Source organism: Actinoplanes xinjiangensis (assembly GCF_003148685.1).
GTDB classification, from domain to species: domain Bacteria; phylum Actinomycetota; class Actinomycetes; order Mycobacteriales; family Micromonosporaceae; genus Actinoplanes; species Actinoplanes xinjiangensis.
On record NZ_QGGR01000007.1, the window covers coordinates 229,586 to 287,256 of the forward strand.

Genomic DNA, 57,671 nt, shown 5'->3' on the forward strand with positions numbered 1-57,671 from the left:
GGGAGTCGATGCTATCGCGAGGTGGCCGGAACGGGCTGCTGCACCGCGACCGCCAGCTTGCGCCGGCGCGCCGCCGTCCACCGCTTCTCCGCGAGCGCGCACACCGCGGCCAGGCTCATCCCGATCATCAGGCCGAACGCCGTCCCGAGAAGGGGCGAGTCGGAGAACGCCAAACCACCCAGGCGCCCCAGGCCGATCACATAGATTGCCCAGCCCAGGCTCGCGAGCGAGCTGTAGAGCGAGAACCGGCCCAGCGGCATCCGCACCGAACCCGCCATCATGCCGGTGGCCGTCCGCCCATACGGCAGGAACCGCCCCACCAGGATCGTCATCGCACCGTAGCGCCGCAGCGCCCGCTCCGCCCGCCGCCGGGCCGCCGCGAGCTTGCCGCTGCCCATCCGGCTGCCCGCCTTGCGGCCGAGCACACAGGACACCCGATCACCGACGACGCCACCGGCCACGACGACCGCCACGAGGGCCGGCAGATGCGGCGAGCCGGTCGCCGACAGGGCGCCCAGGCTGATCACCACCGTCTCGGACGGCACGATCGGGAAGAACCCGTCGACGGTCACGGCCACGAAAACGATCACATAGAGCCACGGCGAGCAGATCAGTGGCATCAGGTGATCCATCATGCGTACGTCGTCCTCCCCGTTGTGCCTGTCCTTGACCGTACGGGTCCCGGAGAAGCCACTGAATGGTGCCACCTCGCCGCCAGTCGGTGGGGTCAGCACTACCCCTGCCGATGGGATACGCCCCGCGGCGGCCCACGGTTCGATTGTTGATCAGGTTCGCTGATCTCGCCGGAATGGCGACCCGGACCGTCCTGAGGCTCCTTCGTGTGGCCGTCTCCCTGCTGATCGTGGCCGGGTTCCTGTGGAGCCTGTGTTTCGCGTGGATCCGCCTCTCCAGTGAGGAGGGTGGGATGCCGCCGAGGTGCCGGCGGGTGCGACCGTACTCGATGACGGCATGGATTGCGCGTCCGGCGGCTGCTGGTGGAGTCTCACCCTACGGCCGCCGCCCGGCCGGTCGCCGGAGGAGCTGCGGCGCGAGATCGGCCTGGGGGCCGAGGAGGAGCCGGCGCCGACCCTGACCGATCCGGGGTACGTGGTCCGGGGCGCCCACGTCCGGCGGGGCAACGTGGTCGTCTACGTCGGTTATGCCTGATACCTGATCATCGGGGCATCGCGGGACAGCTCCCGGAAGCCGACGCCGTGATACAGGCCCCGGGCCCGCGGGTGGCCCGGAGCCCCGAGGCAGGCGACCGTCGCGTGGACGGCGCCGGCCTTCTTCGCCAACCGCATGCCGTGCAGCAGCATCGCCGTCGCCAGCCCCTGACGCCGGAAGCCGGGATGGGTGCCGACCGGCTCGAACTCCACCGTACGGTTCACCTCGTCCAGCCACATGATCGCCGAGGCGGCCATCGTCGTGTCCGGTGCCTCGACCAGGATGTGCAGGTCCCCGCGATATCCGGCGGTCTGGCGGACGCCCTGGTAGGCCTCGGCCGTGTACGTCGACGGTGCCCAGGCGTCCACATGGGCGCGGACCGCCGCCTCCGGACCGGCCTCGTCGGCGCCACGGAACCGGAAGCCCTCCGGTAGTGCCGGCTCCGCGACGTCGGTGAGGTCCCGCTGGTTGAGCTGGGTCCACACGCCGGTGTCGCCCAGTGACGACGGATCGGTCTGGTAGCCGTGTGCCGCCCACCGCTTCAGGGCGAGCCCGTCGGCGGCCGACGGGACCACCGTGCGCGTGCAGTGGGCGGCGGTCTGGTCGTACCAGTCGATGACCTCGTCGAGCAGGTCGGCGTGGTCGGGGTGGACCTGATGGACGAGGTTCGCGGTGGTGACGTCCCTCCACTGGCCGTCGCTGCGGTGCACCCGGTGGGGGAGCTGCGCCCAGGCCCACGCCACCAGCCGGCCACCGGCGAACCAGAGGCGGCGCTGCCAGGTCGCGCCGTGTGCCGCGTGGCCCTTGCCCCAGTTCCAGGCCAGTTCGCCGTACGTCGCGTCGGCGTTGACCAGCTGCGGGTGGGTCGCCGTGACGCGCTGCGCCAGACCCTGCATGAGCTGTACGTCCGCGGCCGTCAGAAGCTCGAGGTTTGTCATGGTGTGCGCCACTGTGTCAGAACCCGGCCCGGCCGTCGAGTTGATATCCGGGGCGCTCCGGGGTGCCGGCCGCCCGGCTCACCGGTTGTCTTTCGATCAGGTGGAGCTGGAGGCGGAGCGCGGCGTCGACGCGGGCCTGGTCGCCGGTGGCCAGCAGGTCCAGCAGGCAGCCCCGCAGGGCGGCGAGGGCGGCGGTCCGGCGGGCGGCACCGTCCACCGTGTCCCGTTCCGGCCCGGGCTGGCAGGACGCGAGCAGGCCGAGCCAGTCCGTCACCGTCGACGCGGCGAAACCCGCCCAGGCGCCGTCCGGCTCGATCAGCGAGCGGGTGTACGCCTCCGCCCACAACCGCAGCAGCGGGCGGTGCCGGGGCTCGCGCAGCCACACCCAGATCTGCTCGGCCGCCGGCACCAGCCCCACCGGCTCCGGCCCGGCGGCGAGCCCGTCGAGAACCGCCAACTCGTCCGCACGTGCCCGCGCCAGAAGGGCTCTGACCAGGCCGTCCTTGTTGCCGAAAAGGAACATCAGCACCCGCGGGCTGGACCCGATCGCGGTGGCCAGCGGGCGCAGCGAGAGGTCGGCGAGGCCGTGCTCGAGCGCATACCGGTACGCCGCCTCCAGTCGTCACCCCCGCCGCCCGCGGCCTCGGCCTGGGCACCCGGCTGGTCGGGGAGTGCCTGCGCTTCGCCCGCGAAGCCGGGTACCGGACCGTCACCCTGTGGACCACCGACATCCTCACCGCCGCCCGGAGGATCTATCAGTCGTACGGGTTCGTCCTGGTCGACGAGGATCCGCACCGGAGTTTCGGCCATCACCTGGTCGGCCAGACCTGGACCCTCGACCTGACCTGAGGCGCCGGCCCGGCCCGCGCCCGTGGATCAGCGGGACGGACGGCCGGAGGCGGTCGCCGCCACCCGGGGCGGGTCGGCGGGGGCCGGGGTGGCACCACGCCAGCGCTGGCTCGCACGGTAGGCCAGCGCCCGGATCCCGTGCAGCAGGCCGGTGGGTTGCAGGTCCGGGGAGGCGTTGCGGACCGGGTCGAAGGCGAGGGCCGCATCGGTCTCCTCGGACAGCGGCTCGCCCAGACGGAGACGGCCGAGCGCCTGCACGATGCCCGAGCGGACGACATAGAGAAGCAGGTCGGCGGGGCGACGGCCGACCTGCTCGATGTCGTCGCCGACCGGCGTGCCCTCGGGGTCCGGGCCGACGGCCAGATAGAGGCGACGGGCGGCCTGATAGGGGGCGATCGAACCGTAGGTGGCGTCGAACGTGCGCCGGGGCACCGGAAGGTGCCGGCCCCACCGGCCCGGGCCCACGGTGGACAGCAGCAGGTCGGTGGGACGATCCGGCCCGGGTATGCGGATGGCGATGCCGCGCACGTCGGGCCGGGCCCGGCGGGTGCCGGCGCCCTTCGAGATCCGGACGGTCACGTCATGGTGTGCCGGATGGTCGAGCAGCTCGGATCCGGTCGGGTCGAGACAGCCCCAGATCTGCAGCTCACCGGTCATCGAGCGGCCGACCGGATGCAGTGACCGCTGCCGGCGCGAGCGTGCCAGACGAAGGCCGGCGGCCACAGCGATCCCGGTTCCGGCGAGTAGAGCGACTCTCATGCCCGGGGTTCTTCCCCGTCCCGCGCGATTGATGCGCCCGGCCCGGAGGAAGCACCCCACCGCGCCGCCGGGCGCCGGCGCGGGACGGCGGCGACAGCGGGCCGCCGGTCACCGCGGCCGTCCCGGAAGCCGGCCGCGGTGACCGTCGGCGTCAGCGGAGAGTGTCGATGTCGATGACGAAGCGGTAGCGGACGTCGGACTTGAGGACCCGCTCGTAGGCCTCGTTCACCTCATCGGCGGAGATCACCTCGACCTGGGCGGAGATGCCGTGCTCGGCGCAGAAGTCGAGCATCTCCTGAGTCTCGGCGATGCCGCCGATGCTGGAACCGGCGAACGAGCGCCGCGCCCCGAACAACGCGAACACCTGGACCGGCAGCGGCTCCGGCGGGGCGCCGACGGCCACGAGCGTGCCGTCCAGGCGCAGCAGGCGCAGGTAGGCGCCCATGTCGATCGGCGCGCTGACCGTGTTGATGATCAGGTCGAACGTGTTGGCCAGCTTCTCGAAGGTCGCCGGGTCGCTTGTCGCGTAGTAGTGCGCGGCACCGAAGGCGAGCCCGTCGTCCTTCTTGCCGAGCGTCTGCGACAGCACCGTCACCTCGGCACCCATCGCCGCGGCGATCTTCACGGCCATGTGACCGAGGCCGCCCATGCCGACGACGGCGACGTTGCGGCCCGGACCGGCCTTCCAGTGCGCCAGCGGGGAATACGTGGTGATGCCCGCGCACAGCAGGGGAGCGGCCGTCTCGTACGCAATGGCCTCCGGCACCCGCAGCACGAAGTCCTCGTCGACGACGATGTGGGTCGAGTAGCCGCCCTGGGTGACGCTGCCGTCACGGTCGGTCCCGGCGTAGGTGCCGACCATGCCCTTGAGGCAGTACTGTTCCTCGCCGGCCTTGCAATTGTCGCACTCGCGGCACGAGTTGACCATGCAGCCGACGCCGACCCGGTCACCGATGCTGTGCCGGGTGACCTCGGCGCCGACCTCGGTCACCTGGCCGACGATCTCGTGCCCGACGGTCAGCGGGTAGGGGACCTTGCCCCAGTCGCCGCGCACGGTGTGGATGTCGGAGTGGCAGATGCCCGCGTAGCGGATCTCGATGAGGACATCGCGGGGCCCGACGGCACGCCGCTCGACGGTGGTCCGCACGAGTGGTTCGGTGGCCGAGGGAGCGGCGATGGCGTTGACGGTTGAGATGACGGCCTCCGAGGACGAACGGTCGGTTTGTCAAAGGGCATCACATGCGCGGTCGCGCAGCGAGACCCCGCTGATAGGTGTACCCCCAGTAGTACCCCTCATCCCGGGGAGGTGCCGAGGAAGCCCCCGGACTGGCGTGCCCACAGGCCGGCGTAGAGGCCACCCCGGGACAGCAGGGATGCGTGGGTGCCCTGCTCGGCGATCCGGCCCTCCTCGAGGACCACGATCCGGTCCATGCCGGCGATCGTCGACAGCCGGTGCGCGATGGCGATGACCGTCCGCCCCGCCATCACGTCCCCGAGGGTGTCGTGGATGGCGGCCTCCGCCTCCGAGTCCAGCGCCGACGTCGCCTCGTCCAGGACGAGGATCGGCGCGTCGCGGTAGAACGCCCGGGCCAGCGCGATCCGCTGCCGCTGACCGCCGGAGAGCCGGACCCCCCGCTCGCCGACGTGCGCGTCCAGGCCGGTACGCCCGTCCGCGTCCCGCAGCGCCCCGACGAACCCGGCCGACGCCCGGGCCAGCGCCAGCTCGATCCGTACGTCGTCGGTGTGGCCCGGCCCGGCGATGTTCTCCCGCACCGACCGGTGCAGCAGGGTGGCCTCCTGCGCGACCATGGCGATCTGCTCGCGCAGGCTGTCCTGGGTGACGCCGGTGACGTCCGTCCCGTCGATCGTGATCGTGCCCGACTCCGGGTCGTGGAACCGCAGCAGCAACCCGACCAGCGTGGATTTGCCCGCACCGGAACGGCCTACCAGACCGACCTTCGCGCCGGCGGCGATGTCCAGATCGAGCCGGTCCAGACCGCCGGCGCCGCGGCCGTAGTGGTGGCTGACCTGCTGGAACCGGATCGCTCCGGCACGTACCCGCAGGGGTTTCGCATCGGGTTCGTCGGCGACCGCGAGCGGCTGCGCGATGGTGCGCAACGCCTGCCGCAGGGCGCCGACGGCACCGAACAGCGACGACACCGCGTCCAGCAGCCATTCGGCCATCGAGGTGATCCGGAAGCTGAGCGCCAGCGCGGCCGCCACCAGGCCCAGCGGGGCCGCGTCCGAGCGCCACAGCACGATGCCGTAGCCGACCAGGCCGATCAGCAGCGCGCTGCCCAGCGCCGTCATGCTGCCGTTGATCGTCACCTCCACCCGCTGGAGCCGCAGGTGTGCCCGCCGGGCCGCGGCGAACACGGTGCGGTCATGGTCGGTGCGGGCGTCGGTGCCGCCGAGCAGGGCGAGCGTGTCGACGTTGGCGTAGGAGTCGACGAGCAGGCCGGTCAGCGCCGACTCGGCCGCCTGGAGATCCTCCGAGGCGCGCCGGAAGCGGGGCACGATCAACCACATGAGCAGCAGGTACGCGACGATCCAGGCGCACAGCGGGAGAAGCAGCCGTACGTCGATCGCGGACATCACCCCCACCGAGCCGGCGATGTAGGCCACCACGAACACCAGCGTGTGGATCACCGAGTAGGCGGCGGTGGCGGCCGCGTCACCACCGTCACGGACCCAGGTGGCGATCCGGCCGGCCAGGTCGTCGCGGAACCAGCCGACCGACTGACGGGACACGTGGCGATGTGCGCGCCAGCGGGCCAGCGGGCGCGCGTTGGCACGGAACGTGATGTCGTCGAGGATCTCGCCGAGCAGCATCAGCGCCGGTCGTACGACCAGCACCAGGGTGGCGACGGCGAGCAGTTCGGTGCCGCGGTCGGCCCAGAGGGCGGCCGGGTCGGTGGCGGCGAGCATGTCGACCAGCCGGCCGGCGTAGCCGATCAGCCAGACCTCGATCGAGGCGCACAGGATCGTGACGACGACGGCGATCAGCACGACCGGCCGCAACGGCCGGAACTCCTGGAAGAGGAACCGCCGGACGTCGGCGGCGGGAGTGGGGCCGTTACCGGCCGGGAACGGGTTGACGGGATCGGCGAACACGGAAGACCTTTCCAGCGGCGAACAGGGCGGGGGAGTCGCTGGTTGTCCTCATGGACGTCGACCCTAGGCGGCCACGACCGGCACCGCCTTCCCATTTCCTCAGGTGCCGTTCAGCGACGCCGATCCTTGTCCTCGTGCGTGCTGGCGATCTGTGGCGGTGGTGTACGGCGGCCGGGGTGACGGCAACCGCCGGTTACTACCTGCTGCCCGCCGGGACCGTGCTCGCGAGCATGACCTACAACACGATCGGGCTGATCTTCGGCCTGCTCATCCTCGTCGCGGTGCGGTGGCACCGGCCGGCGCGCCCGTGGGCCTGGATCCTGTTCGGCACCGGCATGATCCTGTCCGTGGTCGGCGACTTCACCTGGTGGTATCTGGAGCACATCCGGCAGGAGGAGCCGTACCCGTCGGTCGCCGACGTGTTCTATCTGGCCTCGTATCCGCCGCTGATCGCGGGCCTGTTCCTGTTGCAGCGCAACCGCGGCCGGGACCTGGGCGGGCTGATCGACGCGGCCATGGTGGCCACCGGTCTGGGCCTGGTGCTGTGGGTCTTCGTCCTGCACCCGGTCGCGGCCGTGGACGCCGCGTCGATGCTGGAACGCGCGGTCAGCACCGCCTATCCGTCGCTGGACGCGCTGCTGCTGGCGATGGTGGCCCGGCTGCTCATCGACCGGCGGGTACGCACCCCGAGCACCGACCTGCTGGGCATGGCGGCCGTGCTGCTGCTCGTGGCCGACGTCGCGTTCTCCGTGGCGAGCCTGTACTTCGACTACGAGGGCCGGGCGATGGACTGGGGCTGGCTGTTGGCCTACGTGCTGTGGGCCGCCGCCGCGCTGCATCCGTCGATGGCGGCGGACACCCCGGTGGTGTCCGGCCCCGGCCGGGTGAGCCGTGGCCGGCTCGTCATCCTCGGGCTGTGCTCGGTGCTGGCGCCGGTCCTGCTGGTCATCCCGTCGGTCGGCGCCGACACCGTCGACCGCGTCGTCATCGCGGCCGGCGCCGCGGTGCTGTTCGTGCTCGGGGTGGCACGGATGGCCGTGGTGATGGCCAAGGTGCGCGGTCAGGCCGTCGAGCTGGAACGCCTGGCCAACCAGGACGACCTGACCGGCCTGCACAACCGGCGGCACTTCTACCGGGCGCTCGGTGAGGCGCTGGTGGGCAGCCGTCCCCAGGTCGTGCTGCTGGGCCTGAACCGGCTGCGCGCCATCAACGACGAACTGGGGCACCTGGCCGGCGACGACGTCATCGTGCAGATCGCCGACCGGATCCGCGCCCTCGCCGGCCCGGACGCGCTCGTCGCGCGGCTCAGCGGCGACGAGTTCGCGGTCCTGGTCCGGGACGCCCCGGAGGGCGGGGCCGACGCGGTCGCCGGACTTCTGGCCGGTGCGGTGCACGACCCGGTCGACACCAGGGGGTACGAGGTACTCGTCGGCGCCGGGATCGGGGTGGCCGGCGGAGCCGACGCGGCCGGCCCGGCGGAGGTACTGCGCCGTGCCGGTGTCGCGATGTTCGCGGCCAAGCAGAGCGGCGAGCCGTACCGCCGGTGGGCGCCCGGACTCGACGAACGGTCGGTCGAGGAGGCCCGGCTCGGCGCACAGATCCGGCACGCCCTCGCCGAGCGCCAGTTCCAGGTGGTGTACCAGCCGATCGTGGTGATGCCCGAGCAGCGTGTGGCGGCCGTCGAAGCCCTGGTCCGCTGGCATCACCCGCGCCTCGGCACGGTCAGTCCGGCCCAGTTCATCCCGGTGGCCGAGCGCAACGGGCTGATCGTCGAGCTGGGCGCGTGGATCCTGCAGACGGCCTGCGAGCAGCTGGTCCGGTGGACCGTCGAGCTGGGGCCGGACGCGCCGGACCGGGTCAGTGTCAACGTGTCGGCCCGCCAGCTGGCCCGGCCCGGATTCGCCGGGACGGTCGCGGACGTGCTGGCGCGTACCGGCCTTCCGGCGTACCGGCTCACCGTCGAGGTCACCGAGACCGCGGTGTTCGACGGCGGACCGGCGGTGACGGCGCTGCACGAGCTACGGGCGCTGGGTGTGCGGATCGCGCTGGACGACTTCGGCACCGGCCACTCGTCGCTGGGCCTGCTGCAGAACGTGCCGGTCGACATCCTCAAGATCGACAAGTCGTTCGTCGACCGGATCACCGAGGCCGGCCGGCACGCCGTGATCGCCGAGGCGATGATCCAGGTCAGCAACGGCCTCGGCCTGGACGCCGTGGCCGAGGGCGTGGAGACCGCCGAGCAGGCGCAGGCACTCACCCGCCTCGGCTACCGGCTGCTCCAGGGTTACCACTTCGGGCGTCCCGCGGCCGAGCCGGAGTTCGCCCGGATCCGGGTCGCGCGCGGCCTGACCGTGCCGGGTGCCGCCGCCCTTTCCTGAGATGGGGAAAAGCCGCCCGGAAATGTGCCGAGTCGCCTGAGGATCCATTACGGCCGGTTCGGACAATTTGTCGTACGCAGGGAAGTACTGCGGCTTTTCCGACGTCGCGTTACCACCGGGACCGCTGCGGTCAATGGTTCGAAATGACGCCGACGGGCGCCCGATGATCGCCCCGGTCGTATTCGGCGCGGGTGGCCGTACAAATATGAGGATTTTCTTTTTTGCGGTCTTGGTGTCGTATTAGCCTGCAATGGCCCGGGTAGGGCCGGGCTTCCGGCCTGCGTCACCAGCACCAACGGGGGAAGTCCGTGCGTGGGCTAGGCAGGCGCGTCGCCACTGTGCTCGGCGCGATCACGATGATGCTGACGTTGTCACTGGTGCTGCCTTTCCGGGTGACGCCCGCGGTGGCCGCGCAGACGATCTGCCCGACGGCGGTGTCGCTGACCAACGGCGACTTCGAGCAGCCCGTGATCCCGGCCGGCCAGGTATCGATCATGGCCCAGACTCTGGTGCCGGGCTGGCTGACCACCGCCCTCGACAAGATGATCGAGCTGTGGCGCGGCTACGGCGGTGTGCCGGCGGCGTCCGGCAGCCAGCACGCCGAACTCAACGCCAACGTGGTGTCGACGCTCTACCAAGACCTCACCACGATCCCGGGTCAGATCCTGCGATGGCAGCTCAACCACCGCGGCCGCACCGGCACCGACACGATGGCGGTGATCATCGGGCCACCCACCGGGACACTGGCGCAACAGGGCCCCAACATCTCCGACAACAAGACCACGTGGGGTTCCTACACCGGCACCTACACGGTGCCGGCCGGGCAGACCAAGACCCGGTTCGCCTTCAAGTCGGTGTCGTCGGCCAGCGCCGACCCCAGTATCGGCAACTTCCTGGACGCGGTGTCGTTCGGTTCGGCCGGCTGCCTGACCACCACCACCGCGGTCGTCAACACCTCCGGCTCCTCGACCGCCAACGTCGGTGACACGCTCACCTACACGGTGAACACCCGCAACGACGGCGGCAGCCCGGCCAACCTGTCGACCATCACCGACACACTGCCGCCCGGAACCACCTACGTCCCGGGGTCACTGCGGTCGGTGACCGGGTCGACGACCACGAAACCGACCGACACCGTCGGCGACGACGCCGGTGAGTACGTCAGCGGCAGCCGCACGCTCAACCTGCGGGTCGGCACCGGCGCCACCGGCTCGGCCGGCGGAACCCTGGCGCCCGGTGAGTCGCAGACGATGTCCTACCAGGTCGTCGTCGGGTCGTCGATCGCCAACACGACCCTGAACAACGACGCGACGGCCACCTACACCGAGGTGGTCACCAACACCTCGCCCACCTCGAGCTCCAACGGCGTGAGCATGACCGTCAACCCGGCGGCCGACCTGTCGGTGACCGCGTCACTGGGCAGTACGGCCGTCGTCGCCGGGCAGTCGGTGAGCTACACCGTCACGGCCGCCAACGCCGGCCCCAACACCGCGAACACGGTGGTGCTCACCGGGACCGTGCCGTCGGGGCTGACCGGCGTGACGGCGACGTCGGCCGGTGGCACCTGCACGGTCAGCGGCACCAAGGCGACGTGCAACCATCCGAGCATCGCCTCCGGCGCCACCCGCACCATGACCGTCACCGGCAACGTGCCCTCCGGGGAGACACCGGGCACGTCGTACACGCTGGGCGCGGCGATCACCAGCGCCACGTACGAGACGAATCAGTCGGACAACTCGGCATCGGTGAGCAACGCGGTGACCGGCAGCGCCGACCTCGACGTCGCCATGACCTACTCGCCGTCGGCGCCGGCCGGTGGCGACACCATCACGTACACGGTGACGGTCAAGAACAACGGCCCGTCGACGGCGCGGACCATCGTGCTGTCCGACCCGATCCCGATCGGATCGACCAACGCACAGGCGACCCTGTCGGGCGGCACCTGCGCCACCACGTCGACCGGCACCATCGAATGTTCGCTGGCCGCGCTCGCGTCCGGGGCGACCGTGACGGCCACCATCACGATGACGCTGTCGAACTCCAACCCGGTCGTGAACAACGCGGTCTCCCTGAAGGCGGCCACACCGGACCCGGACGTCAACAACAACATCGTCACCGTGACCGGTGCGGGCGCCCTGGTCGCCGACGTCGGGATCACCCTGTCGCTCGGCACGTACACGGCGTACGCCGGGGACACCACCACCTACACCCTGCTGGTGAAGAACAACGGCCCGTCGATGGCGGACAACGTCTCGTTCATCCCGGTCCTGCCACCCGGCGTGACCATCGTCCGGCCGTCCACCGGACCGATGGCCGCCTACTGCACACCCACCGCCTGCACCATCCCGCATCTGCCGCCCGGGGCGACGATCCCGCTCTCCGGCAGCGTGGTGCTCGGGCCCGACGCCCAGGCCGGCCCGGGCACCGCCACGGTCACCGTGGTCACCACGACCACCGACCCGAACGCCGCCAACGACAAGCAGACCGCCAACTTCACGGTGCTGCTGCGCAGTGACCTGTCGGTGACGCAGACGCTCGTCAACCTCGACCGCGGCGGCCACACGCTGGTGCCCGGCGAGCGGGTCCGCAGCGTCGTGACGGTCGCCAACGCCGGCCCGACCCGTGCCGAGGGTGTCCTGCTCCAGCGGCCGGTACCGGCCGGGCAGACCGTGCCGACCGCCTCCACCTCCGCCGGGTCCTGCTCGTTCCAGGGCACCACCGACCTCAACGGCATCACCCCCGACGGTGGCCTGTTCATCTGCACCCGGTCACTGATGGATGCCTCGACGACCTGGACCATCACCCTCGACACCCTGCTGAAACCGGGATACAGCGGCACTGCGTTCGCCCGGACCGTGACCGTCTCGTCCACCTCGACCGACCCGGTCGCCGCCAACGACAGCGTCACCACGACGGCGACCGTCGAGCACATCTCCGACCTCGACCTCGCCCAGACCACCGGCAGCCCGACGGTGGTGGCCACCGACCCGGTGCAGTTCACCGTCACCGCCCGCAACAGCGGACCGTCCGACGTGGCCAACGTGGTGGTCCAGGTCCAGCCGCAGACCGGCCTGCTGATCAGTGCCGGGTCGGGGTTCGGCAGCTACGACCCGGGCACCGGCCGCTGGTCGATCCCGGCGCTCGCGGCCGGCGGATCGGTCACCCTGACCCTGTCCGGTACCGCGCTCAGCGCCGGCACCCCGAACAACGTGGTCCGGGTGGTGTCGGCCGACAGCACCGACCCGGCGACGGCCAACAACACCGCACAGACCGCCGTGGCCATCACCCCCAGCACCGCCTCGTTGAAGATCACCGGCACCGCCACGGTCACACCGTCCAGCCGGCAGAACGCGGCGCTGACCGGGGACGCCGTCACCTACCGGTTCACCGTCGTCAACGACGGCAACGTGACGATGAGCCAGGTCGTCGTACGGGACGCGCTGACCGGGACCGCCGACTGCCCGGGCACGACGCTGGCCGCCGGTGCGCAGATGGTCTGCAGCAGTCCCGTCCCGTACACGATCACCCAGGCGGACTTCGACGCCCAGCAGCCGGTCTACAACAACGCGACGGTCAACGCCCGCCCTCCCGGCGGCGCGGCGGCGGTCAGCTTCGGCCCGGCACCGGTCACCGTGCAACTCGCCGGCGGTACGGCGTCCCTGCGGGCCACCGTCACCGCGGCGGTCAACCCGGCCGGGCACACCGGTGCGGCGCAGGCCGGCGACACGGTCACCTACACGTACGTGGTGACCAACGACGGCAACGCGTCCCTCGGCCAGCTCTCCGTCACCGACACCCGGGGCGGACCGGTGACCTGCCCCGGCACCTCCCTCGCCGTCGGCGCGGCGATGACCTGCACCAGCAGCAGCCCCTACGTGGTCACGCAGGGCGATGTGGACGACGGCGTACCGATCCGCGACTCGGCCACCGTCGGCGGGCGCCTGGCCGGCTCGAACACCACCCGCACGTTCGGGCCGTTCTCCACCGGTGTCCCGGTGGCCGCGGCCGCGCCGTCGCTCACCGCGGTGGTCACCGCCGCCGTGACACCGCCGGCCCGGCAGAGCGCCGCGGCCCCCAACGACACGATCAGCTACTCGTACGCGGTGACGAACAACGGCAACGTCACGATGTCCTCGATCGCCGTCACCGACACGAAGGTCGGCACCGCCAGTTGCCCGGCCTCCACCCTGGCCGTGAACACGACGATGACCTGCACCAGCTCCGCCTCCTACCGGGTGACCCAGTCCGACGTGGACGCCGGCACCCCGATCACCGACAGCGTCACCGTCGCCGGCCGTGCCCCCGGCGCCCCGGCTGCCAACTACGGTCCGTTCACCGTCGGTGTGCCGGTCGCCGTGGCCGCCCCGGCCCTCGCCGTCGCCGTCGTCCCGGCCGTCACCCCGCTCGCCCGCCAGACCGCGGCCCGCGCCGGGGACACGATCGCGTACTCGTACACGGTCACCAACAACGGCAACGTGACCATGTCGAACATCGTCGTCAGCGACACCCGGCTCGGCGCCGCCACCTGCCCGGCCACGCCGCTCGCCGCCGGCGCCACCGCCACCTGCACGGCCGTCGGCACCTACACCGTCACCCAGGGAGACGTCGACGCGGCGACCGGTGTGGTGGCGACCGCCTCCGTCTCCGGTCGTGGGCCCGGTGCCGCCCTCAACACCGTCTACGGGTCGAACACCGCGACCGTACCGGTGGCCGGACCGACACCGTCGCTCTCCGTGACCGCGGTCGCCACCGTGTCCCCGGCCGCGCACCAGAGCGCCGTCCGGGTCGGCGACACGATCACCTACACGTACACCGTCGTCAACGACGGCAACGTGACCATGACCGGCATCGGCCTCACCGACGCCCTCACCGGGGCGGTGAACTGCCCGTTCACCTCCCTGGCCGTCGGCGCGTCGATGACCTGCACCACCGCCGTACCGCTCACGGTGACCCAGGCCCGGATCGACGCCGGCCTGCCGATCACCGCGAGCGCCACCGCCACCGGCACCACACCCGCCGCCACCAGCCCGTCGTTCGGGCCGTTCACCGTCACCGTCGGTGTCGCCCCGGCCGTCCCCGCCCTGAACATGCTGGTCACCGCGACCGTGAACCCGGCTTCCCGGCAGAGCCAGGCGCAGGCGGGCGACACGATCGACTACACCTACGACGTCAGCAACACCGGCAACGTGACGATGTCCTCGATCGGCGTGACCGACCCGATCGCCGGCGGCGTCAACTGCCCGTTCACGTCCCTCGCCGTCGGTGCGTCGATGACCTGCACCGGCGCCTCGGCTTACACCGTCACGGCGGGCGACATCACCGCCGGGAACCCGATCGTCGACAACGCCGTCCTCGCCGCCCGCGCACCCGGCGCCGGAATGGACGGCACCTATGCCACCGGCAGCGCGAGTGTGGCGCTGGAGCGGGCGACCGCCTCACTCACCGTCACCATCACACCGACGGTCAACCCGGCTGCCAATCGGTACGCCGTAGCGGTCACCGACACCATCACGCACAGCATCCTGGTCACCAACAACGGCAACCAGCTGATGACCGCGATCAGTCTCAGTGACCCGTTGACCGGCACCGCCGTCTGCCCGTTCACCACCCTGGCCGCCGGCGCGTCGATGACCTGCACCAGCGGGACCGCCTACACCGTCCTCCAGAGCGACCTCGACACCGGCGGCCCGGTCACGTCGACCTTCGCGGTGACCGCGCAGAGCCCTCTGGACCTGGCCCCCGTCCTGCTGCCGGACTCGTTCCCGGTGGCGGTGCCGGTCGCGCCCGCCAACCCGCTGCTGCACATCACCCCGGTCGCCGTGCCCACCGGCACCGTCGTCGGCAGCACCGTCGCCTTCGGCATCACGGTGCGCAACATCGGCAACGTCACCATGACCGACCTCGTGGTCAGCGGCGACACCTCCGGAACCGCGACCTGCCTGGCGACCTCGCTCGCCCCCGGCCTCACCACGACCTGCACCGGCGCCACCAGCGCCACCATCACCCAGAACGACATCGACACGGGGCTGGCGATCACCGACACCGCCCAGGCCGCCGCCCGCCGCTTCGGCACGCTCACCGATCTGATCTTCGGGCCGCAGACCGCGAGCGCCCCGGTCGCCGCCGCGGCGCCGTCCCTGACGATCACCAGCGCGGCCACCGTCTCCGACCCGTCGCGGCAGACCGCAGCCGCGGCCGGGGACACCATCTCGTACGCCTACACGATCACCAACGACGGCAACGTGACGATGGACAACTTCGCCGTCACCGACAGCCTGATCGGACCGGTGAGCTGCCCCGCCGTGACGGTCGCACCGGCCGGCACGGTGACCTGCACGGGCGGGCCGGCCTATCCGGTGTCGCAGGGTGACGTCGACGGCGGGCAGCCGATCCTCTCCGACGCCTACGTGCTCAGCCGGCAGATCGGGCTCCCGGCGCCGTACTCGTACGGCCCGGCCGTCGCCTCGACCGCGGTCGCCCCGCCAGCGCCGTCATTGACCGCGACCGTCGACGCGGTGGTCACCCCGGCCGGGCACCAGACCGCGGCCGAGGCGGGTGACACCGTCCAGTACCGGACCGAACTGACCAACAACGGCAACCAGACGATCACCGGCATCACGATCAGCGACCCGCTGGCCGGCACGGCGAGCTGCCCCGGCACGACCCTGGCTCCGGGGGCGTCGATGATCTGCACCAGTGCCTCCACGTACACGGTCACCACCGCCGACATCGACGCCAACGTCCCGGTCGGCACCACCGTCACCATTGCCGGGCGCAGACCGGGCGATGCCGCCGCCGGCACGCTCCTGACCCCGCAGGCCAGTTTTCCGGTGGTCGTCGCCGGGCCCGCCCTGACCATCGTCGCCGAGTCCGCCGTCACCCCCGGTGGGCACCGTGACCAGCTGGTCCGCGACGACATCGTCGACTACGGGTTCACCGTCCGGAACACCGGCAACGTCACGATGACGTCGATCACCGTGACCGGCACCCGTACCGGAACCGCGAACTGCCTGGCGAGCACGCTCGCCGCGGGCGCCACCACCACCTGCGTCGCCGGCACGCCGTACCGGGTGACCCAGCCCGACGTGGAGGCCGGGCTGCCCATCGTGGAGAGTGCCCAGGTCAGCGGCCGTGCTCCCGGCGCCACCACCGATCTGACGTTCGGGCCGGCCACCGACACCGAGCAGATGGCCGTCGCCGCCGACTCACTCGACCTGTCCGTCGCCGCCGTGGTCACCCCGGCGTCCAGCCAGCTCGCCGCGCGCGCCGGTGACACGGTGCGCTTCCGGTACACGGTCGTCAACGACGGCGACGTCGAGGTCGCCGGCATCGCCGTCGACGACCGGCTCGTCGGGCTCGCCCAGTGCCCCGGCACCAGCCTGCCCGTGGGCGCCTCGATGATCTGCACGAGCCAGGCGGCGTACACCATCAACCAGGCCGACATCGACGCCGACCGGGCCATCCGCGAACCCGCCACGGTGACCGGCCGGCGACCCGGAACACCCGCCGACACCGCCTACGACGAGGACGCGGCGACGATCCGGCTGGTGGCCGGGCACGGCAGCCTCGTCATCGACATCAGCGCCACCATCGAGGACCGGACGGTACGCCCGGCCGACATCACCTCCACCAACGGCAGACCCGCCGTCGGCGACGGCATCCGGTACCGCTACCTGGTCCTCAACAACGGCAACGTGACGATGTCCTCGGTCGCCGTGACCGACGTACGGATGGGTGCCATCCCGTGCCCGAAGTCCAGCCTCGCGGTGGGGGAGCTGATGACCTGTGTCGCCCCCGACCTGTACGTGGTCACCCAGGAGGACATCGACAGCGACCGCATCATCACCACGATCGCCACCGTCACCGGCCTCGAACCGGGCGCCACGGCACCGTTCGAGTCCGGCCCGGCCGCCGTCGACACCCCGGTCGAGCCGCAGGCGCCCGCCGTCGCCGCCGAACAGACCGTCGCCTGGGCCGACGTCGACGGCGACGGTGCCCTCGGCACCAGCGACGACGTCACGTCCACGATCGTCGTCGTCAACACCGGCAACGTCACCCTGCACGACATCCACCTGACCGGGCTGCCGGTCGGCGTCACCTGCCCGAAGACCACCCTCGCACCGGGCGAGAGCATGACCTGCGTGTCCGACACCTACCATCTGACGGCCGACGACATCGCCGCCGGCCACGGCAATTTCCTGGTACGGGCGAACGCCACCACCCCCGGTAACACGGGCGGGGTGCAGGCCGACGCGCCGGCCTCGATCGAGCCGTCCGTGCCGGGCCCCGTACCGTCGCCGTCGCCGTCGGTGACCACTTCGTCGTCCCCGTCGCCCAGCCGTACGCCGTCGCCGTCGGTCTCGCCGTCCCGGTCGGTGACGCCGAGCCGGTCGCCGTCGCGCACCGCCCCGGCGTCGCGGCCCCCGTCACGTTCGCCGTCCCCGTCACCGTCGCGCACCGACGACGGCGGTGACCCGGGCGACAACCCGATCACCGGCGGCGACCACCTTCCCCTGCTGGCCGGCGGCACGGTCCTGCTCGGAGCGGGTGTCTTCCTGCTCCTCCTGAGCGCCCGCCGGACCCGGCAGTTCCAGCTTCCCGACTGACTAGCACCACAGAACGCCTCTCGCCAGCGGTCAGGCACCTCCAGGCCACCCATACAAGATCTTGAAAACCTCGCCTTGGCTACCGCGGGATTCCGGTGTCGGACGGGAACGGCCAGGCCTCAGGCGATCAGGGTGCGGGTCAGGCAGTCGGCGGCCCAGGTGCGCCAGCGGTCGTGGGGCCACCCCAGGTGGTCCACGAGCAGTAGGTAGGTCTCGGGGGAGAGCAGCGCCACCGCGGTGTCGGCGGCCGCTGCCACTTCCGTACGCAAGGGGGTCTTCTCGGCGAGGGACGCGGCGAAGGTCCGCTGCACCTCGCGGTGATGGTTGATGCTCGTCGCGCAGACCTCGGCCAGCTCCGGATCCGTGGCGGCGTTGCGGATGATGTCGAGCAGGCGGGCAGCGCGGCGCAGCACCTCCCCGACGCCCTCCACCTGGAGTTCGATCTGGCGATTCGGGTCGGGCTCGGCCAAGGCGGCATGGACCCACGGGCGGTCCAGTGTCGGAATCGGCTCGTCGTCGCCGGCGATGGCCCGGTCCAGGGCCGCCACCAGCACCGCTCGCTTGTTGCCGAACGAGTAGTAGACCGTCTGCTCGCTCACCCCGGCCGCCGCCGCGATGGCGTTGATGCTGGTCGTCGCATACCCGGACGTGGTGAACGTCGCTGTCGCGGCGGCGACGATACGGGCTCGGGTGGCGCGGGCCCGCTCGGCCCGGCCGTCGGTTTTTCCGGTCACAACGCTTGACTATAGCGGCACTACAAAAACATTCTTAGAGCATGACTACAAAAACCCTGATCGTCGGCGGGTACGGCGCGGTCGGCCGTGAAGCCGCCGCGGGGCTGGCCGGGCACACCGAGGTCGTCGTCGCCGGGCGGAACCCCGACCGGGCGAAACATGCCCATGCGATCCGCCTCGACCTGCGCGATCCGGCCCAGATCGACGCCGCGCTCGACGGGGTCGATGCCGTGCTGATGTGCGTCGAGACCGGCAACGCCCGCCTCGCCCGCGCCTGCCTCGACCGCGGTATCGGCTACGCCGACATCACCGCCACCCCGTCGGTGATCGCCGAGTTGGAGAGGGTTCACGTCGCGGACGCACCCGCCGTGCTCAGCGTCGGCATCGCTCCCGGCGTCACCAACCTGCTGGCCCGGCACGTCAGCGACCTCGCTCCCGGCGAGCCGGTCCGGATCGGGGTGCTGCTCGGCTCGGGGGAGCGCCACGGCACCGCCGCCGTGGCCTGGACCGTCGACGGCCTCGGACAGGAACAGGGCTCCTGGACCGCCGACTTCCCGGCACCCTTCGGGCGCCGGACCGTGCACCGGTTCCCCTTCTCCGACCAGCACACCCTCAAGCTGCCGGACGTGCGTACCGGATTGGCTCTCGACTCGCGGTCCTCGACCGCGCTGCTCGGCGCCGCCAACCGCCCTGCCGTCGCGAGGTTCTTGAAGAGCCCGGCGATCAGGCCCCTCACCGACCGCCTCTTCGGCGGCCTCCACCTGGGGTCCGACGGTTTCGCGGTGATCGCCGAGGCCGGTGGCGTCCGGGCGTCGTTCACCGGCCACGGTCAGAGCCGCGCCACCGGCCTGGTGGCCGCCCACGTGATCCGCCGCCTACCCGCGCTGAACCCCGGAGTCGCCCACCTCGAGGACCTCGTCGACCCCACCGAGTTTCTGACCGCCCTGACCGCCGACGGGTTCGAGCTGCAACTCCCGCAGCACCTGAAGAACAGCCGCGACGTTGGGCCGATGCTCGGCCGATGACCGGACCACCGCGACGATGTGCCGCTCGAAGGTCTCCACCAGTGGCAGCACGTCGAACCGCGACGGCCGCAGGCGCAGCATCAGTCCGGTGACCGTGCTGAGCCCGATCCCGGCCTCCACCAGCGCCAACGACACCGCGGTGTCGACGACCTCGTGCCGCAGCACCGGCTCGATCCCGGCGCGCCGGCAGACGGTGCGGATCGCCAGGCCGTAGTGGGTGTTCTCGGGCGGCAGGATCCACCCGAGCGGCGCGCCGGTGCCGGCCAGGCTGACCGGTCCCGGCGGCAGCGACCCGCTCGGCGCGGCGAGCGCGAACCGTTCCCGGTGCAGCGGCATCACCCGCAGCGACGGATCCCGGCGGATCGGCACGTCCGGGTATTCCAGCCCTACCGCGAGATCGACGGTCCCCGAGGCGACCACGTCGTAGACGTCGTCGACGACCAGTTCCCGGCTGCGCACGACGAGATCGGGATGACGGTGCGCGACCCGGGCCAGCATCACCGGGAGGATCTCGGCGGCCGCGGTGGCGAACAGCGCCATCTGCAGCTCCCCGGCGACGCGGCCGGCGCTGCGTTCGAGGGCGGCCGTGGCGGCGGCCTCGATGTCGAGGATCTGCTGGGCGTGCCCGGCGAACGCGAGCCCGGCGTCGGTGAGTTCGACACGCCGCCCGACCCGCCGCAGCAGGGGCACACCGGCGGCGCGTTCCAGGGCGCTGAGCTGCTGGGAGATGGCCCCGGCGGTGTATCCGAGCGCGGCGGCGGCCGCGGTGACCGTGCCGCGGCGGCGCAACTCGACGAGCGACCGCAGCTGCACGCTCGTCCAGTCCATATAGAAAACCTAAAGGATTTCGTCGGCAGATCAGGAATAGACGTCAACGAAGACCGCGGCCGACCATGAGACATGGGCAAGGTCGTGATCATCGGCGGCGGTGCGATCGGCACCAGCATCGCCTTCCATCTGGCCGAGGCGGGGGTACGCGACGTCGTGCTCCTCGAACGCGGCGAACTCGGCGCCGGGTCCACGTGCAGGGCCGCCGGTGGTGTCCGTGCGCAGTTCTCCGACCGGATCAACATCGAGCTGGGCGCCCGCAGTCTGGAGGCGTTCGGGCGGTTCGCCGGGCGCCCGGGCCAGGAGATCGACCTGCACCGGGTCGGTTATCTCTTCCTTCTGTCCACCCCCGAGGACGTCACGTCGTTCGAGGAGGACGTCAAGCTCCAGAACGAGCTGGGCGTCGGCAGCCGCATGATCGACGTCGCCGAGGCGAAGGCGCTGTCGCCGCTGATCAACACTGACGGGCTGCTGGCCGCCGCCTGGTCACCCGACGACGGGCACTGCACGCCGGAGTCGGTGGTGCTCGGTTACGCCTCGGGCGCCCGGCGGCACGGCGCGACCGTGCGGACCGGGGTGACGGTCACCGGCATGGACACGGCCGGCGGCGAGGTCCGTACCGTGCACACCGACCGCGGCCCGATCGAGGCCGACGCGGTGATCTGCGCGGCCGGGGCCTGGTCGGCGGCGGTCGGCGCGATGGCCGGCGTCGATCTGCCGGTCACCCCGCTGCGCCGGCAGATCATCTTCACCGAGCCGATGCCGGAGCTGACCGGCGTCGTGCCGTTCACCATCGACTTCTCTTCGACCTTCTATTTCCACCGGGAGGGACGTGGTCTGCTGATGGGCATGTCCGACCCGGAGCAGGAACCCGGCTTCCACCTCGACTACTCCGACGCCTGGCTGCCCCGTTTCGGCGCGGCCATGGGGCGCCGGGCGCCGGGCCTGCTCGACGTCGGCCTGCGCAACGGCTGGGCCGGGCTGTACGAGGTCACCCCCGACCACAACGCGATCATCGGCCGGTCGGCGAACCTGCTGTACGCCACCGGGTTCTCCGGCCACGGCTTCCTCCAGGCGCCGGCGGTCGGCGAGGTGATCCGCGACCTCTACCTGGACCGGACCCCGTTCGTCGACGTGTCCCCGCTGTCCACCGACCGTTTCGCTCTCGGCGCCGAGGGCCGCCCCGAGACGCACATCGTCTGAGAGGACCTGATGAGCACGATCGCCCCCTGGCAACTGCGGGCCGCCTTCGCCCGGCGCCTCTCCACGATGTACGGACGTGAGGTGCCCGCCTACCAGACTCTCGTCCAGGTCTCCGAGGAGGTGAATCGCGACGTCGTCAGCCGGGAGGGTGACCGGGCGCAACGGCTCGGCACCATCGACCGGATCACCGCCGAACGGCACGGTGCCATCCGCGTCGGCACCCCGGCCGAGCTGGCCCAGGTCGCCCGGATCTTCGGGGCGCTCGGCATGCGCCCGGTCGGCTTCTACGACCTGCGGGAGGCCGCGAAGAGCGCCGTCCCGGTGATCTCCACGGCCTTCCGCCCGGTCGACGCCGACGAGCTGGCCCGCAACCCGTTCCGGGTCTTCACCTCGATGCTGACGCCGGCCGACCCGCGGTTCTTCAGCCCCGGCCTGCGTACCCGCCTGGAGACGTTCCTCGCAGCCCGTGAACTGTTCGGTCCCGAACTGCTCGGCCTCGCCGACCGTGCCGAAGCCGAACACGGCCTGCCCGCCGACGACGCCGAACGGTTCCTCGACCTCGCTGTCCAGGCCTTCGAACTCTCACCGGAACCCGTCGACCGCGCCTGGTACGCCGAACTCGAGGCGGTGTCCGCCGTCGCCGCCGACATCGGCGGAGTGCGCAGCACCCACATCAACCACCTCACCCCGCGCGTGCTCGACATCGACGAGCTCTACCGGCGGATGACCGGCCGCGGCATCGAGATGATCGACGCCATCCAGGGCCCGCCCCGCTGGCGCGGCCCCGACGTCCTGCTGCGCCAGACGTCCTTCCGCGCCCTCGCCGAACCCCGCGCCCTGCGCGAGCCCGACGGCACGATCACCACCGGTGCCCTGCGCGTCCGGTTCGGCGAGGTCGAGGCACGCGGCGTCGCCCTCACCCCGAAAGGCCGATCACGGTACGACACACTGCTCACCGAGATCGACCAGAGGTCGGCCGGCAGTCCCGGGCGCAGCCGCGCGGACGTGGCCGTCGAGGTCTGGGAGCAGGGCCTGCCGGACACCGAAGCCGGCCTCCGTGAGCAGGACCTCGCGTACTTCACCTACACGGCCGCTGCCGGCCGGCCCGGTGGCGTACCCCCGGAAAGCCTCTCCGACCTGGTCGAACAGGGCTGGGTGACGGCCACCCCGATCGTCTACGAGGACTTCCTGCCCCGCTCGGCCGCCGGGATCTTCCAGTCCAACCTCGGCAGCGAGGGCAGCCGCGACACCCGGGCCACGGGCGTCGGCTACGACCAGGACTGGCTCGCCGGGGCGATCGGCAGAGACATCCACAACCCCTTCCATCTGTACGCACGGGAGCAGACCGCCTCCATCGAGACGGCCGCCGCGACCCTGCACCTGACGACGCTGAAGGACATCCCATGAGCTTCCTGCCGACCACCCTGCAGCTGCGCGACCGTGCCCAGGGCGCCCTCGACCGGATCGGGGTGACCGTGCCCGTGGGCGACGACCTCCCCGCGCGGTCCCCGATCACCGGCGAGCAGCTGTTCGGGCTGCGGGCCACCACCGCCGAGGAGGCGGAGCGGGCGATCGGCGAGGCCGCGGAGGCGTTCCGCACGTGGCGTACCACGCCCGCGCCGGCCCGTGGCGACCTCGTGCGCACGCTGGGCGAACTCCTGCGTACCCATAAATCCGACCTCGCCGACCTGATCACCATCGAAGCCGGGAAGATCCGCTCCGAGGCGCTCGGCGAGGTCCAGGAGATGATCGACATCTGTGAGTTCGCCGTCGGACTGTCACGGCAGCTCTACGGCCGTACGATCGCCTCGGAAAGGCCCGGCCACCGCCTCGCCGAGACCTGGCATCCGCTCGGTGTGGTCGGAGTGATCTCGGCCTTCAACTTCCCCGCGGCCGTCTGGTCGTGGAACACGGCCGTGGCGCTGGTCTGCGGCGACGCCGTCGTGTGGAAGCCCAGCGAACTGACCCCGCTGGTCTCGCTCGCCGCCAGTCGCCTGCTGGACCGCGCGATCGAGCAGGTGGGCGCACCCCGTGAGCTGCACCGGCTGCTGCTCGCCGGCCGCGCCGTCGGCGAGCGGCTCGTCGACGACCCGCGGGTGGCCCTGGTCAGCGCCACCGGCTCCACCCGGATGGGCCGCGAGGTCGCCCCGCGGGTCGCCGCCCGCTTCGGCCGGGTCCTGCTGGAGCTCGGCGGCAACAACGCGACGGTGGTGGCACCCTCCGCCGACCTGGACCTCGCGTTGCAGGGCATCGTGTTCGCCGCCGCCGGAACCGCCGGCCAGCGCTGCACCACCCTGCGCCGTCTCATCGTGCACCGCGACGTCGCCGACCAACTGGTCGAGAAGCTGGCCACCGTCTACGGCCGGCTGCCGATCGGCGATCCGTTCGAGGACGCCACCCTGGTCGGCCCCCTGATCACCGACGCGGCCGCGGACGCCATGACCGCCGCCCTGGAGCGCGCCCAGGCCGACGGCGGCAAGATCGTCGCCGGTGGCCGCCGCCTGGACACGGTGGGCGGCGCCTACGTCGAACCGGCGATCGTGCGGATGCCCCGCCAGTCCGGCATCGTCCGTGAGGAGACCTTCGCGCCGATCCTGTACGTGCTCACCTACGACAGGTTCGAGGAGGCGGTGGCCCTGCACAACGACGTGCCGCAGGGCCTGTCGTCGTCGATCTTCACCCGGGACCAGCAGGAGGCCGAACGTTTCCTGGCCGCGGACGGCTCCGACTGCGGCATCGCCAACGTCAACATCGGCACGTCCGGCGCCGAGATCGGCGGAGCCTTCGGGGGCGAGAAGGAGACCGGCGGCGGCCGTGAGTCGGGCTCGGACGCGTGGCGTGCCTACATGCGCCGGGCCACCAACACCGTCAACTACTCGAGCACCCTGGCCCTGGCCCAGAACGTCAGCTTCCTCTGACACCGCAGACCCGGCTCAGCTGGCCTCGGCGGGACACCCCAGAAAAACTAGGTCCAAAGAACTAGATTTTCTGTTGCGGTGTGGGTAACGTATCCGGTGTTGACAACGAGAGATCGTCGAAAACGCAGACGACGTGCTGAGCGTCAAGCAGGGCCCGGATCATCGTGGCTCGCTCAGCATCCGCGATGGAGGCCGACCTCCGTCGCCCAGAAATTCGGTAAGGGAAGTGGTAAGTGAAGACCCTGACGTAGTTCCAGGTCGGGGCAGTCAGGGAGCTGATGTGGTGTTCGGGGCTCCCTGGTCAGAACAGTTCGTCGCACGTGTGGGGGCCATGAAGTCGCGTGGGGTCTCCATGCCGGCGGACAGCAACACAGGATTGCAGGAAGAAGTAGAGGAAAGGGAGGGCTCAACACCGTTGGATCGCCCGCTACCAGGTCGAGTTCGGGCCCAGGAGCGGACACCGTAGTTGCCTTTGATTGAGAGGTGGTCTCCGGTCACGCTTATGCGATCCCCGCACCTCACGTCGTCCCTGACGACGCGTGCGGAAACGAGAAAACCGATGAATCTTTCGGTAGATGGTGTTTGACCCGTAACCCTGGGCCCCGGCGCTTGTGCGCCGGGGCCCTCGTCGCGCGAAAGGTCCATATGGCACGTTCGGAAGCCATGCTTGATGACGATGACTACCCCGCCTACACGATGGGCCGCGCCGCGGAGATCGTCGGCACCTCGCAGGAGTTCCTGCGCCGGCTCGACGAGGCGAAGCTGTTCACCCCGTTCCGCTCCGCCGGTGGCCACCGGCGCTACTCCCGCTACCAGCTGCGCCTCGCTGTGCGGGCCCGGGAGATGGTCGACGCCGGCACCGCCCTGGAGGCGGCCTGCCGGATAATCATCCTCGAGGATCAACTCGAGGAGGCGCTCGAGGAGAACCGCAGGATTCAGCGCGAACAGTCGGCAGAATCCGCCTGACCCCGACAGCTACGGTCCTTTCCCAGCAGGGGAGGGGCCGTTCGTCGTTTCCGGCGCCGGCCGTGCCGTCCCCGCGACGGCGGCCGGCGCGGCGATCGACATCGCCGTTACCGTGTCCGGGGACCGGGGGAGGACCGCATGGTGGGAGCACAGGCGCCGGATTGGGTGCTCAACGGCGAACCGGAGCCGCCGGTGCTGTGGGCGGCCGTGTATTTGGACGAGGCCGACCTCGCGATCGCGCAGCTGTGGCACGACACGGCCGAGGCGGCGCTCGGGCCGATGGTCCGGCCGGCCGGGGCGCCCCGGATGCGGCGCAGCCACGGCGGTCGGCACGGGGTGACGGTGCGGCGCCGCTCGTGGGCGGACATGATGCATCCGAGCCTGGAGAGCGCCTGGGCGACCTGGGGTTACGGCGACGAGCGGCCACACGGGCCGGTCGAGCACGTCCGGCTCGGCGCCTGGCGGCATGACGGACCGTACCTCCAGCTCACCCTCAGCGCGGGGCTCGTCGACGCGTCGGCCATGCCGGCGCTCGCCGACGCCGTGGTCGACGTGGTCCGCACGGTCGGCGACCGGGCCGACCTCGGGTACGGCGAGATCGCCGACCGGGTCCGGATGGGACCGTCGACCGATCTGGACTGGGCGCTGCGGCGCTCGGATGAGGACAGTCTCCGCGACAGCCGCCGCCACCTGCGCGGATACGGCTGGGTGACGGTCTGCCCGGCGGCGATCGCGTCAGCCCTCGGCGGGGCGGCGGTGATGCGCGACAGCGGCGCGTTCACCGAGGTCGTCGAGTTGGCGCCGGGTGGCCTGCTGCTGCGGGCCACCCGGACGACCTTCGACTACGACGACGCCGCGGTACGCCGTGTCTTCGAGGCGCTGCGCCCGGTTCTCCCGCCGGGACGGCCGGAGCAGCCGGCGTACGAGACGCTGCCGCACCTGGTGATCGAGGACGCGGTGATGGAGGACGCGGGTCTCACAGTGGTCCCAGAGCCTCCTCCGGTGTGACGTGCAGGTCGAGGGACTCCAGGACGGTCAGGAGCTTGCGTTCCTCGTACCGGAAATGGTTTTCCATGATCGCGCCCACGCCCTCCAGATGCCGCCGCACCTCCTCGGGCCCGGCGGAGCGGTCGACGGCGGCCTGGAGGCCGCCCAGCAGGTAGGCGATCATCGAATGGTCCTGCTCCAGGGATCGCAGCACCGGGCGCAACTCCGGGTGGGCGGCGGCGATGGCCGGGAACAGGGTGCGGTCCTCGCCGCGGTGGTGGCCGTCGAGGGCGGCACAGAACCCGCGGCAGTAGAGCAGCAGGTCGTCGACGGCCATGTCGCCCGACTCGAGAGTCAGGCGCAGAGCGGAACGCAGGCGCGCGTGAACCGCGCGCATTTCTTGAGCCCAGGCCACCAGCCTGGTCGTCTCGCGCTCAGACACGCGATGACGAAGGGTACGACGGCAACGTCGGTCTCCTTCGGTCCGGCGCCTCCATGCCTGACACGGTCTGCCACCGGCACGCGACGCTGGGAACACCCTATCGCGACAGCCCCCGGCCCACGCGGGGACCGGGGGCTGTCGCGTGTCAGTGGCTCAGCTGATGTCGCGGCGGCGCATCGACCACAACGCGGCGCCCACGACCACCGCCGTGACCACCGCCATGCCGATACCCGCCGTCTGCCAGGTCATCGTGAACGTGTCGGGCGTACATCCGCCCTCGGAGGAGTAGTTGCAGGAGTCGATGTCCTCCACGACGTACTCCTTGTACATCCAGACGAAGCCCCACATCGGCACGAGCCAGGCGTCCGGGTACTTCGCGCCGGAGAGCCCGGCCATGATGTAGACGCCGATCTGCAGCGCCCCGAGGCCGACGAGTGCGCCCAGCGCCATACCGGTGTGCCGGCCCAGCGACGCCAGCGCGAAACCGAGCGCACCGGCGACCACGACCAGGGCCAGGCCGCGCAGCCCGGTCAGGCCGAACGACTGCCAGACCCCGGAGGTCATCTTCGCGGTCGTGCCGCGTGTCTCGGCGATCAGCAGGAACGCGCCGGTCCACACCGCACCCAGCAGCACCGACAGCCCGGTGAACCAGCCCAGGACGACGGCCAGCTTGGTGCCCAGGACCTGGAGCCGCTTCGGCCGCCACAGCAGCAGGTTCATCATGCCGCCGCTGTTCCATTCGGAGCCGACGAACGACGCGCCGATCAGGAACGCCGCCGAGGCCAGCAGCACCGCGAGCAGCGTGATCATGTTGGCGTACTCGCTGCGCAGATCGAAGGTCTCCGCCATGTACCAGGTGTAGTCGAACTCGTCCTGTGTCGGCGTCCACATCTCGTCGCAGTTGGCCGGCCAGTTGGCGGCGTCCGGGGTGCCCGGTGCGGCCAGGCACTGCGCCTTGTCCCGTTCGGCGGTCTGCACCGCCTGCTGGTAGTCCTGCGCCGCCTGGGCCTTCGCCGCCGCGACCTCCGAGTCGGTGACCTGCTTGTTGCTGAGGAAGGTGCCGACGATGATCGCGGCCATGATCAGCAGCACGCCGCTCAGGATCACCGAGGTGAAACGGCGCCGGAACAGGCGCCGGGTTTCCGCGCGTACCAGGCTCATTGGCCCCATCCGTTCTTGGCGCCACTGATCGAGGACTCGTCGACCTGCCGGTTCTGCCCGGCGACCGGCGCGGTGCCGGTCAGCTCGAGGAAGACGTCCTCGAGGTCGGCCGAGACCGGGGTCAGCTCACTGACGTAGACGCCGCGCTGGGCCAGGACCTTGGTGATCAGCGCCGGGTTGGTGGCGTTCGCCACGGTGAAGTAGTCGTTCTCCAACGTCACCTGGGCACCGGCCTCCCGCAGCGTCGTCGCCGCGTCCAGCAGGTCCACGCCCGTCTCCAGTCGCACCCGGACCGCGCCGGACGTGTGCTGGGCCAGCACCTCGGCCACCGAACCGGAGGTCACCCGGCGGCCCGCCGAGATGATCGTCACCGAGTCGCAGATCAGCTGGATCTCACCGAGGATGTGGCTGGACAGCAGCACCGTCATGCCGGAGTCGGAGAGGTCGCGCATCAGCGTGCGCATCTCCCGGATACCGCCCGGGTCCAGACCGTTGGCCGGCTCGTCCAGGATGAGCAGCTTCGGCTCCTTGAGCAGCGCCGACGCGACCGCCAGGCGCTGTTTCATGCCGAGCGAATAGGTCTTCACCCGCTCCTTGGACCGGTCACGCAGGCCCACCTGGTCCAGAACCGCCGGCACCCGGCTGCGGTTCACCCCGCCGGCGTCGGCGAGCAGGCTCAACGTGAGCTCGGCGCTGAAGTTGCCGAAGAACTGCGGGCTCTCCACGATGGCGCCGACCTGCCCGGCGACCTCCGGCAGATGCTGGGGCACCTCCCGGCCGAGGATCGCCATGCGGCCGCCGTTGGGCTTGATCAGCCCGAGCAGCGTACGCAGGGTCGTGGTCTTGCCGGAGCCGTTCGGCCCGAGGAATCCGTGCACCTGGCCGGCTTCGACGACCATGTCGAAGCCGTCCAGTGCATTCCGGACACCTTTGCGGCTGCGGTAGGTCTTTCGCAGCCCTGATATCTCGAGTACGGGGGTCACTCGCCGCACCCTAGATCAATGGCGCCACCCTTCGTGTCCCAACACCGGCGAAACCGTTCATCGGTACGGGTGACAGCGCCCCGCCGCACCCCGGATCACCAGGGCAGCGGCCCGAACCGGTCGACGTAACGGCCGGTGCCCGCGTCCTTGTCCTCGGTGGCCAGCGCCACGATCGCGTCGGTTCCCTCGGTGACCGTCTGTGGCCCACTGTTCGCGTTGAGGTCGGTCGCGGTGTATCCGGGGTCGACGGCGTTGAACCGGATGTCCGGGAACGCCTTCGCGTACTGCGTGGTCAGCATCGTGACCGCGGCCTTGGACGCGGTGTAGAGCGGCGCGACGACCTGGGACTCGATCCGGGCCGGATCGTGGGTGAGCGCCTGCGACCCGAGGCCGCTGGTCACGTTCACCACGGCCGGGTCCGCGCCGTCGCGCAGCAACGGCAGGAAGGCCGCGGTCATCCGGACGATGCCGACGACGTTGGTGTCGAGCACCAGGGTGGCGTCGTCACCGGTCAGTTCCACGGCCGGTGCGTGCGGCCCGGCGATCCCGGCGTTGTTGATCAGCACGTCGACGTGTCCCTCGTGCGCGGCGACGTCGGCGGCCGCGGCGGCGACCGAGGCGTCGTCGGTGACGTCGACGGCCACGAACCGGCCCCCGATCTCGGCGGCGGCCTTGCGGCCCCGATCGGCGTCCCGGGCCCCGACCAGGACGGTGTGCCCCAGCTGGGCGAGTCGGCGGGCGGCCTCGAAGCCGAGTCCCTTGTTGGCGCCGGTGATGAAGACGATCTTTGACATGCCTCCACCCTCGGCCGTCGCGCCCCGCCTATCCAGAGACCACTCCTCGGTAGGACCCCCGGTACCACCCGGGATGTCGTTTCCGTCCAAGACGGCCGCCCGGTCAGGCCCTAACGTGGACCCCGCAGCCCCGGACCTGAGGAGAAAGCACCATGCGTGACCTGGTCTACACCGGTTTCATGTCGCTCGACGGCGTCGTGGACTCGCCCGGCGGCGGGCCCGGCGAGGAGCACCGCAGCGGCGGATGGGTGTTCAAAGACCTCGAGTTCGTCGAAGAGGCCTGGTCGCTGAAGGGTGAGGAACTCGCCGACACGACGGCGCTGATGTTCGGCCGCCGCAGCTACCAGGCGTTCGCGCAGACCTGGCCCGGCTCCGAGGACCACGCCGGCTACCGGGACCTGCCCAAGTACGTGGTGTCCTCGACGCTGCCCGGTGACGCCGTGGTCGACGGGTGGGGACCGACGACGATCCTGCGCTCGGCCGACGACGTCGCCGCACTCAAGCAGGGCGACGGCGGCGCGATCTTCATCCACGGGAGCGCGGAACTGGCCCGGCGGTTGTCCGACGCCGGCCTGATCGACCGGTATCACCTGCTCGTGTTCCCGGTGCTGCTCGGTGCCGGGAAGAGCCTGTTCGGCCGGGCCGACCGCGACAAGCACATGCTGACGCTGCGCGAGTCGCAGAGCTACCCGAACGGGATCCTGAAACTGATCTACGACGTCAGGCGCTGACCGGCGCCCGCCGCTCCAGATCGAGGGCGATCGCGCCGCCGGCACCGTCACGCAGCTGCCCGACCGTACGCCCGACGTAGGCGCGCAGCGCACGGGCCAGGTGCGGCTCGTCGAAATAGTCGAGCGCGGCGACGACGTCACCGGCCGGGTCGCCGCCGGCCAGCAGCTCGGCCGCCGTACGGGCCCGCTCGATCTGCCGGACCGCGCCGCGCGTCAGCCCGGTCGCGGCGCGGAACCGGCGCTCGACGGTGCGTCCCGACACGGCCGGACGGCGGCCGCGCAGCACCTCGGCGACGAGCGGATCACGGACCACGGTCCCGGCCCGGACCAGCCTGTCCACCAGGACCTCGACGTCGTCGGGGCCGGGCGTCTCCCAGCGGGCGCCGTCCAGCCGGAACGCGCGGTGCGTCGTGTCCGGCAGGGTGATCCCGCCGTCGACCAGCGCCGCCGTCGGCACGACCCGCAGCGAGGTGCCCACGGCGAACTCCACGCCGGTGAAGATCGCCCCCTCCGGCACCGGTGCCGTGCCGGTCCGTGTCTCCGGACCGGTGACCGCCGCATGGGCCCGCCCGGCCTGCTCCCAGAACACCAGGCCCCAGCGCACCCCGGCGACCGACGTCATCTCGGTGACCTGCTCACTCATACAGGTCCACACGCTGTCCACCCACGGCGAGTCTGATCGACGCGTCCCGAACCGCAGCCCCACCGCCGAAGAATACGCCCGCGTCAGTGCAGGACCCCGCCGGCCAGGGTGCCGATGCCGTAGGTGACCGCCATGCCCGCCGCGCCGCCGAGCACCAGCCGGGCCACCGCCCGCCCCGCGCGGGCACCGCCGAGGCGGGCGCTCAGATACCCGGTGGCGGCGAGCGCGACGATGACCACGGCGAAGACGACGGCGACCCGGGCACCCGGCGGCGGCAGCAGGATCGCCGCGAGCGGCAGCAGCGAACCGGCCGTGAAAGCCACCGCCGACGCCACGGCCGCCTGCCACGGGCTGGTGAGCTCGTCCGGGTCCAGGTGCAGCTCCACGTCGGCGTGTGCGGCGAACGCGTCACGGGCGGTGAGTTCCCGCGCCACCTGAAGAGCGGTCGCCGGGCTCAGGCCCTTCGCCTCGTACAGTGCGGCCAGCTCCTGGAACTCCTGCTCCGGGAACTGCGCCAGCTCCGCCCGCTCCTTGTCCAGCAGCGCCCGCTCACTGTCGCGCTGGCTGCTCACCGACACGTACTCGCCCAGGGCCATCGACACCGCACCGGCCACCAGGCCGGCCACGCCCGCGGTGGCGATGGGGCCGGTCGCGGTGGTCGCACCGGCCACCCCGACCACCAGTCCCGCGGTCGACACGATGCCGTCGTTGGCGCCGAGCACCCCGGCCCGGAGGCGGTTGAGCCGCCCGGCAACGGTCGTGTCGTGCGCCTCACCAGGATGCGGACCCACGGTCACTCCTCGATCGGTCGTACCGCCGGCGAGGGCGGCAGCCGACCTGTACAAGAGCGATGACCGGCGGCGGATTCCCGGCCGCACTCCCGCAACGGCACGGCGGCGGTCACGGTGAATCGCGGTCGCCGTACACCGCGGCGATCGCACCGTGCGGACGGTGCGCGGGGTCGACGGCGCGCAGCAGGCGCTCGACCTCGGTGAACCCGGCGGCCGACAGCCGGGCGGCCAGTTCCCCGGGCGGCCAGCGGTACGCCGTGGTGACCTTGTGGTCGAACGCCCCCACGACGTCGCCGGTGAAGAAGCCGATCACCAGCCGCCCGCCGGGAGCCAGCAGGCGACCGAACGAGGCGAGCACCCGGTCCAGGGCCGGCGGCGGCATGTGGATCAGCGAATACCAGGCCAGGATGCCGGTGACCGAACCGTCGGCGAACGCGACCTCGGTCAGCGAGCCCAGACGATAGTCACCGTCCGGGTGGGTGGCGCGCGCGTGGGCGATGAACTCCGGGACCAGGTCGACACCGATCGCCTCGACACCCAGGGAACGCAGATGGGCGGTGAGGTGGCCCGGACCGCACCCCAGATCCAGCACCGGACCCGGCGTACCGGCCAGGTGGCGGCCGATCAGCGCGAGATCGTCGGCGTGCACCTTGTCCCCGGCCCCGAACAGGTCGATGTAGAGGCCGGCGACCGAGGTGTACGCCTCGCGGACGTGTTCCATCAGCGCGGCGCCCGTCGTGGCGTGGCGATCCGGCGGGCACACGGCGTCGCCGCGGCCGGGGCCGCGGACGGCAACCCCTCCGGTGCGGGTCTTTCCGGCATCGGAACACCCTATCGGCCGCCCGGCGAAGCGCATACGACCCGGGCGGAGGGCGGTCTGCGGGGCCGGTGAAGGCGAGAAATGGAAGCTCTGGAGACTCTCGTTTCGCCTGGTTAACGTCCGGTGACACAGCTCCATTCATCGACACCGGTGAGTGGATAGATGCTGAGTCCCCGGAGGCCGTACATGTCCGTACGTATCCGCTTCTCTGTCTCTCTGATCGCCGCCTCGCTGATCGCCGTGGCCGGCACCGCTCTGCCCGCCCAGGCCGCCGTCACGTCGCGCGGCGTCACGATCCCCGAGTTCTACACGCCTCCGGCGACGCTGCCGGCGGCCGACGGTGCCCTGGTACGCACCGAACCGCTGCCGCTCGCACTCGCCCTGCCCGGTATCGACGGCACCCTGCCGGGCCGGGCCACCCGCATCATGTACAAGTCCACCGACTCGGCCGGCAACCCGGTGGCCGTGACCGGTGCCTATCTGGAGCCGGCCGCCGCCTGGAAGGGCACCCGCCCGCTCGTGGTCCTCGCGCCGGGCACGATGGGGCAGGGCGACCAGTGCTCGACCTCGCTGGCCCTCCAGCGCGGGCTGGTGCTCGGGGCGGACGACGGTCAGACGACCGTGTCCATCGGGTACGAGGTGCTGGCCATCTACCGGCTGTTGGCCAAGGGCGTCGCGGTCGTCCAGACCGACTATCCGGGGCTGGGGACCACCGACCGCCTGCACACCTACGTCAACCGGGTGGACTCGGGGCACGCCGTGCTCGACGCCGCCCGCGCGGCCCGGGCGGTGCCGGGCGCGTCGGTCACGGCGACGTCGCCGGTCGGCCTGTACGGGTACAGCCAGGGCGGCGGCGCGGTGGCGTCGGCGGCCGAGTTGCAGTCGGCGTACGCGCCGGACGTGCCGGTGACGGCCACCTACGCGGGGGCGCCCCCGGCCGATCTGGCCGCCGTCACGAAGGCGATCGACGGCAGCGAACTGCTCGGCGCGCTGGGCTGGTCGGTCAACGGGTTCGCCCAGGCCGAGCCGGGTCTGCAGCCGCTTCTCGACCGGTACCTGAGCGCGTCCGGCCGGGCGGTCCTCAAGGATCTGTCCACCATGTGCGTGGGTGATGCGATCCTCGCGTACGCGGGCCGGCGCAGCACCGCCTGGACGACGGGCGGGCTGTCGGTCACCGACGTCATCAACGCCGAGCCGGTGCTCCGGGCGTACATCGGAAGGCAGTTGATCGGGACCCGTAAGCCGGCCGGTGTGGTCCGGGTGGCGACCGGTGTCTTCGACAATCTCGTGCCGCACGGCCAGGCCCGTACCCTGGCCTCGTCGTGGTGCCGCCTCGGCGGCTCCGTCGTGTACGCCCCGGTGACTCTGCCGTGGACGGTGAGCCCGCTGCTCAACCACTTCGGGCCGCTGCTGACCGACCAGGGCACGGCGGTCGACTGGCTCACCCGGCACCTGGCCGGCAGTTCGGCGCAGAGCAGCGCGGCGAAGAGCGGCGCGGCGAAGAGCGGCGCGGCGCAGAGCAGCAAGGCGCAGAGCAGTGCGGCCGGCAACAACTGCGCGCTCATGCCGTTGTTGCCGTGACCGGCAGGGTCGCGGCGATCTGGGATGGACGGTAGGCCGACGGCCGTGAGACGGGACCGTCACATCTGGAAGCTGTGCCGTCCCGGGTGTGTCGCCGGCAGGAGGCAGTCGTCGCCGGAGGGTCTGTCGGTGTGATCGCAGGTGTCGAGGTGGCCCAGTTGCCGGCCCTGACGGTTCCACCGGATCCACCACCAGCGGTCGCCTCCGGCGTCGGCGATGATGAACGCGGCGTGCATCTGCTCGTGACCGGCGGCCAGCTCGCAGACGGCGCGATCGGGCGGGGGTGGACCGACGGGGTCGGTCAGTCCGGTCAGGACGGCGATCTCCGCCGAGGTGAGCGTGGTCGCGACGGCGCAGCGCGGCCACACCCACGCCGCCGCGGTCGTGTCCTCGACGATCACGCTGCCATCACCTCACTGATGGAAGGTAACTCCGGCCACGGAGGATACCCGTGGCCCGCACGGGTAAACATCTGTGTCGATCGTTATCAGGATAGGTGCCGGTACGAAACGACCGCTGACCGAACGTAAGATCACGTGAACTCTGCGTACGTCCTGGAAGGGCCTCTTCATGATCGAGATCGGTGGCCACGCGCCGCACGCCTCGCCGACCGCCTGGATCGCGCCGGGTGCGGTCGTGGCCGGCCGGGTCACTCTCGGCCCGGACACCGGCGTCTGGTATCACACGGTCGTGCGCGGCGACCTGGACGCCATCACCATCGGCGCCGGAAGCAACCTTCAGGACGGTGTGGTGGTCCACGCCGACCCGGGGCATCCGGTGAGCGTCGGCGCCAACGTCAGCGTCGGCCATCGCGCCGTGCTGCACGGCTGCACCATCGAGGACGACGTGCTGATCGGGATGGGCGCGATCGTCATGAACGGTGCCCGTGTCGGTGCCCGTTCGATCATCGGCGCGGGCGCACTCGTTCCGGAGGGGGTGACGATCCCGGCCGGGTCCCTGGTGCTCGGCGCTCCGGGCCGGGTCCGCCGGCAGACCACCGCCGACGAGCACGCCGCCATCGCGGCCAACGCCCTCGTATATGTCGAACTGGCCCGGCGGCATCAGGCGGCGACCGGCGCAGGCCGCCGGCATCAGGCGGCGACCGGCGCGGGCTGACCGGCCGGGCCGCCGCCCGTGCCGGTCAGCCGGCGTCCTTCACGGTGGGTGTCAGCCGCGGCGCCACTTCTGGTTGGCGGTTCCGCCGCACGCCCACAGCTGCACCTGGGCGCCCTCGGCGTCGTTCCAGTCCTTGATGTCGATGCACTTATTGGCCTGCGGGTTCACCAGGTCACCGGCGGCGCTGAGCACCCACTGCTGTGCCGGGTTGCCGCTGCACGTGACAATCTGCAGGACCACGCCGTCGGCGGTCGAGCCCCACGGGATGTCCAGGCACTTGTTGTTGCCGGTACGCAGGGCGCCGCCGACCGCCTCCCAGCGCTGTGCGGCCGAGCCGTTGCAGTTCCACATCTGGACCGGTACGCCGTCGGAGAAGTTCCCGTTCGGCACGTCGAGGCACTTGTTGTTCCAGTTGCTGATCACGGCACCGCCACCGCCACCGCCGCCGGAGGTGGTCAGCGACAGGCCGTACACCGAGAGGATCTCGTTGACCGGCTGGAACCACATGGTGCCGCCGGTGGTGCAGTTGCCGTTGCCGCCCGAGGTGACGCCCTGCGCCTGGTTGCCGGAGATCCAGGAGCCGCCGGAGTCGCCGGGCTGGGCGCACGCGTTGCTGCGGCTCAGGCCGGACACCGAGCCCTGCGCGTAGTTGATCGTCTCGTTCTTGCCGAGCAGGGTGCCGCAGCGCCAGCCGGTGGTGCGCCCGGAACGGCAGATCGAGCTGCCGATCGCGGCCTCCTGCGACCCGGCGACGATCACGTTGCCACCGGAGTAGTTGTTGACCCAGGGCTGGGAGACCCAGTTGCCGTTGGTGCGTACCCATCCGTAGTCGTTTCCGGGGAACGAGGAACCGGCGAACGTGCCCTGCGCCTGGTTGTTGAAGCCGAGTGTGGGGCTGCCGGTCCCGCCGCAGTGCCCGGCGGTGACGAAACCGCCGGCGACGGAGAACCCGACGGAGCACAGCGTGTTGCCGTTGATCACGTACTGGTCGCCGCCGCGGGTGTCGTACATCGGCTGCGCGCGGGCCGTGGTGGCGGTTCGCACGGTGACCGCGGTCGCGCCGCTGTCGGCGGCGAACCTGCGGGCCTGGGCCTCCGCGCCGGGTGCGGCGGTGACGACGACGCTGTTGGACGCCGGGTCGGCATACCAGCCGTGCACGGTGTCGGGTGCCGCGTCGCCGTGCCGGTCGAGTTTGGCGCGGGTGGCGGCGAGGTCGCTCTCGCCGCGCTCGACGAGCGTCGGGACGGCGCCTTCGGCGCGGACGGCCGCGGCATCGGCGGCGCTGGTGACGGCGACGGTCAGACGGGTGGCGCCGTCCGGGATCCAGGCGCCGGCGAATCGTTTGCCGAGCTGGGCGCGCAGCCGTTTCTCGACGATCGGCGCGGCCGCTTCGACGGTCAGGCGCCGGGCGATCTCGTCGGCGTCGAGGCCGAGGTCGCGCTGCATCGCTTGAAGCATGCCGGGTGGGAGGGCGGGGGAGGGCGGCGCCGGTGGCGCGGCGAATCCAGGGGTGGGACTCAGGGTCGCGGCCAGGAGGAGCGCGGCGCCGAGCAGTGCGGGACGGGGCATGGGTCGTCCTTTCGTGCACGCACGTGACGGGGGAAGAGAGCGCTCTCACTGGCTGAGTCTCGTGACCGCTAAGGTAACTGTCAACAAGGTTCAACAAAATATGTCGATGCCTTTACGGCGGTCCGGTTGCCGACTCCGAGGTGGTGCATCAGGCTGTCATCGGGAACATGTTCGTTTCAGTTAGTTTTTCGCGCAAGACCTTGACACTAAAAGTTCGATGGTGCGTGAATGTGTTCCACCGCGAGTTACTGGCGGATCACCCGACGGGACATCACCGCGGCGAGCAGCCGCTTCTCTCGCAAGGAGTTCACGCAATGAGTGTTCGGTCGAACAGGTGGCGGCGGCCTGCGGTCGCCGTGCTCGGCGCTGCCATGGTGCTGGGCGCTGCGGGCGCCTGCGCCAAGTCCGAGGAGAGCCCCACCAGCGGCGCCACCGGCCCCGCGCCGGCCGCGTCGCAGGTCGTGCAGTCGGCCGCCGCCGGTGCCGCGACCTGCACCATCGACCAGTACGGCGGCACGAAGGTCGATCTCAAGACGGCCAAGGTCGGCTTCTCCCAGTCGGAGAAGGAGGCCAACCCGTTCCGCATCGCCGAGACGCGGTCCATCGAGGACGAAGCGGCCAGGCTGGGCATCACCAACCTCACAACAGCGAACGCGAACTCACAGTTCAACAAGCAGATCAGCGACGTCGAGCAGATGATCGACTCCGGCGTGCAGCTGCTGGTCATCGCGCCGCTCAACTCCGACGGCTGGGACTCGGTCTTCGCCAAGGCGTCGGCGAAGAAGGTCCCGATCATCACGATCGACCGCAAGATCAACGCCACCGCGTGCAAGGACTACCTGACCTTCATCGGCTCCGACTTCGCCGAGCAGGGCAAGCGCGCCGCCGACGAGATGGCCAAGGCGCTCGGCAACAAGGGTGAGGTCGCGATCCTGCTCGGCGCGCCCGGCAACAACGTCACCACGCTGCGGACCAGCGGCTTCAAGGACCAGATCGCCAAGGTCGCCCCGGACATCAAGGTCACCTTCGAGCAGACCGGCAACTTCTCCCGCGAGGAGGGCCAGAAGGTCACCGAGCAACTGCTCCAGTCCAACCCGAACATCAACGGCATCTACGGCGAGAACGACGAGATGGCGCTCGGTGCGGTGACCGCGCTCAAGGGTGCGGGCAAGAAGGCCGGCGACATCAAGATCGTGTCGATCGACGGCACCAAGGGTGCGGTCGAGGGCATCGTGAACGGCTGGATCTCCGCGGTCATCGAGTCCAACCCCCGCTTCGGGCCGCTGGCCTTCGACACCGCGACCAGGTTCTTCGCGGGCGAGGCGGTCGGCCAGGACATCATCATCGCCGACCGCGCGTACGACACCACCAACGCCAGGGCCGACGTCGGCAGCGCCTACTGACCGCGAGGGCGCCCGGCGACCCGCCGGGCGCCCTTTCCCCCACCCCTTGAGAGGTACGCGTGACGCTGCTCGAAGTCGCCGGCGTGTCCAAGAGTTTCCCCGGGGTCCGCGCGCTCGACGACGTGTCCTTCACCCTGCGGCCCGGCGAGGTGCACGCCCTCGTCGGTGAGAACGGCGCCGGCAAGTCCACCCTGATCAAGGTGCTGACCGGTGTCTACCGGCCGGACTCGGGAGAACTGCGCCACCACGGCCGGCCGGTGTCGTTCGCCGCGCCGATGGACGCCCAGCGCGCCGGAATCTCGACCATCTATCAGGAGGTCAACCTCATCCCGCTGATGAGCGTGGCCCAGAACCTGTTCCTCGGCCGGGAGCCCCGCAACCGCCTCGGCCTGATCGACCGCGGCCGGATGGAACGCGAGGCCCGCGGCATCCTCGCCGACTACGGCGTCACCACCGACGTACGCCGGCAGCTGGGCACCCTGCCGCTGGGCGCACAGCAGATGGTCGCCCTGGCCCGCGCCGTGATGATCGACGCGCAGGTGGTCATCATGGACGAGCCGACCTCCTCGCTGGAACCGCGCGAGGTGCAGACCCTGTTCGGCGTGATCCGCCGCCTGCACGCCCGGGGCATCGGCATCGTCTACGTCTCGCACCGGATGGACGAGCTCTACGAGATCTGCGACTCGGTGACCATCCTGCGCGACGGCAGACTGGTGCACACCGGCAGGCTCGCCGACCTCGAACGCATCGAGCTGGTCTCGATGATGCTCGGCCGGGAGATGTCGCAGACCCGCCGGCAGGGCTTCACCGCGTTCGCCGGCGACCACACCACCGACGACGCCGCCCCGCCGGTCCTCCGGGTCACCGGCCTGACCAGCCGGACCAGGCTGCACGACATCAGCTTCGACGTACGTCCCGGCGAGGTCGTCGGGCTGGGCGGCCTGCTCGGCGCCGGGCGCAGCGAGACGATCAAGGCGATCGGCGGGGCGTACCCCCTCGACGCCGGCACCGTCGAGGTCGACGGCACGCACCTCGAACGCCCGAGCACCGTCCGGGCCGTCGCGGCCGGCATCGCCGTGCAGCCGGAGGACCGCAAGGCCGAGGGCATCGTGGCCGGCCTGTCGGTCCGCGACAACATCGCCCTCGCCGTGCTGCCGCGCATGTCGCGTCTCGGCATCGTCTCGGACGCGAAGATCGACGCCGTCGTCGCGCGGTACATGACCCGCCTGCGGATCAAGGCGTCCGGCCCGGACCAGCTGGTCGGCGACCTGTCCGGCGGCAACCAGCAGAAGGTCCTGCTCGCCCGGCTGCTCGCCACCCGGCCGAAGGTCCTGCTGCTGGACGAACCCACCCGCGGCATCGACGTCGGCGCCAAGGCCGAGGTGCAGAGCCTCATCGACGAACTGGCCGGCGAGGGCCTGGGCGTCGTGCTGGTCTCCTCCGACGCCGAGGAACTGGTCGAGGGCTCCGACCGGGTGGTGGTGCTGCGCGACGGTGCCGTCGTCGGCCACCTGACCGGCGACCGGGTGACCACCGAAGACCTGATGGCCGGCATCGCCGCGGCAGCACCCTCCGAGGACCACACATGACGAAGAACGCTGTCGCCGAACGGCCCGCCGCCGGTCTGGCCGCCGTCCGTTCCCGGCTGCCCGGGTACGGCGTCTACCTCGCCGTCGGGCTGCTGATGCTCTACAACATCGTCTTCACCCCGTACTTCCTGACGCTGAGCAACCTGCGCATCCAGTTGATCCAGGTCGCCCCGATCGTGATCGTCGCGCTCGGTATGGCGCTGGTCATCGGCACCGAGGGCATCGACCTGTCGGTCGGCTCGGTGATGGCGCTGGCGGCGGCGCTGATCCCGCTCTACCTCGGGTACGGCGTGGTCGCCGCGATCGGGGTGTCGCTGGCCGCCGGGGTCGCGGTCGGCCTGATCAACGGCGTGCTGGTCGCCCGGGTCGGACTGCAGCCGATCGTCGCCACCCTGGCGGTGTTCGTCGGCGGGCGCGGCCTGGCCGTGGTCGTCTCCGACGGGCAGCTCAAGGACATCCGCAACCCCGACGTGCTCCACCTCGGCTCCGGTGACCTGCTCGGCATCCCGGTGCTGGTGTGGATCGCCGCCGTCCTGGTCGCGCTCGTCGCGTTCGTGCTGCGGCGCACCGTCTTCGGTCGCCGCCTGCTCGCCGTCGGCGGCAACCGGCGCGCCGCCGAACTGGCCGGCCTGCCGGTCGGACGGGTGCTGATCACCGTCTACGTGATCTGCGCGGTGCTCGCCTCGATCGCCGGGCTGCTGTCGGTGGCCCGGATCCAGTCGAGCGACGCGTCCGCGGTGGGCCTGCTCATCGAACTGTCCGCGATCACCGCCGTCGTCGTCGGCGGCACCCCGCTCACCGGTGGCCGGGTCCGGATCCTCGGCACGGTCGCCGGTGCCGTGCTCATGCAACTCGTGATCGCCACCATGATCAAGCACGATCTGGGGCCCTCGACGGCCGAGATGGCGCAGGCCGTCATCATCCTCGTCGCCGTCTGGGTGGCCCGGGAGAGGAAGTCGCGATGACCCCGGCCCTGCTCACCGGCAGTCCCACCACCGCCCCCGCCGACAACGGCGGCAGCGAGCGCACCGACCGCATCGTCGGCCTCGTGCAGCGCCAGGGAGCCCTCGCCGTGCTGGTCACGGTGGTGCTGGTCGCGCTCGTCGCGTTCCCGGACTTCCGCAGTCTCGACAACACCGGCACGATCCTGGTCGCCGCCGCCCCGCCGATGCTGATCGCGCTCGGGATGACCCTGGTGATCATCACTGGGGGCATCGACCTGTCGGTCGGCTCGCTCTACGTGCTCGGCGGGGTGCTCGCGGCCTGGGCATCCCGGTACGGCCTGGTCGCGGCGCTGTTCGTGCCACTGCTGGTGTGCGGGGCGATCGGGCTGGTCAACGGGGTGCTGATCGCCTACACGCGGATGGCGCCGTTCATCGTCACGCTGGCCGCCCTGCTCGGCGCCCGGGGACTGATGCGGGCGATCAGCGACGAGGGGTCCACCACCTACGTGGTGGAGAACGACGCCTTCGGGCGGCTCGGGACCGGCTCGCTGCTCGGCGTCGGCTATCAGGTGTGGCTCGCCGTGGCCCTGGTACTGATCGGGATGCTGGTGCTCGCCCGGACCGGGTTCGGGCAGTCGGTGTACGCGATCGGCGGGAGTGAGGACGCCTCAGCCCTGATGGGTGTCGCCGTGCGCCGTACCAAGATATTGGTTTATGTCTGTTCCGGGTTGCTGGCCGGCCTGGCCGGGGCCGTCAACGCCGCCCGGCTGGGGTCCGGGGTGACCGTGCTCGGCGCGGGCATGGAGCTGGACGCCATCGCCGCCGTGGTGATCGGCGGAACCCTGCTCACCGGCGGCGCCGGAAGCATCGCCGGAACCGTCGCCGGTGTGCTGCTGCTCGGTGTCATCCAGAACATGATCAATCAGGTCGGTGACCTGAACAGCAACTGGCAGCAGGTCATCAGCGGCACGTTCCTCGCCGTCGTGGTGGTCGCGCAGACCGTCCTCAACCGCCTCCGCCGCATCTCCTAGGGAGTCCCATGCGCCGCCCGCCCGCGGTCCTCGCCGGTGCCGCCGCAACCGGCTCAGGCCGGCTCCGGCACCACGGGCACGCCCGCGAGCATCGACACGGCGATCGTCGTCAGATGGCCGGCCAGCTCCTCGGCCGGCTCGGCGAAGTCCTGCATCACCCACTCGATGATCAGCTCGGTGACGCCGGCGACCAGGGCCAGCACCGCCCGCTCGAACAGCCGCTGATCCACCGGCGTCCCGCCGGTCCGCAGGATCAGGTCACCGAGCAGCACGGCCTCCTCGTGCAGCAGGCCGCGGCGGCGCACCTCCATCCGGGGTGCGTTGATGTAGATCACCCGAGCCCGCTCGGGATGATCGCGCAGCATCCGGGCCAGCGTCGCCATCACCGGTGTGACCAGCTCCTCCAGCGACCCCCGCGGCGGTCCCGCCGCCACGAGGGCGGCGAGCAACCACGCGTTCTGCTCGGTGTGCACCCGGAAGAGCAGGTCCGCCCGGTCGGTGAAATGGTGGTAGAAGTAGCGCTTCGACACCTTCGCCGCGGCGCACACGTCGGCGACCGTCACCTCGTCGTAGTCACGGGTGGCGAACAGGTGCACGGCCGCGGCGACGATCCGGTCGCGCCTCTCGGCCTCGCGCTGCTCACGCGACCGGCCGGCGTAGAGCTCCCGCCCGCGGCCGGCCACGACCCCTGGATTGTTCACGCTAACAGCGTAGTCCCCGGATGCGGCCACCTCGCATGACAGGGGATCGGCACGTCACCCCGTACCGGACCGCACCGCACCACCCCGGCCCGTCGTTCACCACCGAACTGGACAGCGCCTTCCGCGCCGCCCGCCGCCTCGGCCTGTGGCTCAACACGTCCGCGGCGGCCGGCGTCGACGAGTACCTCGCCCAGGGCGCCCGGATCTATCACGGCGTGAGCCGCCGCGGCCCGGTCGGTGGCGACGGCAGACACAACCACATCAGCACCCGGGCGGCGCTCCGGACGTACGACCGGCCGCTGCACATGCTGGTCGAACGCCTCTACCGGAGCGGGACCCGGCCCGGCTAGCCGATTCCCTCAGATCGGATCCCCGGTCGCCGATGCGCATCCCCGGAGCGAAGGAGAACGGGATGCAAACCGCACTGGTCGCGGTGTACGTCACCGCGACCGCGGTGGCGAGCACCTATGCGGCGCTGTCCTGGCGACGGCGCCGCCGGGCACCACTGGCGTCGTCGTTGGCGCTGATCACCGCCGGGGCCGCGCTGTGGTCCCTGGCGCAGGCGGTCGCCGTCGGGGTCGACTCGGCACCGGCGGCGCTCACGGCCACCTACCTGATGTTCCCGGGCGTCGCGATGATCGTGGCCGGCTTCCTGTGGCACACCACCGTGTTCACCGGCCGACGGCTGGAACAGCTGCGCCGCCGCCGCACCCTGCTGTGGGTGCATCCGGTGCTGCTGATGACGGCCGTGGTCACCGACCCGTGGCATCACCTGTTCTTCAGCTCGGCCGCCGTGCACGCCACCGAGGGCGTGACGGTGCAGTTCGGACCGCTGTACTGGGTGCACACGGCGTACTGCTACACGATGATCGGCATCGGCGCGGTCCGCTCGGTGGCCGCCATGCGCCGGGCGGTCCGCGGCCACCGGCGGGTCTTCGTGATCTTCCTGGCCGGTGGGCTCGCCCCGCTCGTGGGCAACCTGCTGACCGTCTTCGCCGATCACGGCGACCGGCAGGTGGACCTGACCCCGATCCTGTTCCTGTTCACCGCGTCGATGTGGTGGTGGGCCGAACGGTCCGGCATGCCGGCGCGCCGGATGCCGGTGGCGTACGAGCACGTGATCGCCGCGATCAGCGACGCGGTGATGGTGCTCGACCCGGACGGCCGCGTCCTGGACGTCAACCCGGCCGCCGCCGGGATGCTCGCCGAAGTGGGCCAGGTCCCGGACGGTGACGTGGTGGGCCGGATGTGGTTCGAGGTGGTCGGCCCACAGCTGACCGCGGCGTTCGCCGGCGGCACCGACCAGCAGACCCTGACCGCCGGGGACGGCACGATCTACGACGTACGTGTGGTCCGCATGCGCACCTCCGACGGCAGCACCCCCGGCGCGGTGGTCGTGGTCCGCGACGTCACCGAGCTGGAGCGTCTGCGCGCCGAACTGACCGACCAGGCGATACGCGACGGCCTGACCGGTGTCTACAACCGCCGCCACCTCACGTCCGTGCTGCGGGAACAGGCCGATCGGGGCCGGCTCGCCGTGGTGATGCTCGACGTCGACCACTTCAAGTCGATCAACGACACGTACGGGCACGCCGTCGGCGACCAGGTGCTGATCCGCCTGGCCCGGGAACTCACCGCGGTCGTCGGTGACACCGGCACCGTGGCCCGGTACGGCGGCGAGGAGTTCGCCGTCATCCTGCCCGATGCCGGGGCGCACGCCGCCACGGAACTGGCCGAGCGGTTACGGCACTGCTGCGACCAGGTCGCCGTCGTCACCCCGCGCGGGCCGCTGCGGGCGACCTTCAGCGCCGGCGTGGCCGAGCTCGTACCCGGTTCCGGGATCGAGGATCTGCTGCGCCGCGCGGACCGGGCGCTCTACGCCGCCAAGGAGCAGGGCCGCAACCGGGTCGTCACCGACGACGCGCTGGCCGTGCGCCGCTAGCCCGTCCTTCCCCGGGTGTCCATCGGTCGACGGACACCCGGGCTCCACGGCTCGGTCGTCCCGGCGGTGGCACCCCCGGCGGCAGCATGAATGCATCGCCACCGGAACCGGTGGCCGCCACCGAGGGGGACTGCGATGCAGCACAACGGGATGTCCGGGATCTTGCGCGGACTCGGCTGGGACCTGGGTCTGCCGCTCGTCACCTACTACGGCCTGCACGCCGCCGGCGCCTCCGACACCACCGCACTGCTGGCCGGCACCGCGGGCGCCGCGCTGCGGATGGTGTGGATGGCGGTACGCAGCCGCACGCTCAGCCCGTTCTCGATGGTGATGGCCGCGGTCTTCGGTGTCGGCCTGCTCTTCACCGTCTTGACCGGTGACCCGCGCTTCCTGATCATCAAGCACTCCGCGATGGCCGCGGCGATCGGGCTGACGTTCTTGGTCACCGCGCTGCACGGCGGGCGGCCGCTGACCCTCGCGGCCCAGCAGAGTTTCCAGCCCGGCAAGGCCGGCGACCTGGCCGAGGCGTACGCCACCGACCCCGACGTCCGCCGCGGTCACCGTCTGGCCTCCCTGGTGTGGGGAGGTGGCCTGCTGACCGAGGCCGCGATCCGGGTCGTGCTGGTCTACCTGCTGCCGATCGAGATGATGGTCGGTGTCTCGACCGCCCTGACCGTGGTCACCTTCGCGATCCTGATCGGCTGGAACGCCCGCTACCTGGCCACCCACCGGCCGGCCCCGGCCACCGCCGCCGCTCTCGCCTGAACCCCGGTATCGCACCGTGATCGCCGGTGCCGACGTCCGGATCGCGGACGTCGGCACCGGCGTCGTGTGGTGCGGCAGACCCGGGCCGCTACTCGCTGCGCAGGTTGCCCGGCCGCGTCAGGCGCAGCAGCGTCGGCAGTGCCGCGGCGGTCGTCCCGAGAACGACCAGCGCGGCCATCCCGGACGTCGTGCCGATCCCGAACCAGTCCACCGTGACCGGTGCCTGCACCGCCGCCATCAGGATCGCCGCCAGGCCGCTGCCGAATCCGATCGCCAGCGTCATGCCGAGCAGCACCGGCACCGCGGCCTGCAACAGCACCGAACCGGACATGGTGCGCCGTCGGGTGCCGAAGGCGACCAGCACGGCCAGAACCCGGCGCCGCTCCCGCATCTGCTCGGCCACGTTGACCACCATGCTGGCGCCGATCAGCACGAGCATCGCGATCGTGCCCGCCAGCAGGCCCTGCCGGATGGTCCGCAGCGCACTGGCGACGGCGTCGTTGCCCGCACCGTAGACCAGCGCCTGCGGATCCATCCGGGCGGCCGTGTTGCGCAGCTGCTCCAGCGCGTTCGGGGTGCGGCCGTCGAGCGTCAGTGTGTAGCGCGCCTCGCCGGCGGGGAACGCGTCCGCCGCCGCGGCCGGGGTGAGCAGCAGCAGAGGCCCGTAGTCCAGCAGGCTGTCGGTGGGCACGACGTCCCGGGTCGACGCCGGTGCCGTCCACTGCCCGCCGCCCTCGACCGTGAAGACCCCGGTGGTGGCCACGTTGACGGCGAAGGCGTCGCCGTCGGTGCAACCGGGCAGCGCCGCATAGCCCTCGAGCGCCGCGCAACTGCCGATCCGCACGGTGACCTCGGACCCGTCCCGGCCGGCCCGCGCGATCCGCACGGTCTCGACGGTCTGGACGCCGGGTGTCTCCCGCAGGGCGGTGGTCCACGTACCGACCGGGAGATCCGTCTGCGGCAGGACCTGCTGCCGGGCCACCGCGGCCGGCGTGCCCCCGGAGCCGGTGACCTGGGTCTCGATGGCGCTCACCAGCCCCTGGACCGCGATCACCCCGGCCACCGAGACGGCGATGCCGGAGACCGCGCGGACCGCGGTGCCGCTGTCGAGTTGCAGCCGGCGGACCGCCAGCTCCCAGGCGACACCGCCACCACCGAGCCGGTGCACAACCGCGTCGACCAGCCACGGCAGCAGCAGGGCCAGGCCGATCAGCAGCAGCGCGACCCCCGCGGCGGCCTGGAACTCGGTGGCTCCGGACCCCGGCCCCTCGCCGAGCCCGTTCGTCAACGGCCAGAGCAGCGCGATGCCGGCCACCGGCAGGATCAGCCGCCACCACAGCCGCCGCCGGACGGTGGTGCTGAGCCGCACCACGCCGAGCGGCTCCACCACGACCCGGCGCATCGCCGACAGCGTGACCAGGACGGCCACCGCCGGAACGCCCAGCGCGATGAGCGCGGCCAGGACCGGGACCGGGCGCATGTCGGACAGGTAGAAACTGAGCGGCCCGGTCGCATACCGGTGGGCCAGCAACGCCGCACCGGCGGCCAGAACCGTACCCACGAGCAGGCCGAGCACGGCACCGGCGAGGGTCTCGCCGGCGGCGATCCGCCGGGTCATACCGGCGTCGGAACCGACCAGGCGCAACGCGGCGAGCCGCTTGTCGCGGGCCTCGCCGCCGAACCGGACGGCACTGGCCATGAACACCATGACCGGGGTCAGCAGCACCACCATCCCGACCGCGGTGAGCAGCAGCATCACCGGGGACACGCCCTCCTCGGTATAGCTGTGGCCGAACGCCTCGATCCGGCGGCCGGTGTCCTCGGTGAGGGTGTCGGTCCCCAGGTAGAAGGCGAGATCGGCGGGACCGGTCAGGCCGTCGTCACCGATCGTCCCGACGATCCGGGCTTCCCACCGCCGGCCCAGCACCGGATTGTCCTCGATCAGCCGCCGCAGAGCGGGGGAGACCAGCATCTCGCCGGGTTTCGGCAGCGCGGTGACGCCGGGCGGGACCGGTGGCCGGGAGCCCTCCGGCTGGAGCATCCGGCCGTGGATGGCGTCGTCGTGGAAGGTGGTCGTGGCGATACCGATCAGCATGGTGCCGTCGCCGCGCGGGACCTCCCGCTCGCTGTCCACGGCCTCGGTGCGGGCACTCTCCCGATCGCCGCTCGCCTCGAGGGCGGCCGGGAGAGCGGCCAGGCACAGCAGCAGCGCGACACCGACGCCGGTGCCGGCCGCGATCAGCGTGAGCCGGGCCCAGCCGGCCCGGCCGCCGGCGACGCTCATCCGGGCGCCGAGCCCGAGCTCGAAGATCCACCGGCGGAGACGGCCACGGCCGGTCATCGGGCATGCTCCTGCTCGCGGACCCGGCCGTCGCGCACGACGGCCTCGCGGTCGGAGTAGGCCGCGACGCGTGCCTCGTGGGTGACCAGCACGACCGCCGCGCCGGTGTCGCGGGCCGCGGTGATGAACAGTTTCATCACCAGCTCGCCGTTGAGCGAGTCGAGCGCGCCGGTCGGCTCGTCGGCGAACACCACGCGAGGCCTGCTGACCAGGGCGCGGGCGACCGCGACGCGCTGACCCTGACCGCCGGACACCTGGCCGGGGCGTTTGCCGGCGACGTCACCGACCTCCAGGCGCTCCAGCCAGTCGGTGGCGGTGCGGTGCGCCTCGCGCCGGCCGGTGCCGGACAGCCGCAGGGGCAACGCCACATTCTCCACACAGGTCAGCTCCGGGACGAGCTGCCCGAACTGGAACACGAACCCGAACTCGCCGCGGCGCAGGGCACTGCGCTCGCTGTCGGACATCGCGGTGAGGTCGCGGCCGTGGTAGGCGACCCGCCCGGAATCGGGCTGGAGGATGCCGGCCAGGCAGTGCAGCAGCGTCGACTTGCCGGACCCGGACGGTCCCATCAGCGCGACCACCTCACCGGGCCAGATGTGCAGGGAGGCGTCGTCGAGCGCCTTGGTCTCGCCGAAGTGCAGATGCAGGCCTTCGGCGACCAGCAGCGGTTGCTCAGTCATCGGGGGGTCTCCCTGGGGATTCACGGGCGGACTCGGGCGGCCAGGCGGTCCAGGCGGGCGGCGGTCAGCTCCAGCCAGCGCAGGTCGGCCTCGAGGTGGAACAGGGCGTGGTCGCAGATCAGCTCGTCAGCGAGGTCGCCGTCGGTCTTGCGGCGGGTCAGCTCCCGCATCATCCGCAGGTGCTCGGCGCGCTGGGAGTCGAGCACCTCGTCGGCGTCGCGGCCGGTCATCAGGGCCAGCACGACCTTGGTGTAGAGGGTGCTCTGGAGGTAGGGCTCCGGCTTCTCCGGCCGGCCGATCCACTCCGCCACGTCGGTGATCCCGGCGTGGGTGATCGCATAGCGCTTGCGCTCGGGACCGTCACCCGGCTCCGACTCGACCTCGACCAGGCCGTTCTTCAGCAGCCGGGCCATCGTCGAGTAGACCTGCCCGTAGTGCAGCGCCCGGTCACGCCCGAACGTGTCGTCGTAGGTGCGCTTGAGGTCGTAGCCGTGGCGTGGCCCGTTCTCCAACAGGCCCAGCAGAGCGAAGGTGACTGACATGCGGGCTACTATACACACCATGTATAAACTGTGTGTATATGCAGGTCAGGCAGTGAACCTGCCCGTGCACCGTCGTTCGGTGCGCATCAGCGCCACCTCGTCGGCGCCGGTGACGACGATCCGCGGATCCGGGGTGAAGTCCAGGTCGGCCGAGCGGTCCTTGTAGTCCGTCGCCCCCAGGATCACCTTCATCGCGTTCAGTCGCGCGAGCTGCTTGTCGTTGGAGCGAATGATCACCCAGGGGGCGGGGCGGGTGTCCGTACGCCGGAGCATCTCGTATTTGAATCCGGTGAAGTCGTCCCATCGATCCTGGGCCTGGAGATCGATCTCGCTGAGCTTCCACCGGCGCAGCGGGTCGGTCCGGCGGCGCTCGAACCGGCGGGCCTGCTCCTCGCGCGTCACGCTGAAGTAGAGCTTGACCAGGATCGTCCCCTGCCGGATCAGGTCCTTCTCGAAGCCGGTGACACCGCGCAGGAAGTCGCGGTACTCGGCCGCGGTGCAGAAGTCGAACACCCGCTCCACCATCGCGCGGTTGTACCAGCTCCGGTCGAACAGGACGAGCTCGCCGCCGGCCGGGAACTCCGCCACGTACCGCTGGAAGTACCACTGGGACCGCTGCTCGGCGGTCGGCCGGCCGAGCGCGACCACCCGGCAGTGCCGCTCGTTCATGTACCGCGCGACCCGCCGGATCGCGCCGCCCTTGCCGGACGCGTCCCGACCCTCGAACAGCACGATCATGCGGAGGTTCTGGGCCTCCAGGTGCTGTTGCAGTTTCAGCAGCTCGACCTGCCAGGGACGCAGCGTGCCCTCGGCGTCGATCCGGCGGGCCAGCGCGTTGCGCTCGCGCCGGAGCCGGCTGACATCACGCAGCGCCTGCTCGTATCTCGCGGTGAGATCCGCCGGCGCCGTCGGGGGTGGTGTCGTCTCGGCCATCGGGCCTCCTCATCGGCGTCCACGGGTCACGGCGCTCCCAGGATCGCCGGGCGGTGACCGGTGCGCGTCATCCCTGCCGAGTGATCCGTGACGGCACGCCGTCACGGTGGCCGGCGGCCCGCTCATCCGGGGCGGATGAACCGCTCACCGGGGCCGCCACCGGCACGCAGGGGGAACGCCGTTTCTCGACGATGCGTGCGAATACCGGCGGTTGCCCCCCGCGTGCGCGCTGTGATTCGGTTTGCCGGGGGCAGTGAAGATCGTCGATCAAGAGGTGGGCGCCGTTACGCGAGCGGCGCCGTCGAGCGTGCCCGCAGAGCCGGGCTCTAGGGGGCGACATGAGAGAACGGGCGGACCGGCGTGTCCAGACGCCGAGACCGATGGAACACACGGTGCCACCGCGGCTCCCGGCCGGGATGATCCGGCGTTCCCGGCTGATCGCGACGATGGACGCCGGCGTGCAGCGGGCGGCCACGCTGATCTGCGCCGGACCCGGCTGGGGCAAGACCGCACTCGCCGCGTCGTGGGCGGCCGAACGGGCCGGGGCCGGGGGCGGCGGGACGAGCCGAGGGGTCGCCTGGCTCACCCTGGACGCGCAGCACAACGAGCCGTCCCGCTTCTGGTCCGACCTGGTCCAGGCCCTGCGCGCGGCCGGAGCCGTCCCGTTCGACCGGGAGTACCCGGCCGCCGGCTTCTCCGAGGACGTCCTCCGCGAGGCTGTTCCCGCGCTGGCCGCCCCGGTCGTCGTCGTGCTCGACGATCTTCAGGCGATCACCGACCCGCGGGTCCTCGGCGCCCTCACCGGCATGCTGCGGCGCCACTCCGGGCGTCTGCGGTTCGTCCTGGTCACCCGTCGCGAACCGGATCTCGCGCTGCACCGGCTGCGGATCACCGGTGACCTCACCGAGATCGGCGCCGCCGACCTCGGGTTCCAGCTTGACGAGGCGACCTCGCTGCTCCAGGCGCGCGGCCGCTCGCTCGATCCGCTCGCGCTCGCCGAGTCGGTCCGCCGGACCGAGGGCTGGCCCGCCGGCCTCCGGCTCATCCTCGACACCCCGGATCCGGCCGTCGCCGACGAGATCGTCGAGGAGTACCTGATCCGGGAGGTGCTGCCCGGCCTCGACGACCGGGTACGGGAGTTCCTGCTGCGCACCAGCATCCTGAACCGGGTCTGCGGGCACCTCGCCGATGCGCTGACCGGCGACCGCGACGGCCACCACACGCTGCAGTACCTCGCTCACCGCAACCTGTTCGTCGAGCGCAGCGGCAACGGGCCGTGGTTCCGCTACCACCCGCTGTTCCGGGCCGCCCTGCGCCGCCGGCTCACCCGGCGCCGGCCCGGCGAGCCGGTCCCGCTGCACCGCGCCGCGGCCGGCTGGCACGAGAGGAACGGCGACGCCCTCATCGCGATCACGCATGCCGCGGAGGCCGGCGACTGGGACCTGGTCGCCCGGTACGTGATCCGGCGCGGCCTGCCCCTGTTCACCTCGGCGGACCGGCCGCAGCTCGTCGAGGTGCTCCGGCGCATCCCGGCGGAGCGGATGAACGGGTCCGCCGAACTGGGCCTGTGCGGGGCCCTGCTGCTGTACGCCCACGGTGATCACGCGGCCATGCCCCACAGCCTCGCCGCCGCGGAGGCGCAGCTGGCCGACCCCGTGAACCCGGCCGGTATCGAGGTCGGCGCCGCCATCGCCGTGCTGCGGGCCAACACCGTGGTGCGCTGGCGAGGCGACATGTACCAGGTGGTCGAGGCCGGCACCGCGGTGCTCCACGACCTCTCCGGGCGTACCTTCGACGAGGTCCCGGTGCTGGCGCAGTACCGGGCGATGATGCTCAACTGCAAGGGCGCCGGGTTGCTGTGGACCGGCCGGCTCGACCACGCCGACCGGTATCTGTGGGCCGCGACCAGCTCCGCCCGGACCGCCGACGTGCCGCTCTTCGAGATCAACTCCCGGGGGCTGCTGGCCCAGCTCGCCTTCGTCCAGGGCGCGCTGCGCGAGTCGGAGGCACACGCGGACGCCGCCGAACGGGTCGCCCGCCGCCTCGACGCGCAGCACCGGATGGCGATGGGGCCGGCATACCTGGCGCGGGCGCTCGTCGAGTCGGAACGGGGCCGCGAAGCGGGAGCCGAGGAACAGTTGCGCGCGGCGCTGCACGCCATGGGGGAACGACCGGAGGCGGTCCTGTCGGTCCTGGCCGGACTGGTCCGGGTACGCCTGCTGATCGACCGCGGCGAGACGGCGGCGGCCGGCGCCCTGCTGTCCCGCCTCGGTGCCGAGGCCGGGCCGCCGGTGGCCGCGCCGCTGCTGAGCCGGCTGCTCGCCCTGGCCGACGCGGACGTCCGGCTGCTGCTCGGCGACCCCGGGGTCGTCCTGGCCCGGTACCGGGGCCGGGCCGGTCTGCTGCCCGCCGAGCAACTCTGCCTGGCCCGGGCCCATCAGGCCAGCGGCAACCCGGCCGTCGCCGACGTCCTGCTGCGCCGGATCCGGGACGGGCCCGACCGGGTCGCCGCGGTCGGCGCCTGGATCCTCACCGCGCTCGCCGCCGACGCCCGGGGCCGCAGCTCGGTCGCCGGTGAAGCGCTCGCGCAGGCCCTCGCGATCGCCGAACCGGAGCGGATCCGGCGGCCGTTCCGCACCTACGACGCCCAGCGGGTGCTGGTTCTGGCCGGACGGCGGCAGTGGCTGACCGACCTGTACGGCCCCTCCGGGAGCGGCGGTGTGCTCGCCGAGATAACCGGGGAGCTGCCGGTGATCTCCGGTGCGCCGGCGGCCGGCCCGCTCAGCGAACGCGAGAGGGACGTGCTCCAGTACCTGCCGACCGTCCTGACCGCCGCGGAGATCGCCGAGAACCTCGGTATCTCGGTCAACACGGTGAAGGCCCACATGCGATCGATCTACCGCAAGTACGGTGTCGGCCGGCGCCGGGAGGCCGTGATCGCCGCCCGCCAGGCCGGCCTGATCTGATGCGGACGGCCACCGCCGCCGGAGCGCCCGGCTCCCTGCGGGCCCTCCTCGATCTGGCATAGGGTCGGAACCGGACAGGTACCAGAAGAGTGAGGGAGCGACGTGACGCACCACGTGTACCGGCTCACCGAGGTGGTCGGCAGCAGCCCGGAGAGCATCGACGACGCCATCCGTACCGCGGTGAAGAAGGCCGCCGAGACGGTCCGCAACATCGAGTGGTTCGAGGCCAAGGAGATCCGCGGCCAGGTGGTCGACGGCGAGGTCGCCCACTTCCAGGTCCTCCTGAAACTGGGCTTCCGCGTCGACGACTGACCGGCCCCGCCGGCCGGCGCACGGACCGCCGCTCTCAGTGCAGGCTGTGCAGGAGCGCGGCGAAACCGGCCGGGTCGCGCAGGTGCGGGAAGTGCTCGGCGCCCACGTGGGTGGACCGGGGCAGCGCATCGGTCAGCCAGTCGCGGTAGACGGCCGGCAGGTCCGGGCTCCGCTGCGGCACGGCGAACTGGCGGTACGGCTCCGGGACGTCGTCGAGACGTGCCGGGCCGGTCCCGCCGATCGTGACCACCCGGTGAGCGCTGTAACGGGCCGCGAAGCGCTCGCTGACGTGGGCGGACTCGGCGTGCGCGATCAGGATCGGGGCGCGGCGCAGCCCCAGGCCGTACACGAGCGTCGCCAGGTCCTCGGCCAGGTCGTCGACGCCGCAGTGGGCACGCGGGGCGGACTGGCCGTGACCCGGCAGGTCGACGGCCACGGCGGTGATGTCGTCGCCGAGTTCGGCGGCCAGCGGCCACCACATGGTGCGGTCGTAGCGCAGCCCGTGCAGCAGGACGACCGGACGGCCGGACCGGCCCCAGCGGTCGTAGACGAGCAGGTCCGCCGGGGTGCCGTGGGTGTGGGTGGTACGCCGGGGCGGTTGTGGTCGCACGAGGATCGTCTTCCGGGTCGGCAGGCGAGTGGCGGGCGGGAGCGGCCGGCTCCTACACGCGCAGCACACTCGATCTGCCCGTCGCGACGCCCCCGCGACCCCGCACCGTCGGGTGTGGGCGCTCGATCACCCGTCCAGGATAACCGTGCTCCGCGGCGGGCGCCCGGGTCGGCGCCGCCGGGAGGCTCAGTCGACCTCGACGACCTCGCGGCCCAGCGGCCACAGCGCGGCGGGCACCAGTTTGAAGTTGGCGATGCCGAACGGGATGCCGATGATCGTGACGCACTGGGCGACACCGGCGGCGATGTGGGCCAGCGCGATCCACCAGCCGAACAGCACCAGCCACAGGATGTTGGCGATGCCGGAGGCGACACCGGCGTCCCGGCGGTCGACGATGGTCCGGCCGAACGGCCACAGCGAATACACCGCTAGGCGCATCGCCGCGACACCGAACGGGATGGTCACGATCAGGGCGAAGCAGAGGAGGGCGGCCAGGCCGTAGCCGATGGCGAGGACGAAGCCGCTGCCGAAGACGAACCACAGGATGTTGAGGATCAGGCGCACCAGTTCATGATGACCTACCCTCGCCAAGCCCCACCGGCGAGAGCGCCGGGACGAGCGGCAGCAGGATGACGAAGGTGGTTCCGGCGCCGGGCGCCGAGTCGACGCTGATGTGGCCGCCCGCGTCGGTCACGATGCCGTAGACGGTCGACAGCCCCAGGCCGGTGCCCTGGTCGACCGGTTTCGTGGTGAAGAACGGCTCGAACAGCCGCTCCCGGACCTCGGCGGACATGCCGGTGCCGGTGTCACTGACGGTGAGTTCGGCGAAGGTGCCGGACGGCGTCCCGACCCGGCCGGTCCCGATCACCACATCGCCGCCGTCGGGCATCGCGTCGCGCGCGTTGATGACGAGGTTCATCAGGATCTGGTCGAGGCGGCCGCGGTTGGCCCGTACCGTGACGGGGCCGGGGTGCGGCCGGCAGGCCAGCCGGATCCGGCCGCTGATGCTGCGGCTGAGCAGTTCCTGCGCGTCGGTGACGACGGTGTTCAGGTCGACCGTCTCGACCTGCGTCGGCTCCCGTTTGGCGAAGAGCAGCAGCTGGCTGGTGAGCGTGCCGGCCCGGTCGGCGGCGTCGCGGATGCGGGCCAGATCGCGGGCGCCGGCCGGGGTGACCTCGTCGGCCATCAGGTCGGCGTAGTTGACGATGATGGCCAGCAGGTTGTTGAAGTCGTGCGCGACCCCGCCGGCGAGCTGGCCGAGACTCTCCATCCGTTCGGCGCGGACCCGCCGTTTCTTGTCGGTGACGTCGCGTTCGGTGGCCGCGGCGGCGACGATGCGGCCGGTGGTGTCCCGGATCGGCGACACGGCCACCGACACCAGCATCTCGCTGCCGTCGCGGCGGATCCGCCGGACCTCGTCGAGGGTGACCCGCCGGCCGGCGGCCAGCCCGGTGAGTGTCTCGTCGAGGACGTCGAGGCGTTCCGGCGGCAGGATCCGGCTGATGCTGCTGCCGACGATCTCGTCCGCGGAGTAGCCGTAAAGGCGTTCCGCACCGCCGTTCCAGGACGTGATGACACCGTCGAGGGAGCTGCCGATGACCGCGTCGGACGACTGTTCAGCGAACGCGGCGAGCATCTCCCGCTCCCTCGACGCGTCTGCGGACGCGGCCAGCAGCCTGCGGTGGTGCCGGGCGAGTGCCCAGCTGATGCTCGTGATGGCGACCATCACGAGCAGCCGCAGGCTCTGGTCCAGCGTGCCGAACAGACCCTGCCGCGTCGAGATGGCGAAGGCCGCGACCAGCGCGTAGCCGCCCAGGGCCAGAACCCCGGCCGGGCTGGCCGAGGCGGCGGCGAGCGCCGGGCCCAGTGCCAGCATGCCGAAGGTGAGCATGCGCGGCGGTGTGACGGCCGACAGCGCCGCCAGTACGGTCACCAGCGCGAACGACGCGATGAGGTAGGACCGTGAACCGCCACCCATCAGGATGACCTCTCCGCTGTGAGTCTGCGGTTGTCAGGGTAGTCCCGCGGGTTCAGCCGAGTGGTGCCGATTCGCTGAGACCGGCGGGGGAGCGCAGCCGTCCGATCAGCGCGTCACCCACCCGGGCGGTCTCCCGCAGGTACGGCGTATCGGAGAGCACGAAGTGGCTGATGCCCAGGTCGGCGTACCGTTGCAGGGCCGCCGCGACGTCGTCGGCCGATCCCACCAGCCACGTCGTGCCGGCGCCGCCACCGCCGTGGCGACCCGGCGCCGTGTACAGGCAGGTGTCCAGGACGTCGCCGCGGTCGGCCAGGTCGAGCAGGCGCTGCTGACCGACCGCGGACCTGCGCAACAGATCGGTGCCGTTGCGCCGGGCCAGCTCGGCGACCTTCGCCTCGGCGTCGTGCCACGCCTGTTCGGTGGTGTCGCGCACCAGCGTGGTGATCCGCAGCCCGAACTCCAGCGGCGGCAGATCCCGGTCCAGGTCCCGGGCCAGGCCGCGGAGCCGGTCGACGCGTTCGGCGATGCCGTCGAGCGGTTCACCCCAGAACAACTGCACGTCCGCCTCGGTCGCCGCGACCCTCTCGGCGGCGGCGGAGGCGCCACCGAAATACAGGCGGGGACCCCGGGCGTACGGCCGGGGCACCACGGTCGATCCGGTGACCTGGAAGTGCTCCCCGGCGTACGTCACGTTCTCCTCGGTCCACAGCCGCCGGGTGAGCAGCATGAACTCCCGGGTCCGGGCGTACCGCTGCGCCTGATCGCCCTCGACGTCGCCGTAGGCGGCGAGATCGTCCCGTCCGCTGACGATGTTGACGAGCAGCCGCCCGCCGCTGAGGTGGTCGAGGGTCGCCGCCGCACTGGCGAAGTGCGCGGGCTGCCAGTAGCCGGGCCGGATCGCCGTGAGCGGCCGGAACGTGCTGGTGCGGGCGGCGATCGCGGTGGCCACCGTGAACGTGTCCGGGCGGCCCCAGCCGGTGCCGATCAGCGCGCCCTCCCAACCGTGCCGCTCGGCGGTCCGGGCCAGGTCGACGCTGTGGTCGAGGGTCCCGTATCCGGCCACGGTGTCGTCGCCGCGGTGCCCCGGTTCGATGGTGTTGGGCAGGTACCAGAGGAAGGTGTGCGTCATCAGGCGCTCCGCCGCCGCCGGCCCGGGTCGGTGACGGCCGGCGGCTGGTAGCCCTGATCACGGGCGGACAGTGTGACGCCCGGCGGCACGATCTTGTCGATCTCGTCGAGGACGTCCCGGCCCAGTGGTGCCCGTGCGGCACCGAGCTGCTGTTCCAGCTGCTCGAACGTGCGCGGCCCGATGATCGGCGCGGTGACCGCCGGGTGCTCCAGGACGAACCCGAGCGCCAGATGGATCAGCGACAGCCCGGACTGCCCGGCCAGTACGGCGAGGGCCTCGACGGCGGCGAGTTTGGCCGCGTTCTCCGGGGCGTCGATCTCGAACCGGCCCGGTTGCCGTCCTCCGCGGCTGGTCGTCGGCTGGGCGCCGCCGGCCCGGAACCTCCCGGTCAGCCACCCGCCGGCGAGCGGGCTCCACGGGATGACGGCGAGGCCGTACTTCTGGGCGATCGGCAGGACCTCGCGCTCGACGCCACGGGCCAGGATCGAATACGGCGGCTGTTCGGAGACCACCCGCTCGCGGCCCCGGCGTGCGGCGATCCACTGGCCCTCGACAATCGCCGACGGCTCGAACGTGGACGTACCGATGTAGCGGATCTTGCCTTGATGAACGAGATCGGACAGCGCGCCGAGGGTGTCGTCGAAGTCGGTGTCCTCCTCCGGCCGGTGCACCTGATAGAGGTCGATGTGGTCGGTCTGCAAC

48 protein-coding genes and 1 pseudogene (1 of these 49 cut by a window edge) are annotated in these 57,671 nt (G+C 71.5%); 22 read left to right on the plus strand and 27 right to left on the minus strand.

From position 1 onward, the window contains the following. Nucleotides 1-11 precede the first annotated feature (11 nt). Complete coding sequence (locus tag BC793_RS18025; protein ID WP_109593701.1) at nucleotides 12-707, minus strand: DedA family protein; 696 nt, start codon at nucleotides 705-707, stop codon at nucleotides 12-14. Between the two features lie 262 nt (nucleotides 708-969). Between BC793_RS18025 and BC793_RS49635 the strand changes: the two genes are divergently transcribed. Then, nucleotides 970-1,167 (plus strand): hypothetical protein, encoded by a 198-nt coding sequence (locus tag BC793_RS49635; RefSeq protein ID WP_158319294.1) that lies wholly within the window; start codon nucleotides 970-972, stop codon nucleotides 1,165-1,167. On the opposite strand, the gene BC793_RS18035 is transcribed toward BC793_RS49635, so the two are convergent. After that, a complete protein-coding gene (locus BC793_RS18035) occupies nucleotides 1,158-2,105 on the minus strand; it encodes a GNAT family N-acetyltransferase (protein ID WP_109594021.1) in 948 nt (315 codons plus the stop codon). The two genes, BC793_RS49635 and BC793_RS18035, sit on opposite strands and share 10 nt — an antisense overlap. 16 nt (nucleotides 2,106-2,121) lie before the next feature. Beyond that, nucleotides 2,122-2,724 (minus strand): TetR/AcrR family transcriptional regulator, encoded by a 603-nt coding sequence (locus tag BC793_RS18040; protein ID WP_109593702.1) that lies wholly within the window; start codon nucleotides 2,722-2,724, stop codon nucleotides 2,122-2,124. Between the two features lie 56 nt (nucleotides 2,725-2,780). Here BC793_RS18040 and BC793_RS18045 point away from each other — a divergent pair, with 56 nt between their 5' ends. Next, nucleotides 2,781-2,954 carry a GNAT family N-acetyltransferase gene (locus BC793_RS18045; RefSeq protein WP_239170083.1) on the plus strand — a complete coding sequence of 58 codons (174 nt, stop codon included), beginning with the start codon at nucleotides 2,781-2,783 and terminating at the stop codon, nucleotides 2,952-2,954. Between the two features lie 27 nt (nucleotides 2,955-2,981). Here the strand turns inward: BC793_RS18045 and BC793_RS18050 are convergent, their stop codons facing one another. The 3 genes from BC793_RS18050 to BC793_RS18060 all read right to left on the minus strand — a co-directional run bounded on the left by BC793_RS18050 (nucleotide 2,982) and on the right by BC793_RS18060 (nucleotide 6,827). After that, nucleotides 2,982-3,713: a hypothetical protein gene (locus BC793_RS18050; protein WP_203896257.1), complete on the minus strand. Its 732-nt coding sequence runs from the start codon at nucleotides 3,711-3,713 to the stop codon at nucleotides 2,982-2,984. Nucleotides 3,714-3,864: 151 nt separating this feature from the next. Continuing rightward, nucleotides 3,865-4,908 (minus strand): NAD(P)-dependent alcohol dehydrogenase, encoded by a 1,044-nt coding sequence (locus tag BC793_RS18055; RefSeq protein WP_109593703.1) that lies wholly within the window; start codon nucleotides 4,906-4,908, stop codon nucleotides 3,865-3,867. A gap of 98 nt (nucleotides 4,909-5,006) precedes the next feature. Beyond that, the gene (locus BC793_RS18060; protein ID WP_109593704.1) at nucleotides 5,007-6,827 is read right to left on the minus strand and encodes an ABC transporter ATP-binding protein; all 1,821 of its coding nucleotides are present in this window, start codon (nucleotides 6,825-6,827) and stop codon (nucleotides 5,007-5,009) included. A 134-nt stretch (nucleotides 6,828-6,961) separates the two neighbouring features. Here BC793_RS18060 and BC793_RS18065 point away from each other — a divergent pair, with 134 nt between their 5' ends. Both BC793_RS18065 and BC793_RS49640 read left to right on the plus strand, forming a co-directional pair. Further along, nucleotides 6,962-9,205, plus strand: a complete 2,244-nt coding sequence (locus BC793_RS18065) for a putative bifunctional diguanylate cyclase/phosphodiesterase (protein WP_239170077.1) — start codon at nucleotides 6,962-6,964, stop codon at nucleotides 9,203-9,205. Between the two features lie 377 nt (nucleotides 9,206-9,582). After that, nucleotides 9,583-17,811: a DUF7507 domain-containing protein gene (locus BC793_RS49640; protein ID WP_239170082.1), complete on the plus strand. Its 8,229-nt coding sequence runs from the start codon at nucleotides 9,583-9,585 to the stop codon at nucleotides 17,809-17,811. A gap of 119 nt (nucleotides 17,812-17,930) precedes the next feature. On the opposite strand, the gene BC793_RS18075 is transcribed toward BC793_RS49640, so the two are convergent. Next, nucleotides 17,931-18,545: a TetR/AcrR family transcriptional regulator gene (locus tag BC793_RS18075; RefSeq protein ID WP_109593707.1), complete on the minus strand. Its 615-nt coding sequence runs from the start codon at nucleotides 18,543-18,545 to the stop codon at nucleotides 17,931-17,933. A gap of 41 nt (nucleotides 18,546-18,586) precedes the next feature. On the opposite strand from BC793_RS18075, the gene BC793_RS51340 reads away from it, so the two are divergent. After that, nucleotides 18,587-19,570, plus strand: coding sequence for a saccharopine dehydrogenase NADP-binding domain-containing protein (locus tag BC793_RS51340; protein WP_109593708.1), 984 nt, complete (start codon nucleotides 18,587-18,589; stop codon nucleotides 19,568-19,570). Between the two features lie 6 nt (nucleotides 19,571-19,576). Here BC793_RS51340 and BC793_RS18085 read toward each other — a convergent pair. Next, nucleotides 19,577-20,398, minus strand: a pseudogene (locus BC793_RS18085) (LysR substrate-binding domain-containing protein); the annotation flags it as partial. Nucleotides 20,399-20,470: 72 nt separating this feature from the next. On the opposite strand from BC793_RS18085, the gene BC793_RS18090 reads away from it, so the two are divergent. From BC793_RS18090 to BC793_RS18110, 5 genes are all read left to right on the plus strand, one after another. Beyond that, nucleotides 20,471-21,601, plus strand: a complete 1,131-nt coding sequence (locus BC793_RS18090; RefSeq protein WP_109593709.1) for an NAD(P)/FAD-dependent oxidoreductase — start codon at nucleotides 20,471-20,473, stop codon at nucleotides 21,599-21,601. A 9-nt stretch (nucleotides 21,602-21,610) separates the two neighbouring features. Continuing rightward, nucleotides 21,611-23,008 carry a 2-oxoadipate dioxygenase/decarboxylase gene (gene hglS / locus BC793_RS18095; RefSeq protein ID WP_109593710.1) on the plus strand — a complete coding sequence of 466 codons (1,398 nt, stop codon included), beginning with the start codon at nucleotides 21,611-21,613 and terminating at the stop codon, nucleotides 23,006-23,008. Next, a complete protein-coding gene (gene amaB, locus BC793_RS18100) occupies nucleotides 23,005-24,519 on the plus strand; it encodes an L-piperidine-6-carboxylate dehydrogenase (RefSeq protein WP_109593711.1) in 1,515 nt (504 codons plus the stop codon). The genes hglS and amaB overlap by 4 nt, the downstream gene beginning before the upstream one ends. A 663-nt stretch (nucleotides 24,520-25,182) precedes the next feature. Further along, a complete protein-coding gene (locus BC793_RS18105; RefSeq protein ID WP_373871228.1) occupies nucleotides 25,183-25,485 on the plus strand; it encodes a MerR family transcriptional regulator in 303 nt (100 codons plus the stop codon). Between the two features lie 138 nt (nucleotides 25,486-25,623). Beyond that, the gene (locus BC793_RS18110; RefSeq protein WP_109593712.1) at nucleotides 25,624-26,493 is read left to right on the plus strand and encodes a hypothetical protein; all 870 of its coding nucleotides are present in this window, start codon (nucleotides 25,624-25,626) and stop codon (nucleotides 26,491-26,493) included. Here the strand turns inward: BC793_RS18110 and BC793_RS18115 are convergent. The 4 genes from BC793_RS18115 to BC793_RS18130 form a co-directional block, all read right to left on the minus strand. Continuing rightward, nucleotides 26,462-26,914, minus strand: a complete 453-nt coding sequence (locus tag BC793_RS18115; RefSeq protein WP_109593713.1) for a hemerythrin domain-containing protein — start codon at nucleotides 26,912-26,914, stop codon at nucleotides 26,462-26,464. The two genes, BC793_RS18110 and BC793_RS18115, sit on opposite strands and share 32 nt — an antisense overlap. Nucleotides 26,915-27,067: 153 nt before the next feature. Continuing rightward, complete coding sequence (locus BC793_RS18120; RefSeq protein WP_109593714.1) at nucleotides 27,068-28,075, minus strand: ABC transporter permease subunit; 1,008 nt, start codon at nucleotides 28,073-28,075, stop codon at nucleotides 27,068-27,070. After that, the gene (locus BC793_RS18125; RefSeq protein WP_109593715.1) at nucleotides 28,072-29,058 is read right to left on the minus strand and encodes an ATP-binding cassette domain-containing protein; all 987 of its coding nucleotides are present in this window, start codon (nucleotides 29,056-29,058) and stop codon (nucleotides 28,072-28,074) included. Before BC793_RS18125 ends, BC793_RS18120 begins: the two co-directional genes overlap by 4 nt. A 95-nt stretch (nucleotides 29,059-29,153) precedes the next feature. Continuing rightward, entirely contained in the window at nucleotides 29,154-29,852 is a 699-nt protein-coding gene (locus BC793_RS18130; protein WP_109593716.1) for an SDR family NAD(P)-dependent oxidoreductase, read from the minus strand. 152 nt (nucleotides 29,853-30,004) lie between these two features. Between BC793_RS18130 and BC793_RS18135 the strand changes: the two genes are divergently transcribed. Beyond that, nucleotides 30,005-30,583: a dihydrofolate reductase family protein gene (locus BC793_RS18135; protein WP_109593717.1), complete on the plus strand. Its 579-nt coding sequence runs from the start codon at nucleotides 30,005-30,007 to the stop codon at nucleotides 30,581-30,583. Here the strand turns inward: BC793_RS18135 and BC793_RS18140 are convergent. The 3 genes from BC793_RS18140 to BC793_RS18150 form a co-directional block, all read right to left on the minus strand. Next, nucleotides 30,573-31,289 (minus strand): helix-turn-helix domain-containing protein, encoded by a 717-nt coding sequence (locus BC793_RS18140; RefSeq protein ID WP_109593718.1) that lies wholly within the window; start codon nucleotides 31,287-31,289, stop codon nucleotides 30,573-30,575. The two genes, BC793_RS18135 and BC793_RS18140, sit on opposite strands and share 11 nt — an antisense overlap. 20 nt (nucleotides 31,290-31,309) lie before the next feature. Then, nucleotides 31,310-32,017: a VIT1/CCC1 transporter family protein gene (locus BC793_RS18145; RefSeq protein WP_203896254.1), complete on the minus strand. Its 708-nt coding sequence runs from the start codon at nucleotides 32,015-32,017 to the stop codon at nucleotides 31,310-31,312. Nucleotides 32,018-32,126: 109 nt separating this feature from the next. Continuing rightward, entirely contained in the window at nucleotides 32,127-32,738 is a 612-nt protein-coding gene (locus tag BC793_RS18150; protein WP_109593720.1) for a class I SAM-dependent DNA methyltransferase, read from the minus strand. Nucleotides 32,739-33,023: 285 nt separating this feature from the next. On the opposite strand from BC793_RS18150, the gene BC793_RS18155 reads away from it, so the two are divergent. Next, nucleotides 33,024-34,418, plus strand: coding sequence for a lipase family protein (locus BC793_RS18155; RefSeq protein ID WP_109593721.1), 1,395 nt, complete (start codon nucleotides 33,024-33,026; stop codon nucleotides 34,416-34,418). 59 nt (nucleotides 34,419-34,477) lie between these two features. Here the strand turns inward: BC793_RS18155 and BC793_RS18160 are convergent, their stop codons facing one another. Next, nucleotides 34,478-34,819 (minus strand): hypothetical protein, encoded by a 342-nt coding sequence (locus tag BC793_RS18160; protein WP_109593722.1) that lies wholly within the window; start codon nucleotides 34,817-34,819, stop codon nucleotides 34,478-34,480. 169 nt (nucleotides 34,820-34,988) lie between these two features. Here BC793_RS18160 and BC793_RS18165 point away from each other — a divergent pair, with 169 nt between their 5' ends. Further along, complete coding sequence (locus tag BC793_RS18165; protein ID WP_109593723.1) at nucleotides 34,989-35,534, plus strand: gamma carbonic anhydrase family protein; 546 nt, start codon at nucleotides 34,989-34,991, stop codon at nucleotides 35,532-35,534. A gap of 51 nt (nucleotides 35,535-35,585) precedes the next feature. Here the strand turns inward: BC793_RS18165 and BC793_RS18170 are convergent, their stop codons facing one another. Continuing rightward, on the minus strand, nucleotides 35,586-37,103 hold the full coding sequence (locus BC793_RS18170) for a ricin-type beta-trefoil lectin domain protein (RefSeq protein WP_109593724.1): 1,518 nt from the start codon (nucleotides 37,101-37,103) through the stop codon (nucleotides 35,586-35,588). 314 nt (nucleotides 37,104-37,417) lie between these two features. Here BC793_RS18170 and BC793_RS18175 point away from each other — a divergent pair, with 314 nt between their 5' ends. Genes BC793_RS18175 through BC793_RS18190 form a run of 4 tightly spaced genes read left to right on the plus strand, consistent with a single transcriptional unit; the run spans nucleotide 37,418 to nucleotide 42,070 of the window. Beyond that, the gene (locus BC793_RS18175; protein WP_109593725.1) at nucleotides 37,418-38,506 is read left to right on the plus strand and encodes an ABC transporter substrate-binding protein; all 1,089 of its coding nucleotides are present in this window, start codon (nucleotides 37,418-37,420) and stop codon (nucleotides 38,504-38,506) included. 59 nt (nucleotides 38,507-38,565) lie between these two features. Continuing rightward, a complete protein-coding gene (locus BC793_RS18180; RefSeq protein WP_109593726.1) occupies nucleotides 38,566-40,095 on the plus strand; it encodes a sugar ABC transporter ATP-binding protein in 1,530 nt (509 codons plus the stop codon). Next, nucleotides 40,092-41,060, plus strand: coding sequence for an ABC transporter permease (locus BC793_RS18185; protein WP_109593727.1), 969 nt, complete (start codon nucleotides 40,092-40,094; stop codon nucleotides 41,058-41,060). The genes BC793_RS18180 and BC793_RS18185 overlap by 4 nt, the downstream gene beginning before the upstream one ends. Continuing rightward, the gene (locus BC793_RS18190) at nucleotides 41,057-42,070 is read left to right on the plus strand and encodes an ABC transporter permease (protein WP_109593728.1); all 1,014 of its coding nucleotides are present in this window, start codon (nucleotides 41,057-41,059) and stop codon (nucleotides 42,068-42,070) included. Before BC793_RS18185 ends, BC793_RS18190 begins: the two co-directional genes overlap by 4 nt. Nucleotides 42,071-42,123: 53 nt before the next feature. On the opposite strand, the gene BC793_RS18195 is transcribed toward BC793_RS18190, so the two are convergent. After that, nucleotides 42,124-42,771 (minus strand): TetR/AcrR family transcriptional regulator, encoded by a 648-nt coding sequence (locus BC793_RS18195; RefSeq protein ID WP_109593729.1) that lies wholly within the window; start codon nucleotides 42,769-42,771, stop codon nucleotides 42,124-42,126. A 35-nt stretch (nucleotides 42,772-42,806) separates the two neighbouring features. Between BC793_RS18195 and BC793_RS18200 the strand changes: the two genes are divergently transcribed. The 3 genes from BC793_RS18200 (at nucleotide 42,807) to BC793_RS18210 (ending at nucleotide 45,478) form a co-directional block, all read left to right on the plus strand. Beyond that, nucleotides 42,807-43,121: a hypothetical protein gene (locus tag BC793_RS18200; RefSeq protein ID WP_109593730.1), complete on the plus strand. Its 315-nt coding sequence runs from the start codon at nucleotides 42,807-42,809 to the stop codon at nucleotides 43,119-43,121. A gap of 62 nt (nucleotides 43,122-43,183) precedes the next feature. Beyond that, nucleotides 43,184-44,713 carry a histidine kinase N-terminal 7TM domain-containing diguanylate cyclase gene (locus BC793_RS18205; protein ID WP_158319295.1) on the plus strand — a complete coding sequence of 510 codons (1,530 nt, stop codon included), beginning with the start codon at nucleotides 43,184-43,186 and terminating at the stop codon, nucleotides 44,711-44,713. A 135-nt stretch (nucleotides 44,714-44,848) separates the two neighbouring features. After that, nucleotides 44,849-45,478, plus strand: coding sequence for a VC0807 family protein (locus BC793_RS18210; protein ID WP_109593732.1), 630 nt, complete (start codon nucleotides 44,849-44,851; stop codon nucleotides 45,476-45,478). Nucleotides 45,479-45,566: 88 nt separating this feature from the next. Here BC793_RS18210 and BC793_RS18215 read toward each other — a convergent pair whose 3' ends face one another. Genes BC793_RS18215 through ppk2 form a run of 4 tightly spaced genes read right to left on the minus strand, consistent with a single transcriptional unit; the run spans nucleotide 45,567 to nucleotide 49,974 of the window. Further along, nucleotides 45,567-47,819 carry an ABC transporter permease gene (locus BC793_RS18215; RefSeq protein WP_109593733.1) on the minus strand — a complete coding sequence of 751 codons (2,253 nt, stop codon included), beginning with the start codon at nucleotides 47,817-47,819 and terminating at the stop codon, nucleotides 45,567-45,569. Beyond that, the gene (locus BC793_RS18220; protein ID WP_109593734.1) at nucleotides 47,816-48,499 is read right to left on the minus strand and encodes an ABC transporter ATP-binding protein; all 684 of its coding nucleotides are present in this window, start codon (nucleotides 48,497-48,499) and stop codon (nucleotides 47,816-47,818) included. The genes BC793_RS18215 and BC793_RS18220 overlap by 4 nt, the downstream gene beginning before the upstream one ends. Before the next feature lie 20 nt (nucleotides 48,500-48,519). After that, nucleotides 48,520-49,041, minus strand: a complete 522-nt coding sequence (locus BC793_RS18225; protein WP_109593735.1) for a PadR family transcriptional regulator — start codon at nucleotides 49,039-49,041, stop codon at nucleotides 48,520-48,522. A 45-nt stretch (nucleotides 49,042-49,086) separates the two neighbouring features. Next, nucleotides 49,087-49,974: a polyphosphate kinase 2 gene (gene ppk2 / locus BC793_RS18230; RefSeq protein WP_109593736.1), complete on the minus strand. Its 888-nt coding sequence runs from the start codon at nucleotides 49,972-49,974 to the stop codon at nucleotides 49,087-49,089. Between the two features lie 380 nt (nucleotides 49,975-50,354). Between ppk2 and BC793_RS18235 the strand changes: the two genes are divergently transcribed. Beyond that, the gene (locus tag BC793_RS18235; protein ID WP_239170076.1) at nucleotides 50,355-52,940 is read left to right on the plus strand and encodes a winged helix-turn-helix domain-containing protein; all 2,586 of its coding nucleotides are present in this window, start codon (nucleotides 50,355-50,357) and stop codon (nucleotides 52,938-52,940) included. 102 nt (nucleotides 52,941-53,042) lie between these two features. Further along, nucleotides 53,043-53,252, plus strand: coding sequence for a dodecin (locus tag BC793_RS18240; RefSeq protein ID WP_109593737.1), 210 nt, complete (start codon nucleotides 53,043-53,045; stop codon nucleotides 53,250-53,252). Nucleotides 53,253-53,286: 34 nt separating this feature from the next. On the opposite strand, the gene BC793_RS18245 is transcribed toward BC793_RS18240, so the two are convergent. The 5 genes from BC793_RS18245 to BC793_RS18265 all read right to left on the minus strand — a co-directional run. Further along, complete coding sequence (locus BC793_RS18245; protein ID WP_109593738.1) at nucleotides 53,287-53,862, minus strand: alpha/beta fold hydrolase; 576 nt, start codon at nucleotides 53,860-53,862, stop codon at nucleotides 53,287-53,289. Nucleotides 53,863-54,048: 186 nt separating this feature from the next. Continuing rightward, nucleotides 54,049-54,429 carry a YccF domain-containing protein gene (locus BC793_RS18250; RefSeq protein ID WP_203896261.1) on the minus strand — a complete coding sequence of 127 codons (381 nt, stop codon included), beginning with the start codon at nucleotides 54,427-54,429 and terminating at the stop codon, nucleotides 54,049-54,051. Between the two features lies 1 nt (nucleotide 54,430). Then, complete coding sequence (locus BC793_RS18255; RefSeq protein ID WP_109593740.1) at nucleotides 54,431-55,840, minus strand: two-component system sensor histidine kinase NtrB; 1,410 nt, start codon at nucleotides 55,838-55,840, stop codon at nucleotides 54,431-54,433. Nucleotides 55,841-55,892: 52 nt separating this feature from the next. Beyond that, nucleotides 55,893-56,969 (minus strand): LLM class flavin-dependent oxidoreductase, encoded by a 1,077-nt coding sequence (locus BC793_RS18260; protein WP_203896253.1) that lies wholly within the window; start codon nucleotides 56,967-56,969, stop codon nucleotides 55,893-55,895. Next, on the minus strand, nucleotides 56,969-57,671 hold the 3' portion of the coding sequence (locus BC793_RS18265) for an aldo/keto reductase (protein WP_373871229.1). Its footprint extends 326 nt past the window's final position; only the last 703 of its 1,029 coding nucleotides appear in the window; its start codon lies beyond the right edge, outside the window; it ends in the stop codon at nucleotides 56,969-56,971. Before BC793_RS18265 ends, BC793_RS18260 begins: the two co-directional genes overlap by 1 nt.

Bases quoted from the DNA above. Each gene is read 5' to 3' on its own strand.
- BC793_RS49635 (WP_158319294.1), top strand. From the start codon at position 970: ATGGATTGCGCGTCCGGCGGCTGCTGGTGGAGTCTCACCCTACGGCCG.
- BC793_RS18035 (WP_109594021.1), bottom strand. From the start codon at position 2,105: ATGACAAACCTCGAGCTTCTGACGGCCGCGGACGTACAGCTCATGCAG.
- BC793_RS18050 (WP_203896257.1), bottom strand. From the start codon at position 3,713: ATGAGAGTCGCTCTACTCGCCGGAACCGGGATCGCTGTGGCCGCCGGC.
- BC793_RS51340 (WP_109593708.1), top strand. From the start codon at position 18,587: ATGACTACAAAAACCCTGATCGTCGGCGGGTACGGCGCGGTCGGCCGT.
- BC793_RS18090 (WP_109593709.1), top strand. From the start codon at position 20,471: ATGGGCAAGGTCGTGATCATCGGCGGCGGTGCGATCGGCACCAGCATC.
- hglS (WP_109593710.1), top strand. From the start codon at position 21,611: ATGAGCACGATCGCCCCCTGGCAACTGCGGGCCGCCTTCGCCCGGCGC.
- amaB (WP_109593711.1), top strand. From the start codon at position 23,005: ATGAGCTTCCTGCCGACCACCCTGCAGCTGCGCGACCGTGCCCAGGGC.
- BC793_RS18105 (WP_373871228.1), top strand. From the start codon at position 25,183: ATGCTTGATGACGATGACTACCCCGCCTACACGATGGGCCGCGCCGCG.
- BC793_RS18110 (WP_109593712.1), top strand. From the start codon at position 25,624: ATGGTGGGAGCACAGGCGCCGGATTGGGTGCTCAACGGCGAACCGGAG.
- BC793_RS18120 (WP_109593714.1), bottom strand. From the start codon at position 28,075: ATGAGCCTGGTACGCGCGGAAACCCGGCGCCTGTTCCGGCGCCGTTTC.
- BC793_RS18130 (WP_109593716.1), bottom strand. From the start codon at position 29,852: ATGTCAAAGATCGTCTTCATCACCGGCGCCAACAAGGGACTCGGCTTC.
- BC793_RS18135 (WP_109593717.1), top strand. From the start codon at position 30,005: ATGCGTGACCTGGTCTACACCGGTTTCATGTCGCTCGACGGCGTCGTG.
- BC793_RS18150 (WP_109593720.1), bottom strand. From the start codon at position 32,738: ATGGAACACGTCCGCGAGGCGTACACCTCGGTCGCCGGCCTCTACATC.
- BC793_RS18155 (WP_109593721.1), top strand. From the start codon at position 33,024: ATGTCCGTACGTATCCGCTTCTCTGTCTCTCTGATCGCCGCCTCGCTG.
- BC793_RS18165 (WP_109593723.1), top strand. From the start codon at position 34,989: ATGATCGAGATCGGTGGCCACGCGCCGCACGCCTCGCCGACCGCCTGG.
- BC793_RS18170 (WP_109593724.1), bottom strand. From the start codon at position 37,103: ATGCCCCGTCCCGCACTGCTCGGCGCCGCGCTCCTCCTGGCCGCGACC.
- BC793_RS18175 (WP_109593725.1), top strand. From the start codon at position 37,418: ATGAGTGTTCGGTCGAACAGGTGGCGGCGGCCTGCGGTCGCCGTGCTC.
- BC793_RS18185 (WP_109593727.1), top strand. From the start codon at position 40,092: ATGACGAAGAACGCTGTCGCCGAACGGCCCGCCGCCGGTCTGGCCGCC.
- BC793_RS18190 (WP_109593728.1), top strand. From the start codon at position 41,057: ATGACCCCGGCCCTGCTCACCGGCAGTCCCACCACCGCCCCCGCCGAC.
- BC793_RS18200 (WP_109593730.1), top strand. From the start codon at position 42,807: ATGACAGGGGATCGGCACGTCACCCCGTACCGGACCGCACCGCACCAC.
- BC793_RS18205 (WP_158319295.1), top strand. From the start codon at position 43,184: ATGCAAACCGCACTGGTCGCGGTGTACGTCACCGCGACCGCGGTGGCG.
- BC793_RS18210 (WP_109593732.1), top strand. From the start codon at position 44,849: ATGCAGCACAACGGGATGTCCGGGATCTTGCGCGGACTCGGCTGGGAC.
- BC793_RS18215 (WP_109593733.1), bottom strand. From the start codon at position 47,819: ATGACCGGCCGTGGCCGTCTCCGCCGGTGGATCTTCGAGCTCGGGCTC.
- BC793_RS18220 (WP_109593734.1), bottom strand. From the start codon at position 48,499: ATGACTGAGCAACCGCTGCTGGTCGCCGAAGGCCTGCATCTGCACTTC.
- BC793_RS18225 (WP_109593735.1), bottom strand. From the start codon at position 49,041: ATGTCAGTCACCTTCGCTCTGCTGGGCCTGTTGGAGAACGGGCCACGC.
- ppk2 (WP_109593736.1), bottom strand. From the start codon at position 49,974: ATGGCCGAGACGACACCACCCCCGACGGCGCCGGCGGATCTCACCGCG.
- BC793_RS18235 (WP_239170076.1), top strand. From the start codon at position 50,355: ATGGAACACACGGTGCCACCGCGGCTCCCGGCCGGGATGATCCGGCGT.
- BC793_RS18255 (WP_109593740.1), bottom strand. From the start codon at position 55,840: ATGGGTGGCGGTTCACGGTCCTACCTCATCGCGTCGTTCGCGCTGGTG.
- BC793_RS18260 (WP_203896253.1), bottom strand. From the start codon at position 56,969: ATGACGCACACCTTCCTCTGGTACCTGCCCAACACCATCGAACCGGGG.